We start from the raw sequence: 56,756 nt of genomic DNA, 5'->3' as shown, positions 1-56,756 counted from the left end.
TCGAGAGATCTCCACAGCTGTGGACAAACCTGTGGAGAAATGTGGAGAACGGGCGTCCTCGCCGGTGCCCGCCGCCGCGGATCGCCCGTCCCGCAGCGGATCCGGCCGAGCAGAGGGTGTGGAAACGCGAGGTGTCCGGTCGGTGAACCCGTGCCCCTGGAAGGGGGCAACCGGCTCCCGGTTCGACGCCGGGGGCGGAACCGCGTACCGTCCGGACCGTGAACACTCCTTCAGGAACCCAGGCCAAGCGCGCCGCGGACGACGCGCAGGACTCGACCGCGGTGCGCACGCTCGCCCGCGGGGGCTACGCCGCGAACGGCCTCGTCCACGTCCTCATCGGCGTCATCGCCCTGCAGATCGCGACCGGCGGCCAGGGCGAGGCCGACCAGTCCGGCGCGCTCGGCTCGCTCGCCGCGCAGCCCGGGGGACTGGTCGTGCTCTGGGTCTGCGCGATCGGGCTCTTCGGACTCGCGCTGTGGGGTGCGCTCGAGGCGTTCCTGGTGGCGGGCGGCGACAGCGCCGCGTCCCGCTGGGGCAGCCGTCTCAAGGAGGCGGCGAAGGCCGTCGTCTACCTCGCGCTCGGCATCACGACCCTGCGCTTCGCGATGGGCGGCAGCTCCGACTCGTCCGAGACGTCCGAGAGCGCGAGCGCGCAGGTCCTCGCCGCGCCCGGCGGGGTGGTGCTGCTCGTGATCGCCGGGCTCGCGATCCTCGCGGTCGGCGGCGTCTTCGTCTACCGAGGCGCGTCGAAGAAGTTCCTCAAGAACGTCGCACTGCCGGGCGGGACGGCCGGCCGCGTGGTCACCGGTCTCGGCATCGCGGGCTACGTCGCGAAGGGCGTCGTGCTCGGCGTGCTCGGGATCCTGGTGATCATCGCCGCTGTGACGCACGACCCGGCGCAGGCGGGCGGCCTGGACGAGGCGCTGAAGACGCTGACCGAGCTGCCGTTCGGCGTGCTGCTGCTCGGCGTCGTCGCCGTCGGGCTGATCGCCTACGGCGCGTTCTGCTTCGCCCGGGCGCGCTGGCCGAGGCTCTGAGGACCTCTGCCGCCGAGTCCGCGGGAGGGCTCGGCGCGATAGCCGTCGCGCAGCCCGCCCATGCGCGCCGGATCCGCACCGCGCCGCCGTCCCGGCCCGCGCCGCCGTCGGGCTCCTGATCCCCGGAAGGACGCCGCAGGAGAGCGCGGAGCCGTGACGGGGGAACGCGGCCCGGGGCCGATACCCCCTGACGGGTGTGATCGCAAGCAGTGCCCCGGTCCACGTTTCAGTGACACTCTGTGCAGATGCATGCAGGTGGCGACGACGCGAGTGCGGAGCGGGTCCGCCCTGCCCTGGCCGAGACGGCCGCGCGCCTGCTTCGGGCCGTCGCGACCGGCGACCGCGCCGCGTTCGCCGAGCTGTTCGACCGCTTCGGCGGGCTCTTCTCCGCCTCGATCGCCACGGTGCACGCCGACGCCTCCACGCGCGACCGGCTCTGCACCGAGGCCTTCGCCGCCGTCTGGCGCCGTGCCCGGGAGGGCGCCCGCGCCCCGGAGCCGGTGCTCTGGCTGCTCGAGGTGCTCTGCGAGACGCTCGGCTCCTCCCGGGAGGGATCGCGCCGCCCGCTCGCCGAGGGGCTCCTCGCGCTGGCCTGCCCGGATCGCGAGCTGCTGCTGCTCGCCGTGGCCGGTCGCTACTCCCAGCCCGAGATCGCCGCCCTCACGGGCGTCCGCGAGTCGCGACTGCGCGCGGTCCTCCGCGACGCGCTCGGCTCCCTCCGCGGCGGCCTCGGCGACGGGCGCCTCACCGCCTGACCGGCGGCGCCGTCTCCTCGAGAACTCGCCGTCTCCCCCGCGGCGGCTCCGACGGGCGTAAACTTGAGTCACCCGAACTCAACTTTCGAACCGCAAGGAGGAGATGCAGATGCAGGCCGGTCGGACACCCCAGCAGGACGAGTCGTCCGCTCTCGCGCAGTACGGCGTCGACCTGACCGCGATCGCGGCGAGCGGCAAGCTCGACCCGGTCATCGGACGGGACGCCGAGATCCGCCGCGTCAGCCAGGTGCTCACGCGCCGCACCAAGAACAACCCGGTGCTCATCGGCGAGCCCGGCGTCGGCAAGACGGCGGTCGTCGAGGGGCTCGCGCAGCGGATCGTCGCGGGCGACGTCGCCGACAGCCTCAAGGGCAAGCGGCTCGTCAGCCTCGACCTCTCCGCGCTGATCGCGGGAGCGAAGTACCGCGGCGAGTTCGAGGAGCGGCTGAAGGCCGTCCTCGCCGAGATCAACGACTCCGGCGGCCGCATCATCACCTTCATCGACGAGCTGCACACCCTGATGGGCGCCGGCGGCGGCGAGGGCTCGGTGGCGGCGGCGAACATGCTCAAGCCGATGCTCGCCCGCGGCGAGCTGCGGATGATCGGCGCCACCACGCTCGACGAGTACCGCCAGTACATCGAGAAGGACGCGGCCCTCGAGCGCCGCTTCCAGCAGGTGTTCGTCGGCGAGCCGACGGTCGAGGACACGGTCGCCATCCTCCGCGGGCTGAAGGAGCGCTACGAGGCGCACCACAAGGTCGCCATCGCCGACTCCGCGCTGATCGCCGCCGCCTCGCTGTCCAACCGCTACATCACCGCACGCCAGCTGCCGGACAAGGCCATCGACCTGATCGACGAGGCCGCCTCGCGCCTGCGGATGGAGATCGACTCAGCGCCGGTCGAGATCGACGAGCTGCGCCGCTCCGTCGACCGGCTGAAGCTCGAGGAGCTCGCGCTGAAGAAGGAGAAGGACGACGCCTCGAAGGCGCGGCTGGAGACGCTGCGCGAGGACCTCGCCCGCCGCGGCGCCCACCTCGCCGAGCTGCAGCAGCGCTGGGAGCGCGAGCGCGCCTCCCTCAATCGCATCGGCGATCTCAAGAACCGGCTCGACGCGCTGCGGATCGCGGCCGAGCGGGCCCAGCGCGAGGGCAACCTCGAGCGCGCCTCCCGCCTGCTCTACGGCGACATCCCCGCCGCCGAGAGCGAGCTCGCGGCCGCCGAGCAGGAGGAGCAGCCGGCCGAGGGCCGCATGGTCAACGAGCAGGTCACCTCGGACGACATCGCCGCGGTCATCGCCGCCTGGACCGGCATCCCCGTCGGCCGGCTGATGCAGGGCGAGACCGAGAAGCTGCTGCACCTCGAGACCGAGCTGCACCGGCGCCTGATCGGCCAGAACGAGGCGGTCTCGGCCGTCGCCGGCGCCGTCCGGCGCACCCGCGCCGGCGTCTCCGATCCCGACCGGCCCACCGGGTCGTTCCTCTTCCTCGGACCGACCGGCGTCGGCAAGACCGAGCTGGCGAAGGCGCTCGCCGACCACCTCTTCGACGACGAGAAGGCGATGGTGCGCATCGACATGTCGGAGTACGGCGAGAAGTTCGCCGTCTCGCGGCTCGTCGGCGCCCCTCCCGGCTACATCGGCTACGAGCAGGGCGGCCAGCTGACGGAGGCGGTGCGCCGCCGGCCGTACTCGGTCGTGCTGCTCGACGAGATCGAGAAGGCGCACCCCGAGGTCTTCGACGTGCTGCTGCAGGTGCTCGACGACGGCCGGCTCACCGACGGCCAGGGGCGGACGGTCGACTTCCGCAACACGATCCTCATCCTCACCTCGAACCTCGGCTCGCAGTTCCTGGTGGACCAGTCCCTGACCCGCCCGCAGAAGGTGGAGGCGGTGCAGCAGATGGTGCGCCAGGCCTTCAAGCCCGAGTTCGTGAACCGGCTCGACGACATCGTCGTGTTCGAGGCGCTCGACCGCACCGAGCTCGGCGAGATCGTCTCGCTCTACGTCGACCGGCTCTCGCGCCGGCTGGCGGAGCGACGCCTCGACCTCGCCGTCACGCCCGCCGCCCGCGGCTGGCTGGCCGAGCGCGGCTACGACCCGCAGTACGGCGCCCGCCCGCTGCGCCGCCTGATGCAGCAGGAGATCGACGACCGGCTGGCGACGGCCCTCCTCGACGGCTCCATCCGCGACGGCGACGTGGTGCTCGTCGACGCGGGCCCGGACGGCCTGCTGGTCTCCGCGGGCCTCGCGACGCCGTAGGCCGGGCCGGTCCGCCCCGCCTGTCGCCCCCCCCCCCGTCTCCGACCCTCCCCTCCCATTCCTCAAAAGTTGCGGTAGTCGCGCGCCACTACCGCAACTTCTGGAGAGTGGAACGGGCGGCCGGGGGCGGGGGCTCCTCCACAGGGGGCGATCGCGGGCGGTCCGTCCACAGTCGCCGCCCGGGCGCCTCGCCGGGGTCGCGTCGGCGGGTAGCGTCCCGCCCATGAACTCCCCGTCTCCCGCCGCCGGCGCGCGCATGGCCGACCTCGCGCCCGAGGAGCGGCCGCGCGAGCGGCTCCGCGCCCGCGGTCCGGAGGCGCTGACCGACGCGGAGACGCTCGCCGTGCTGATCGGCAGCGGGGTCCGCGGGGCGAACGCCACGGTCGTCGCCCAGCGTCTGCTCGCGCGCTTCGGCGGCATCGACGCGGTGTCGCGCGCGGGCGTGGCCGACCTGGTCCGCCAGCGCGGCGTCGGCGAGGTCGCCGCCTGCCGCATCGTCGCGTCCTTCGAGCTGCGGCGGAGGATGAACCGCGCCGGGCGGGCCGCGCGCATCGCGGACGCGGCCGGCCTCGCCGAGCTGGTGACGCCGCTGCTCGCCGCACGGCCGACCGAGACCGTGCTCGCCGTCGCGCTGACCGCCGCCGGGGCCGTCCGCGACGTGATCGCGCTCGCCGACGGACCGCCCACCCACGCGGAGGTGCCGGTCGCCGAGATCCTGGCCGAGGTGCTGGCGCGCGGTGCGGCCGGCGTCGGCCTCGCGCACAGCCACGCCGGCGCGGCGGACGTCCTCTCCTCCGACCTCGCCGCGACCCGGGCGCTCGCCGAGGCGTGCGCGGCCTGCGGGCTGCGGTTCGTCGCGCACGTCGTCGTCGGCGCCGACGGCTGGCGGGAGGCGCCGCCGTAGCAGCCGCGGACGTTCGTGCAAGCCCCTGACCGGCCACCCTTCCACCCCGCGGCGGCGGCGTACCGTGGACGAGCCCCCACCCCCTCTCGAGCAGGAGTCCCCATGCGAGCAACGATCATCCACGGCGAGCGCGACGTCCGACTCGAGGAGGTGCCCGACCCCGTGCTCTCGACCGGGCGCGACGCGATCGTGCGCGTCACCGCCGCGTGCGTCTGCGGCTCCGACCTCTGGCCGTACCGCGGCGTCACCCCGACGAAGGAGGCGCACCGCATCGGCCACGAGTTCGTCGGCGTCGTCGAGGAGATCGGCGACGACGTGCACGACATCGCGGTCGGCGACTTCGTGATCGCCCCCTTCTACGTCTGCGACGGCACCTGCGCCAACTGCGCGAACGGCGTCTCGACCTCCTGCCTCACCGGCGGCTGGTGGGGCGCCGAGGTCGGCGAGCAGGGCTTCGCCGACGGCGCGCAGGGCGAGAAGGTCCGCGTCCCGCTCGCCGACGGCACGCTCTTCCCGGTCGGCACCGACGTCGACCCGGCACTGATCCCGAGCCTGCTCACCCTCGCCGACGTGATGGGCACCGGTCACCACGCCGCCGTCTCGGCCGGCGTCACCGCGGGCTCCACGGTCGCGGTCGTCGGCGACGGCGCGGTCGGCCTCTGCGCCGTGCTCGCGGCCAAGCGCCTCGGCGCGACCACGATCATCGCGATGTCGCGGCACGAGTCCCGCCAGGCGCTCGCCACCCGCTTCGGCGCGACCCACATTGTCGACACCCGCGGTGACGAGGGCGTCGCCCGGGTCCGCGAGCTCACCGACGGCATCGGCGCGGACTGCGTCCTGGAGTGCGTCGGCACCAAGGAGTCGATGCAGCAGGCGCTCGACTCGGCACGCCCCGGCGGCATGGTCGGCTACGTCGGCGTGCCCAACGGCGGCCCGGAGCTGCCCGTGCGCCAGATGTTCGGCTCGAACGTCGGCGTCAACGGCGGTGTCGCGCCGGTCCGCGGCTACATGGCGGAGCTGCTGCCCGACGTGCTGAGCGGCGCGATCGAGCCGGGCCTCGTCTTCGACCTGGAACTGCCGCTCGAGGAGATCGCCGAGGCGTACGCCGCGATGGACGAGCGCCGCGCGATCAAGACCCTCGTGCGGCCGTAGCGGGAGCCGGTCGTGCGCATCGACGTCGAGACGCCCCGCGGCGTCGTCGCCGGGGTCGCGGAGGACGGCGTCGCCCGGTTCCTCGGCGTCCCCTTCGCGGAGGCGCCGGTGGGCGACCGCCGGTTCCGCGCGCCCGAGCCGCGGGCGCCGTTCGACGGCGTCTTCGAGGCGGACGCCTACGGGGCGACGCCTCAGCGCGGCCGCCCCTTCGAGTTCACGACCATCCCCGAGCACTCGATCCCGGGTGAGGACACGCTGACGCTGAACGTGTTCGCCCCCGCTGAGCCGGCCGGCTCGCCGCCCGTGCTGGTCTACCTGCACGGCGGCGGCTACGTCACCGGAGCGGCCTCGAGCGACTGGCACGACGGCTCGGCGTTCGCGCGCGACGGCGTGATCGTCGTGACCGCCGCCTACCGGCTGGGGGTCGACGGCTTCGGCGTCGTCGAGGGCGACGCGAACCGCGGGGTCCGCGACTGGCTGGCCGCCCTCCAGTGGGTCCGCGAGAGCATCGGCGCGTTCGGCGGCGATCCCGGCCGGGTCACGATCGCGGGCCAGTCCGCGGGCGGCGGCGCCGTGCTCACCCTGCTCGGCTGCGCCGAGGCGCAGCCGCTCTTCGCGCGCGCCGTCGCGATCTCGCCGACCGATCGCAGCGTCCCGATCGAGGAGGCGGAGGAGCAGCTCACCGCCTTCGCGCACGCCCTCGGCGTCGAGCCCACCCGCGCCGAGCTCGCCTCGCTCGACCAGGACGCTCTCTCCGAGACCGCCGCCCTCACGATGATGCCCGGGTCGGGTCACGCGATCGTCTTCGCGCCGGTCTCGGGCGACGCGCTCCTGCCCCTGCCCGTGTCCGAGGCGACCGCGACGACCGGCCTCGACAAGCCGCTCCTGATCGGGGCGACCGCCGACGAGTTCGACAGCCCGCGCCTCGAGCGCGAGCCCGGGGCGGCACCCCGCACGACCGACCTGCTGTTCCGCCGCGCGGTGCTGCAGGCGGCGCGGAACCGTGCCGCAGGACCGGCGCCGACCTGGCTCTACGCCTTCGACCGGCTCTCGCCCGCGACCGGCGGCGCGTCACACTGCCTCGACCTGCCGTTCTTCTTCGACCACCTCGACGCCGAGGCGACCGGCCGGGTCCTGGGCGAGGACCCGCCCGCGGCGCTCGCCACGGTGATGCACGGCGAGCTGATGGCCTTCGTCCGCGGCGAGGAGCTGCCCTGGCCACCGGCGCACGGCGCGGAGGGCGACGCGGTGCGCGTCTACGACGTCGAGCCGGCGGTCGTGCCCGGCCACTACGACGACGTGCTGCCGCTCGTCACGGACCCGCGGGCATGAGCGGGTCCGCGCGCGGCGCCGCGCCGCGCTTCCACCCCGACCTCGCGCTCGGCCGCCTCGTCCCGCCGATCGTGCTCGGACCGCGGCTGCTCCGCCTGGCCACCCGACGCGCCGCCGTCGGCGGGGAGGCGCCGCCCGACCTGCTCGTCGAGGACCTCGAGATCCCGGGGCCGGACGGCACCTCGGTCCCGGTCCGCAGCTACCGTCCGCGCACCCTTCGCGGTGCCGCGCCCGCGCTGGTCTGGGTGCACGGCGGCGGCATGGTGCTCGGCAGCCGCTTCGACGACGAGGCGTCGAACATCGGCTTCGCCCGCACCCTCGGCATCACCGTCCTCTCCGTCGGCTACCGGCTCGCGCCCGCCCACCCGGCGCCCGCCGCCCTCGAGGACGTGCTGGCCGCGTTCCGCTGGCTCGCCGCGCACGCCGAGGAGCAGGGAGTCGATCCCGAGCGGATCGCGCTGGGCGGAGCGAGCGCGGGCGGCGGGCTGGCCGCAGGAGCGACCCTCCTGGCCCACGACCGCGGGGGAGCGCAGCCCGCGTTCCAGCTGCTCGTCTACCCGATGCTGGACGATCGCACCGTCACCCGACCCGGACCGGTTCCCCGCGGCGTCCGCGTCTGGACGCCGGGCAGCAACCGCTTCGGCTGGACGTCCTACCTCGGCGCGGAGCCCGGTGGCCCCGACGTCTCGCCGTACGCGGCGCCCGCCCGCCGCGACGACCTCTCGGGCCTCCCGCACGCCTGGATCGGCGTCGGCACCCTCGACCTCTTCCACGACGAGGACGTCCGCTACGCCGAGCGCCTGCGCGCGGCCGGGGTGCCCTGCGAGCTCGAGATCGTCGACGGCGCGTTCCACGGCTTCGACGCCCTCTTCTCCCGCACCGGCGTGGCGAAGCGCTTCTGGGCGGCGAAGGCCGCCGCCCTCGGGAAGGCCCTGGGCGTCTGAGGGGCTGCGATCCGGGCCGGACCGGACGGCGGGTCGGGCCGTGCGGAGTGCCGCCGCGCCGGATGGGAGCATGGACGCATGGACATCGACCGCCTCGCCACCCGCTACGAGATCGCCCTGCCCGCCTGGATCGAGGACGCCGTGCGCGACGTCCCCGAGTTCCTGCCCGAGCGCGAGGACCGCATGGCCCTCGTGCACGCCCTCGCCGACCGCAACTTCCGCGAGGGCAACGGCGGCCCGTTCGCGGCGATCGTCGTGGAGCGGGACTCCGGCCGCGTGGTCTCGGTCGGTGTGAACGTCGTCCTGGGGAGCGGAGTCTCCTCCGGCCACGCGGAGGTCACCGCGCTCGGTCTCGCGCAGACCGCGCTCGGCTCGTGGGACCTGGGCGGCGAGGGCCTGCCGGCGCACGAGCTGGTCGTCAACTGGCGGCCGTGCGTGCAGTGCTACGGGGCGACGCTGTGGTCGGGCGTGCGGCGCCTGGTGGTCGCCGGGTCGGGCCCGGAGCTGGAGGAGATCTCCACCTTCGACGAGGGTCCGATGCGCGAGGACTGGGCCGCGCAGTTCGAGGCGCGCGGCATCGAGGTCGTCGACGGCGTGCTCCGCGACGAGGCGCTCGAGGTCTTCCGCGCCTACCGCGCGCACGTCGACGCGGGCGAGGTGCTCGTCTACAACGCGCGCGCCGCGGACTGAACCCCGGCCCCTGCTGAACGAGCGAGCCGCCCCGGAGGATTCCCGGGGCGGCTCGTCCTGTCAGCGGGCCTGCGGCGTCAGTGGGCCCGTGCCGTCAGTGGTTACCGGGCGTGTACACGGCGGAGGCGCGCCACCAGTCGTCGAACATCGACAGCGGCACCTGCCGCTTGTGCTCGGTCGCCTGGTACCGGGCCTCGATCGCCTCGGCGACCTCGGTCGCGACGTCGCCGCCCTCGAGGTACTCGTCGAGGTCCGCGTAGACCAGGCCGAGGTTCGACTCGTCCGTCTGGCCGGGGTTCTCGTCGAGCAGGTCGGCGGTCGGCGCCTTCTCGTAGAGGCGGGCCGGGGCGTCGAGGTGCACGAGCAGCGAGCGGCCCTGGCGCTTCGTGAGGCCGGTCAGCGGCAGCACGTCGGCGCCGCCGTCGCCGAACTTGGTGAAGAAGCCGGTCACCGCCTCCGCCGCGTGGTCGGTGCCGACGACGAGCATGCCCGCCTGGCCGGCGATCGCGTACTGCGCGACCATCCGGGCACGCGCCTTGACGTTGCCCTTGACGAAGTCCGAGATCGGCTCGCCGACGGCGTCGCGGAACGCGGACGCGATGCCGTCGACTCCGGCGTGGATGTCGAAGGTCACCTGGCGGTCGGGCCGGATGAAGGTCAGCGCGAGCTGCGCGTCCTCCTCGTCGGCCTGCACCCGGTAGGGCAGCCGCACCGCGATGAAGGAGGCGTCGCCGCCCTCCGCGCGCACCTGCTCGACCGCGAGCTGGCAGAGCCGGCCGGCCAGGCTCGAGTCCTGCCCGCCGCTGATGCCGAGCACGAGGCCCTTGGCCCCGGTGTGCCGGAGGTAGTCGGCGAGGAAGCCGCTGCGCCGCTCGACCTCGGCGGCCGGATCGACGGTGGGGGAGACGTGGAGCTCGGAGATGATTCGCTGCTGGACATCGCGCACGCCTCAACGCTACTCCCGATGCCCCCGCCCCGCCCCGCTTCGGAGCCGACCGCAAGCCTCAGGCGGCGCACACCGTCGTGCCGGGTCGAGCAGCTCAGCCCGGGCACACACGTGCCGGGTGGAGTGGCTCCGTCCGGGCACACACGTGCAGGGTCGAGCGGACCCGCCTGCACACACACGCTGGTTCGAGCAGCCTCGCCCGCGCGCACACATGCCGGGTCGAGTAGCCCCGCCCGCGCGCATACATGCCGGGTGGAGCAGCCCCGCCTGCATACACACATACCGGTCGAGTGGCCTCGCCCACGCACACACATGCCGGGTCGAGTAGCCCCGCCCGCGCACACACATGCTTGGTTGAGTAGCCTCGCCCGCGCACACACATGCTGGTCGAGTAGCCCCGCCCGCGCACACACGCATGCTGGTCGAGTAGCCCCGCAGGGGCGTATCGAGACCCGCCGTCACCAGCAGGACGGGTCTGCAGACTCGTCTTCGAGGACGGTGGATCTCGATACGCCCGCTCCGCGGGCTACTCGATCAGCATGCTGAGGGCTCGCCGCGCGGGCTGCTGATCCGGGAGATCCTCGAACGGACCCGCAAGGGGCCTCCTGGTCGAGGCAGGCCCCCGCACGCGTCCACTCGACGGTGCCGACCCGCGCGAGTGGACGCACATCGGGCTCTCCACAGCTACCGGACCCCGTCGCGGGTCCGCTCGCCGACCCGCCTCCTGCGCGTCCGGCGCGCTCATGCTGGTCGAGTAGCCGCCGGAGGCGGCGCCCCATGCTGGTCGAGTAGCCGCCGGAGGCGGCGTATCGAGACCCACCCTGCTGGACGCGGCGCCCGCGCGGGTCAGCCGCGCGCGGCAACGATGCGGGCGATGCGCTCCGGGACGGTGTCGTCCTGGAGGCTCGTGACGTCGCCGAGGGCGCGGCCGTCGCGGATGTCGCCGAGGAGGCGGCGCATGATCTTGCCCGAGCGGGTCTTGGGCAGATCCGGGACGACGACCACGTCGCGCGGCTTCGCGATCGGCCCGATCGCCGTCGCGACGTGTTCGCGCAGCACCTGCGAGAGGTCGGCCTCGAGCGCCGTCCAGTAGCCGGGATCCTCCTCGGCGCGGTCGATCGCCTCGTCGGACGGGATCACGAACGCCGCGATCGCCTGACCGGTCGTCGCGTCCTCGACGCCGACCACGCCGGCCTCGCCGACCGCCGGGTGCGCCACCAGGGCCGACTCGATCTCGATGGTGGAGAGCCGGTGCCCCGAGACGTTGATGACGTCGTCGACCCGGCCGAGCACCCAGATGTCGCCGTCGGCGTCGTACTTCGCGCCGTCGCCGGAGAAGAAGTAGCCGCGGTCGGCGTAGCGGGCCCAGTAGGAGTCGCGGTACCGCTCCGGGTTGCCCCAGACGGTCCGCGCGAGGGCCGGGCCCGTGCGGTCGACCACGAGGTAGCCGCCGGAGCCGTTCGGCACCCGCTCGCCCGCCTCGTCGACGACGAGGGCGCCGAGGCCGGGCAGGGCGCCCAGCGAGGAGCCCGGCTTGAGCGTCGAGACGCCCGGCAGCGGGCACATCACGGCCGCGCCCGTCTCGGACTGCCACCAGGTGTCGACGATCGGGCAGCGTCCGCCGCCGATCCGCTCGTGGAACCACACCCAGGCCTCGGGGTTGATCGACTCGCCGACCGTGCCGAGCAGTCGCAGGCTGGAGAGGTCGTACTGCGACGGCACGCCCTCCGGGAACCAGGTCATCAGCGTCCGGATCAGCGTCGGCGCCGTGTAGTAGACGGTGACGCCGTAGCGCTCGATGATCTCGAAGTGCCGCGCGGTGTGCGGAGTGTTGGGCGTGCCCTCGTAGATCACCTGGGTGAGCCCGTTCGAGAGCGGTCCGTAGATCTCGTAGGTGTGCGCCGTGACCCAGGCCAGGTCGGCGGTGCACCAGTGCACGTCGTCCGGCTTCGCGTCGAAGACGGCCCAGTGCGTCCAGGACGCCTGGGTCAGGTAGCCGCCGCTGGTGTGCACGAGGCCCTTCGGCTTCCCGGTCGTGCCCGAGGTGTAGATGATGAACAGCGGCGTCTCGCCGTCGAACGCCTCGGCCTCGTGCACGTCGCTCTGCCCGTCGACGACGTCGTGCCACCAGACGTCGCGGCCCTCGGTCCAGGGGAGGTCCGGCGTCTCGTCGCCGGTGCGGCGGACGACGAGCACGTGCTCGATCGACGCGACGCCGGTGACCGCGTGATCGGCGTTCGCCTTCACCGGCACGGCGACACCGCGCCGGAACTGGCCGTCGGTCGTGACCAGCAGCTTCGCGCCGGTGTCCTCGACGCGGAAGCGCACCGCCTCGGCGGAGAAGCCGCCGAAGACGAGGGAGTGGATCGCGCCGATCCGCGCGATGGCGAGGGTGATCACGACGGTCTCGGGGATCACCGGGAGGTAGACGACGACACGGTCGCCCTTCCCGATGCCCAGCGCGGTCAGTGCGTGCGCGGCGCGGGCCACGTCGCGCTGCAGCTCGGCGTAGCTGATCGAGCGGCGGTCGCCGCGCTCGCCCTCGAAGTGCAGGGCGATCTTGTCGCCGCGCCCGGCGTCGACGTGCCGGTCGACGCAGTTGACGGCGACGTTGAGCGTGCCGCCCTCGAACCAGGTCGCGCGCGGGACCGACAGCGTGCCGTCCTCCTGCGGGACGGCCGGCTCCCAGCGGTGCGCGGTGTGCCAGGGCTCGACCCAGTCGAGGCGCCGGGCGGCCTCCTCCCAGAACGCCACCGGGTCGGCGGCGGCCCGGGCGTGCTCGCCGGGGCCGACGTTCGCCTGCGCGGCGAAGGCCTCGGGTGCCGGGAAGCGGCGGGACTCCTCGAGCAGGTTGGCGATCGTCTCGCTCATCGTCGGGCCTCCGTGGTCGTCGTGCCGGTCGTCGTACCGGTCGTGGGACGCGCCGTGCCGGTCATCCTCACGCCCACTTCCGGATCGCGTAGCGCTGGAACACGCCCACGATCGAGTCGGTCAGCTTGCCCAGCACCGCCAGCAGGATGATCGCGAGGAAGACGCGGTCGATGCGCCCATTGCTCTGACTGTCGGTCAGGCGGAAGCCCAGGCCCATCGACGAGGCGATCAGCTCGGCGGCGACCAGGAACAGCCACGACTGCGCGAGCGCCAGGCGGAGCCCGGCGATCACCGAGGGGATCACGGCCGGAAGCTGCACCGCGGTGAACAGCCGCACCCCGGAGAGCCCGAACGCCCGGCCCGCCTCGACGAGCTGCCGGTCGACGTGGCCGAGGGCGGTCGCGACGGTGGTGAAGACGGGGAAGAACGCGCCGATCGTGATGAGGGTGATCTTCGACTCCTCGCCGATCCCCATCCAGAGCAGCAGCAGCGGCACCCAGGCCAGCGACGGCACCGCGCGGATCGCGCCGAGCGTGGGTGCGAGCACGACCTCCCACACCCGGGAGAGCCCGAAGAGAGCGCCGACCAGCAGCCCCAGCGCGGAGCCGAGGCCGAAGCCGATCAGCACCCGCTGGGTCGAGATCGCGACGTCCTGCCCGAGGTCGCCGCGCTGCGCGAGATCGACCGCCGCCGCCCAGACCATCGCCGGCGACGGGAACACCGAGACCGACACCATCCCGGTGGTGGTGACGATCTGCCAGGCCGCGAGCAGCAGCACCGGGAGGATCGCCCCGCCCACCACCAGGAACCAGCGCCGCGAGGTGAGCGGCCGGGCGTGCGCCGCCTCGTCGTCGCGGAGCCGCTTCTGCGACGCCTCGACGCTCGGACCGACCACGGCGGTGCCGACCGCGCCGGGCGCCTGCACGAGCCCGGTGCTCCGGCGCACGAGGTCGGCGTCGGTCACGGTCTCGTCGTCGCGTGTCGCCATCGTCGTCTCCTCGGTCGGTGTCGCTGCCGGTGCTGTTGCGGGTCGGTCTGTCCCGGGTCGGTGCTGTCGTGCGGGGGTGGTGCGGGCGTCAGGAGCGCCGTCAGGCGATCGCGGACGGGTCGGCCGCCGTCGCGTAGCTGTCGTCGATCAGCGAGTCGAGGGCCGCGTCGACCTGCTCCTGCGTGGCGACGTCGCCGTTCGCGACGAAGATCGGGCCGATGATGGCGAGCACGTCGGTCTGGGCCGAGCCGGGCACGTTGTCGACGTCGAGGTTGCTGCGCTCGGTGATCACCGTGGTGGCCACGGCGACGTCGAGTCCGGCGACGGACGCGAGGATGCTCGCCGTCTCCTCCTGGTTCTCCAGGGCCCAGGCGCGGGCGTGCTCGTAGGCGTTCACGACGGTCTGCGCGAGGTCGGGCTTGGCCGCGAGGAAGCTCTCGGTGGCGTTGAGCAGCCCGTAGGAGTTGAAGTCGACGTTGCGGTAGAGCAGGGTCGCCCCGGCCGCCTCCGCGCCCGCCATGATCGGGTCGAGTCCGGCCCAGGCGTCGACCGAGCCGTTCTGCAGCGCGGCCCAGCCGTCGGCGTGCTGCAGGTTCTGCACGGTGACGTCGTCGATGCTCAGGCCGGCGGCCTCGAGCGCCTGCACCAGGAAGAAGTAGGGGTCGGTGCCGCTGGTGGCCGCGATCTGCTTGCCGGCGAGCTGCTCGACGCTGGTGATCGCCGAGCCGGCGGGCACGACGAGGGCGGACCACTCCGGCTGGGAGAAGATGTCGATCGTCCTGATCGGCGAGCCGTTCGAGCGCGCGAGCAGCGCTGCCGAGCCGGCCGTGGAGCCGACGTCGATCGCCCCGGCGCGCAGGGCCTCGTTGGCCTTGTTCGAGCCGGCCGACTGCACCCAGGTGACGGTGACCTCCTGCTCGGCGAGGGCGTCCTCGAGCCAGCCCTTCTCCTTGATGACCAGGCTCAGCGGGTTGTAGGTCGCGAAGTCGAGCGTCAGCGTGCCGCCCTGGGTCTTCGCGGTCGAGCCGTCGGAGGCGGCGGGCGCCGCGGCCGCGCCTCCGCCGCCCTCGCCCTGGACGCAGCCCGCGAGGAGCGGGACCGCGGCGGCGGTGAGCAGGCCCGCGAGCGCGGTGCGGCGGGTGAGCGGGGAGGTGCTGAACGACGGGAACGACATGGGGGCCTCGACTTCGGTGCGGTGGCGGGAGTGGGACGAGTGTGCGGGAGCGGACGGACGGGATGTCCGCGACCGGTGGGATCCGTGGACGGAGGGCGGGATCGGCGCCTGGGGAGGAGAGGAAGGAGGGGCGCGGCGGCCTAGTGCCGCTCGATCCCGAGCCCCTCGAGCAGCTCGACCCGCCGCTCGGCGAGCTCGGCGGAGCCGCGGTCGCGGGGCCGTGCACCGGGGACCGTCATGATCTGCCGGATGCGCGAGACGCCGCCCGGCTCGTCGCGGCCGAGCAGCACGATCCGGTCGGCCAGCTGCAGCGCCTCGTCCACGTCGTGGGTGACGAGCAGGATCGTGGCGGGGGCGGCCGCGTGCACCTCGAGCAGCAGGTCCTGCATCCGCAGTCGGGTCAGCGCGTCGAGTGCGCCGAACGGCTCGTCCAGCAGCAGCACGCCGGGGTTGCGGGCGAGCGCGCGGGCGAGCGAGGCGCGCTGCGCCATCCCGCCGGACACCTCGCGCGGCCGGGAGCCGGCGTGCGCGGTCAGCCCGACCAGCGAGAGCAGCTCGTCGACGGCGGTGCGGCCCGCCTCGCGCGAGGTGCCGCGCGGGAGCCCGAGTGCGACGTTCGCCGCGAGGGAGCGCCAGGGCAGCAGGCGCGGCTCCTGGAACGCGACCGCGCAGCGCGGGTCGATCCCCGAGACCGACGACCCGTCGATCAGCACCGTGCCGGCGCTCGCCGTGTCCAGGCCGGCGGCGATCCGCAGCAGCGTCGACTTGCCGCAGCCGCTCGGGCCGAGGATCGCGATCACCTCGCCGGCGCGCACGTCGAGCGAGACGTCGGCGAGCACGGGGGCGCCCGGGGCGAAGGTGCGGCCGACCCCGTCGAAGCGCACCGGGAACGCCGACTGGCCGAGCGCGGCGTCGAAGGCCAGGCTCGTGCGGGCGGGGGTTCCGGTCATGAGGGCTCCGAGGCGGGGCGTACGGGCGGACCGTCCGATCGTACGGACGAGCGCCGACTCCTCGGCGGCCGCGACGACACGCGGAGTAACACAGGCGCACCCCTGCACGACGAAGGCCCCGCCGGCACCGCGGAGCGGCGGCCGACGGGGCCTCGGGGGAGCGGACTACGCCTGGACGAGCACGAGCTCCTCGAGCGGCAGGCGCGTGCGGGGAGCGGTCTCGCGCTCGCGGAGCACGTCGTTCTCGAGCGCGTCGGGGCTGGCGAGCACGCCCACGGCGGCGACGGTCACCGGGTCGAAGCGCGCGTCGACGCCGAACGCCGTGCGGATCCCGTCCTTGTCGAAGCCGGCCATCTGGTGCACGTGCAGTCCCTCGTGGTGCGCCTGCACGCTGAGGTGGGCGACAGCCTGGCCGAGGTCGTAGACGGCCCACGGGCGCGCCTCGCCCTTCTCGTCGACCGTCTCGGCGAGCGCGACGATCAGCGCGGCGGCCGAGCCGGCCCAGGCGGCGTTGAAGCCGACGAGGGTGCCGACGATGCTGTCGAACTCCGGAGTGCCGCGGCGCGCGACGATGAAGCGCGACGGCTGCGAGTTGCCGGCCGAGGGGGACCAGCGGGCGGCCTCGAGCAGCGCGGTCAGCGTCTCGTCCGCGATCGCCGCGGAGGCGTCGTAGGAGCGGGGGCTCCAGCGCTCGGCGAGGACGTCCAGGATCGGGGCGCTGGTCGAGGCGGTGCGGGTGGCGGTGTCGGTCATGGGGTGCTTCTCTCCGGAGATGGCTGAACAGGGCGGGCCTCGTCGCCCGAGGGACCCAACCGCAGGAGCTCCGCCGGCATTCCCGCTCGCCGCGCCGACCGGTCGTTCGCCCACGGAGGAGCACGGGGTCCTGTCGGTGCGGAACGGTACCCTGGAGAGCGGCGTGCTTCCCCGCGCGCGACAACTCACCACTCTGATGGAGGATCATCCATGGCCCAGCACTTCGACGTCGTCGTCCTGGGGGCAGGCCCCGGTGGATACGTGGCCGCGATCCGTGCCGCCCAGCTCGGCAAGTCCGTCGCCATCGTCGAGAAGAAGTACTGGGGCGGTGTCTGCCTCAACGTGGGCTGCATCCCCTCCAAGGCGCTGCTGCGCAATGCGGAGCTCGCCCACATCTTCCACGCGCAGGCGAAGCAGTTCGGCATCTCGGGAGACGTCTCCTTCGACTTCGGCGTGGCCTTCGACCGCAGCCGCACCGTCGCGGACGGACGCACCAAGGGCGTCCACTTCCTGATGAAGAAGAACAAGATCACCGAGTTCGACGGCACCGGCTCCTTCACCGGCACGCAGGGCCTCGACGTGCAGCTCACCAAGGGCGGCTCCGAGTCGCTGACCTTCGACGACGCGATCATCGCGACCGGCGCGAGCGTCCGCCTCCTCCCCGGCGTCGAGCTCTCCGAGAACGTCGTCACCTACGAGACCCAGATCATGACCCGCGAGCTGCCCGACACGATGGCCATCGTGGGCGCCGGCGCGATCGGCATGGAGTTCGCCTACGTTCTGAAGAACTACGGCGTCGACGTGACGATCATCGAGTTCATGGACCGCGCCCTCCCCAACGAGGACCCGGACGTCTCCAAGGAGATCCAGAAGCAGTACAAGAAGCTCGGCGTCGAGATCCTCACCTCGACCAAGGTCGAGTCGGTCGTCGACAAGGACGGCTACGTCACCGTCACCTACACCGGCAAGGACGGCACGCAGTCGACCCTCGAGGTCGACAAGGTCCTCATGTCGATCGGCTGGGTCCCCCGCGTCGAGGGCTTCGGCCTCGAGAAGACGGGCGTCGAGGTCACCGAGCGCGGCGCCATCGGCATCGACGAGTACATGCGCACCAACGTCCCGCACATCTACGCGATCGGCGACGTCACCGCCAAGCTGCAGCTCGCGCACGTCGCGGAGGCGCAGGGCGTCGTCGCGGCCGAGACCATCGCCGGAGCCGAGACCCAGACCCTCGGCGACTACCGGATGATGCCGCGCGCCACGTTCTGCCAGCCGCAGATCGCCTCCTTCGGCCTCACCGAGAAGCAGGCGACGGACGAGGGCCACGAGATCACCGTCTCGACCTTCCCGTTCATGGCCAACGGCAAGGCGCACGGCCTCGGCGAGCCGACCGGCTTCGTCAAGCTCATCGCGAGCAAGCAGTACGGCGAGCTCCTCGGCGCCCACATGATCGGCCCGGACGTGTCCGAGCTGCTCCCCGAGCTCACGCTCGCGCAGAAGTGGGACCTCACGGCGACCGAGCTGGCTCGCAACGTGCACACCCACCCGACGCTGTCGGAGGCGCTCCAGGAGGGCTTCCACGGCCTCAAGGGCCACATGATCAACATGTAGCTCCCCGCTCCACCTGCACCGCGCGCTCCGGCTCGCGGCCGCACCTGCTCCGGCTCGCCGGATCCGCCTCGGCTCGCCCGATCGCGCGGATCCTGCGAGCCGGAGCTGTTTCCGCGAGCCAGAGGTCCCGTCCCGAGCCGGCTCGCGTCTCGACGGGCCCGGCTCCGGGCCGCCGCTAGCGTGGACGGATGGAACCGCGCCTCCTCGACCGACTCGCCGCCGACGCCTGGCCGCCCCTCGAGCGCGTGGCGCTCGGAGGCTGGCAGCTGCGCGCCGCCGGGGGCGTCACGAAGCGCGCCAACTCCGTGCTCACCTCCGGTCCCGTCGACGACGTGGACCAGGCGATCACCGCAGCCGAGGAGTTCGCGCGCGAGCAGGGGATCGCGCCGCTCTTCCAGCTCGGCCCCGCGACGCTCCCCGCCGACCTGCCCGAGCGGCTCGCCCGCCGCGGCTACGCCGGGCACGAGCGCACCCTCGTCCTCACCGGCTCCGTGACGGAGGCGCTCGCCGCGCTCGGTCCCGCCGCCCCGGAGGCCGCGGAGCCGGTCGAGACGACGGAGGCGCCCGGCGAGGAGTGGCTGTCGCTCTGGTGGGCGGTCGACGGCCGTGGCGGCGACGCCGAGCGCGGGATCGCCGAGCGGATCCTCGCGGGCTGCGACTCGGCCTACGCCCTGCTGCGGGACGGGAGCGGCCCCGCCGCCTGCGGCCGGCTCTCCTGGGCGACCGCCGAGGACGGCGAGCGCTGGTGCGGCCTCTTCGCGCTGGCCACTCGCCCCGCCGCGCGCCGCCGCGGCCACGCCGCCACGCTCCTCCGCGCCCTTCTCGAGCAGGCCTCCGCCCGAGGCGTCGACCGCCTCTGGATCCAGGTCCTCGCCGACAACGCCGCCGCCCGCCGCCTCTACGCGTCCCTCGGCTGCCGCGAGTCCACGCACTACGAGTACTGGTGCCGCTGACCGTCCCCCTCCCTCCCGCGAGATGCCACTTGTGCACGCGACACGCCGTGGAACGCGTGCACAAGTGGCATCTCGCGGCGGGGGATCAGCCGGCGATGACCGCGCGCGCCACCGACTCGGCTCGGGCCGCGTCGCCCGTCACGAGCACGCGCCACCACGTGTCGTCGGCCAGCACGTCGACCTCGCACGAGCCGCCGCCGCAGCCCGAGAGCGCCCGGTCGCCGAGGCCGTCGAGCGGAGTCAGCGTGACGGCGAGCCCGGTCGTCAGGGACAGGTTGCGCCAGCCGTCCTCGCCGTTCGGCAGCACGTCGACACTCAGACCCGCGTAGCTGCTGCTGGTCGCATCGGTCCAGGTGCACGAGGCGTAGCCCGCGCGAGCGGCGGCCGCGGCGGAGGCGGTCGACGGCGCGACGCCCTCGGTCCCGCTCCCCGGGGTCGCGTCCACGAGCCCGGCCGTCGCGGCCAGCTGCTCGCCGGTCAGCACCTCGGCGCAGACCGGAGCGGTGGCGGTCACCGGCTCGTCGAGCCGGCCGCCGGCCGCCGCGGCGGTCGCCGTGGCGAGGGCCGCGAGGTCGGCGTCGGCCGGCGAGCCGGTCAGCGCGAGCGTGACCCAGGTCGAGCCGGTGAGCAGATCGACGGAGCAGATCTCGACGGAGCAGGCGCTGTAGGCCTCGACGTCGGTCGCGAGTCGCGTTCCGCCGGAGAGGCCGGCCGCAGCGAACGCGTCCGCGGCGTCCTCGGCGGCCGAGGCGGTGATCGACGCCGTGCCGTCCTCCTCGTACCAGGCGCAGGTCAGCAGCCCACCGTTCTCCTGCGCCGACTCGCGGATCAGCTCGGCCGAGGAGCGCACCGTCTCGTCCCGAGTGCCCTCGAGCGAGCCGGCCGCGATCCCGAGGGCGCTCGACGCGCGGGCGACCGGCAGCAGGGCGTCGCAGTCGAGCCGGGCGGCGGAGGAGCGACTCGGCGTCGGCGACGCGGACGTGGAGGCGGAGGGAGTCGCGGACGCCGTCCCGCCCGCCTCCGGCTCGGCCGCCGTGCAGCCCGCGAGCAGGCCGGCCGCGACGAGCAGCGCCGCCCCCGCCCCGACGGCGCGCGCCCTCACGCGGCCAGCTCGCGCTCGATCGCCGCCGTGAACGCGTCGATGTCGTCCTCGCTCGTGTCGAACGAGCAGACCCAGCGCACCTCGCCCGTCGCCGGGTTCCAGTCGTAGAAGCGGTAGGCGGCGCGCAGCCGGTCTGCGACCCCGGCCGGCAGGGTCGCGAACACCGCGTTCGCCTGCGTCGGCTGGGTGAAGGCGAGCCCGGCGATCCGCCCCGCGGCCACGGCCTCGTCCAGCTGCGAGCGCAGCCGCGCCGCCATCGCGTTCGCGTGCCGGGCCGAGCGCAGCCAGAGCGGCTCCGCCTCGCCGTCCTCGCCGAGCATCGCGAGCAGCTGCGCCGAGAGGAAGCGCATCTTCGAGGACAGCTGCATGTTGGTCTTGCGGAGGAACGTCAGCCCGCTGGACGCCTCGGGGTCGAGCACGACGATCGCCTCGCCGAGCAGCATGCCGTTCTTGGTGCCGCCGAAGGACAGCACGTCGACTCCGGCGTCGCTGGTGAAGGCGCGCAGGGGCAGCCCGAGGGCCGCTCCGGCGTTCGCGATCCGCGCTCCGTCCATGTGGAGCCGCATCCCCCGTTCGTGGGCCTGGTCGGCCAGCGCGCGGACCTCCTCCGGCGTGTAGACGGTGCCGAGCTCGGTCGACTGCGTGATCGAGACGACCAGCGGCTGGGCGCGGTGCTCGTCGCCGAAGCCCCAGGCCTGCTCGTCCACGAGCGCGGGCGTGAGCTTGCCGTCGGGGCTCTCGACGGTGAGGATCTTGATCCCGCCGACCTTCTCGGGGGCCCCGCCCTCGTCCGAGTTGATGTGCGCGGTGCCGGCCGAGACGACCGCTCCCCAGCGGGGCAGCATCGACTGCAGACCGGTCACGTTCGCCCCGGTTCCGTTGAAGACGGGGAACGCCTCGGCCTGCTCGCCGAACTCGCGGCGGAAGGTCCGCTGCAGCTCCTCGGTGTACACGTCCTCGCCGTAGGCGACCTGGTGGGCGCCGTTCGCCGCCGCGATCGCGGCGAGCACCTCCTCGTGCACGCCGGAGTAGTTGTCGGAGGCGAAGCCGCGGAGGTCGGGATCGTGCAGAGCGCTCATCCCCCCATCCTCGCAGCCCGCCGCGGATCGATCCTGGTGGCGGGCGCCGTCGCTCCCTGTGTTTCCGGCATGTGAACGGACCATCCCCTGAAAGCCGATTGCCGTCAAGAAGTTGGTATCGCGTGGGAGGCAGGCCACTCTTGTCCTATGCGCATGGACACTTCGGGGGCGGTCCGCGACATGCCCGCCCCTCCCGGGGTGGACGAGATCGCGGCTCGCTTCGGCGATCCCGTCCTCGCGTTCGCCCCGCAGCCCCGCCTCGAGGAGTTCGCGGCGGCGCAGACCATGGCGCTCGGACGCTTCGTCGAGATCTCCCTCTCCTACTCGTTCTTCAAGAATCCGCGCAACCGGGCCGACCCGGTCAACCACGTCCCGCTCACCCCGGAGCAGAAGCGCGCGATCGAGCGTGCCGAGAACGACCACCTCCCGCCGTGGATGGTCGATCAGGTCACGCGGATGCGCTACCCCGTGCTGTGGGAGGCGGTGCGCACCTCCGTGCCGATCCCCGCCGAGCGCAGCCGCCCGCTCGAGTCGCGCCTCGCCGCGCACATGGGCGACGTGCTGCGGAACACCTTCCCGGGCCGCGTCCGCACCCGTCGCGGCGGCATGCCGGTGGTCGCCGCGGCCCTCCGCGACGAGGACGTCGTGCGCGGCGTCCCGGTCGTCGTCGACGGCGAGGCCCTGCGCGGCTACCGCGTCGACACCGACCCCGACGTGGTCGCCATCGGCGCCCGGGTCGACGGCCGCTACATGACCGTCGTGCTCGACCGGAAGATCGTCCCCGACATCCGCATGGAGTTCGTCCGTCGAATCCCGCCACGTCCGGCCCCGGCCCAGCCGCGGCGCTGACGCCCGAACGGGCACGAGCGCCCGGTGACGGACGCGATCGGGCCGGCGCGCGGACCGGAACGGTCAGGACCGCCCCGGCACCGCGATCCCGTGCTCGTAGGCGAAGACGACGGCCTGGATGCGGTCGCGGACGCGCAGCTTCATCAGGATCTTCGACACGTGGGTCTTCACGGTGGCCTCGCCGACGTAGAGCTCGGCGGCGATCTCGGCGTTGGACGAGCCGCGGGCCAGGTGCACCAGCACCTCGCGCTCGCGGTCGGTGAGCTCCTCGATGCCGGGGTGCACCTCGGCGGTCCGGGCCGGCGCCGTCGCGAAGCGCTCGAGCACTCGGCGAGTCACGTCGGGGGCGAGCATCGCGTCGCCGCGGGCCACGACCTGCACGGCCTCGACCAGCTCCTCCGGCGATGCGTTCTTCAGCAGGAAGCCGCTCGCTCCGGAGGACAGCGCCTCGAAGAGGTAGTCGTCGCGGTCGAAGGTGGTCAGGATGAGGACGCTGGAGCACAGCCGCGGATCCTTGACGATCTCGCGGGTCGCGGCCAGGCCGTCCATCCCGGGCATCTGCACGTCCATGCAGATGACGTCCGGGCACAGCTCGGAGGCCCGCTCGATCGCCTCGATCCCGGTGCGGGCCTCGCCGACGACGACGATCCCGGGCTCGGACTCGAGGATGGTGCGGAAGCCGGCGCGGACGAGCTCCTGGTCGTCGACCAGCAGCACCCGGACATCGGCCGTCATGCGCGCCCCCCGCTCGCTCGCTCCCGGCGCCCCCACGACACCTCGGACGACGCTACCGGCTCCCCGGACCCCGCGCGGACGCTCGTCAGAGGGACGCGGGCACGCACCAGGTAGCCGGAGCCGCTCGGGCCGGTCTCGACCGTGCCGCCGACGGCCGCGGCGCGCTCGCTCATGCCGGTGTGCCCGAGCCCGCAGGACGTCGCTGCGATGGGATGCGCGCCCTCGCCGCCGTCGTCGGCGACCTCGAGCTCGACGGCGTCGTCGAGGTAGCGCAGCCGCACCTCGGCGGTGGCCCCACGGCCGGCGTGCTTGCGCACGTTGGTGAGCGACTCCTGCGCGATCCGGTAGAGGCTGAGACCGACCGTCGCCGGGATGTCCCGGGGTTCGCCGACGGTGAGGAACACGGCGGGCAGACCGGATCCGGCCGCGGCGAGCACGAGCTCCTCGAGCTGCGCCACCCCGCGGGTCGAGGCGGCGTCGGTCAGCGGGTCGAGGGCGGTGTCCTCGGCGCGGAGGGCGATCAGGATGCGGTGCAGCTCCTCGATCGCGGATCGCGCGTCGCTCTCGATGGCGCTGAGCGCCGTGGCCGCCCGCTCCGGATCCCGCGCGAGCACCCGCCGAGCAGCCCCCGCCTGCACGCCCATCACGCTGACGTGGTGGGCGACGACGTCGTGCAGCTCGCGGGCGATGCGCAGCCGCTCGGACGACACGGCCTGGCGCGAGGAGCGCTCCCGCTCGTCGTCGAGCTCGGCGGTGCGCGCCTCGAGCGCCTCCAGCCGCCGCGCCGACTGCCAGGACGCGTCGCCGAACACGTAGGCGCTGCCGAAGTAGAGGAGGTTCGCGACGACGGCCAGCGCCGACTCCGCGACGTAGGGCGGGAGCAGCCCGGCCGACTCCTCCGCCGGGAGCGGACTGCTCACCGGGGCGCCGGTGGCGAGGGTGACGATGAGCCAGCCGAGCATGCCGACGGCGATGACCGTGCGCACGACGAGCGCGAGGCGCCGGTCGCGGCTCCAGGCGCCGACCGTGTAGAGGGCGAGGTAGAGGCAGATCTGGTTGAACAGCGACTCCGGCACCTGGAGGATCAGCCCGAGCGCGTAGACCGCGGTGAGCGCGACCGCCACGGTCGACGGGAAGCGCCGGCGGAGGGCGAGCGGGAGGGTCATCGCGAGCGCCCAGAGCGTGCTGACCGCGGGATGCGCGGCGTCGGTGAAGCCCGCCGAGGCGTAGAGGGCGACGGAGACGAGGGTCGCCACCAGCAGGACGCCGGCGGCGACGGCGTCGCGGACGTAGGCGGCCCGGCTCGGCGCTCGCCGAGTCCAGCCCGCATCGAAGGGGTCGGCAGCGACGGCGCCAGGAGGCATGCGCCCCACGCTAACCGACGACGGTCGGGCAGGCCGCCGCGCGAGTCGCCGCATGACGCTCCTCCCGTTCCGGTCGTGCACGTCCCCATGCTGGTCGAGTAGCCGCTGCACGCGCCTTCCCTGCAGGTCGAGCAGCCGCCGGAGGCGCCTCCCATGCTGGTCGAGTAGCCGCCGGAGGCGGCGTATCGAGACCCGGCGTGCTGGGGACGGTGGATCTCGATACGCCCGCTGCGCGGGCTACTCGATCAGCATGGGTGGGGCCGCTGCGTGGTCTGCTCGATCAGCATGGGCGGGGCCGCTGCGCGGGCTGCTCGATCAGCATGGGTGGGGCCGCTGCGCGGGCTGCTCGATCAGCACGGGTCGCGCCCACTGCGCGGCCCGCCCGCGAGGTCAGTCGCGCCCGGTGATGCCCGCGGTCGACGCGATCACATCAGCCATCTTCTTGCCGAGGGCCTCGTAGAACATCGACAGCGGGAACTCGTCGTCCAGCACCGCGTCGGTCAGCCCGCGCGGAGCGCCGAGGAGCACCTCGTCCGGCAGCCCGCGCGCCCAGGCGGAGGCGGGGTGCGGCGTCACCGTCGCCGCGACCAGCGCGTAGGCGGCGAGCCAGTGCGCGGTCTTCGGCCGGTCGATCGAGCGCCAGTAGAGCTCGTCGATGGCGTCCGAGAGGGCGACGACGACGTCCGCGACGCTGTCCCACTCGAAGGCGAGCCGGGTGTCGGTCCAGTGCAGGACGCCGTGCTGGTGCAGCCAGGCGAAGAGCAGCTGGCCGCCGAGCCCGTCGTAGTTGCGCACCCGAGAGCCGGTCAGCGGGAAGCGGAAGAGCCGGTCGAAGAGGATGGCGTACTGGACCGTGCGCGCCCGCGCCGCGAGCGTCTCCTCCTCTCCGTCGCGGTGGTCCTGGCCGGCCAGGCGCCGCTCGATCGCGACGGACTCGCGGAACGCGGTCAGATCGCAGCGCAGCTCCTCGAGGGAGTAGAGGAAGAACGGCATCCGCTGCTTGATCATGAACGGGTCGAACGGCAGGTCGCCGCGCATGTGGGTGCGGTCGTGGATGAGGTCCCACATCACGAAGGCCTCCTCCGCGGTGTGCTGGTCCTCGAGCATCCGGCGGGCGTCCTCCGGCAGCTCGAGCCGCGTGATCTCCGCGGCGGCGGAGACGACACGGCGGAAGCGGGCGGCCTCGCGGTCGGCGAAGATCGCGCCCCAGGTGAAGGCGGGGACGGCGCGCATCGCGACCGTCTCGGGGAAGAGCACGGCGCTGTCGGTGTCGTAGCCGGCGGTGAAGTCGACGAAGCGGACCGGCACGAACAGCGCGTTCGAGTAGTCGCCCGCCTCGAGCTCGGCGACGAAGCGCGGCCAGACGACCTCGACGAGCACGGCCTCGACGTGGCGGTCGCGGCTGCCGTTCTGCGTGAGCATCGGGAAGACGACCAGGTGGCGCAGCCCGTCGACGCGGTCGAGCTGCGGCTGGAACGCCTGCAGCGAGTCGAGGAAGTCCGGGACGCCGAGGCCCTCGGCGCTCCAGCGCTCGAAGTCGACGACGAGCGCCTCGAGGTAGGCGGCGTCGTGCGGGAAGGCGGGCGCGAGGGTGCGGACAGCGTCGATGAGGCGCTCGATCTCGGCGCGGGCGTCCTCGAGGTGGTCCGGGTCGGCCAGCGAGCCGTCCTGCGCCTGCAGCGGCTGCAGTGCGGTGGCTGCGGTTTTGAGGCGGAGCCAGGCGCGGGAGGTCTCGACGCGGTCCTCGACGACCTCGGGTTCTCCGACGACGGTGCTCTGCACGAATTGCGACATGGTGATCCTCCTCACGCTCGTATAACCGGGTGGTTCGGGCCGGATCCGGCCCATCCCCGAGCGTATGGGCCGCGGCGCGCGCTTTTCTTGCGTGAGCCCGGAGCGAATCCGCGAGGTCGGCGATCACGGCGCACGACTCCGCCGAAACGGCCCTCTCTGCGCGGATCGACGGGGGAATCGGCGCGCGATATCAGCCCGCGACCAGCCTTTTCGCAGGTAGCACCCCCCGTCCGGGGCTAGATTCGCAAGGTTCCCGCCAAGGCTCCTCCAAGGGGTCGAAGATAGGGCGGACATCTCGGCTGCCCACACCCGGCGGCCATCCGATCGACCTGCGACTCCGAACACCTGGCGGAGCGGCAGGGCGTCGGTCCACCTTCAAGAGGAAGGATCGGATCGCGTGACGGGACCCGAACCCGGAAGCGACCACAGAACAGTCAGCATCGATCAGCACTCCGAGACCCTCCGCCTCCTGCCCTGGCCGCAGGCGGACGTCACCGCACTCCGCAGCGATCTCGCGGAGTCCGGAGAGCGTCTCGAGACGGAAGACGAGTTCCTCGACCGGCACGACCGCTACCTGCGCGGTTGGGCCGAGGGGAGCGGGTTCTTCTACGCGATCGAGCTCGACGGGCACTGCGTCGGCTCCATCGGCTATTGGTACGGCCACTCGCGTGGCACCCTCGCCTACGAGACGGGCTGGAGCATCGCTCCCGCAGCCCGCGATCGCGGCGTCGTGGCGCGCTCGGTGCGCCTGCTCCTCGAGGAGGCGGCGGCGTTCCCGCTGCCGCGCTTCGTGCACGCGTACGTCCCCACGGACGACGCCGAGGACAGCGCGATCTGCGTCGAGGCCGGCTTCGACCGCGTCGACGTCGTGGAGGCCGGCGACCCCCCGGTCCTCTACGCCGACTGGGCGTTCGACCTGGCCGACGTCGCGTAAGAGCGGCGCGCTCGCGCCCGCGATGGGCCGATCATGCTGATCGAGTAGCCCGCGCAGCGGGCGTATCGAGATCCACCGTTCTGCAGAGCGCGGGGTCTCGATACGCGCTGCGCGCTACTCGACCAGCATGATGGCGCGCTGTCGCGCCCGTTCTTCACGCGTTCCGCGATCGAATCGCGCGCTGTCGCGCCCGTTCTTCACGCGTTCCGCGATCGAATCGCGCGCTGTCGCGCCCGTTTCCTGCGCGCTCCGCGACCAGCAGGGTTGCCGGAATGTTCACGCGTCTCGGCCGCGCTGGGCCTGTCCATGCTGATCGAGTAGCCCGCGCAGCGGGCGTATCGAGATCGGCTCTCCTGCAGAACGCCGGCGCGACACGCGCTGCGCATTCCTCGAGCAGCAGGAGCGCCGGTCGTGACGCGCCACGGTCGACATCGCGACCGCGCGTTCATATCATCCATGTATGGGTGCGACGCGGACGGCGAAATCGATGGGGCTGGCTGGGCTATGAGCGCCCAGGACGGCGATCTCCGACCGATCTTCTCGCTCGTCGTCTCAGCCGGCGATGGCGTCGTCGCCACCGGTCGGCTGAAGCGAGTGGCCGGGGGACTCCGCCTTGCCGCAGTGGGCGCCGGCCTCTACGACATCGTCGTCGAGCAGGCGGCGCCGAGCGTTCCGCTGACTCTCGAGTCCGCTCCCGCCGGCGTCGACGTCGTCACGGTCGAGGGCGTCTGGCGGGATGAAGGAATCACCGAGGCCCGCATCGTCCCGTTCCGAGAGCCGGTGCGATTCCCGGACGCTCTCGGCGACCGTGCCGAGCCTCCTCTCGTCGCCGGCGGCCGGAGGACGAGAGCGGAAGTCCTCGCGGTGGACGTGATGGCTGTCGTCGACGGTCTCCGCGAGTCCGGGCTCGTGTCCTACGTCGCCCACTGCGACGAACGCGGGTGGTTCGGAGTCGCGAGTGCCACCGATCCGGAGCCGGTCCGCCGCGGTCTCCGCCGTGTCCTGGGCGACTCCTTCCTGGTGGTTCATTCCCCCTGGGGACTCCGGACGCTCGACGCCATCGACCGCATCTTCGAGAGCGACGGCGTCGGCTGGGAGACCCTCCACATCGGACGCTTCATCGATCCACGCGGCCGCCTCCGCTCCAGCGCACTGGTCCGCTTCGTCTCTCCCGCGCTGGCCCGCGCTCTCGGGGACACAGGCGCCGGCGCTGTAGACCTCGCCGCCTGGATCGTTCCCTCCTCGCCAGACCTCTGATCTTCAGCATCCTCATTCGACATCGAACAGCGAAGAAGAAAGAAGGAATCTTCATGAGAAAACTGCCTCCCTTGGCGAGAAGAGCGGCGCGCGCTTGTCTTGTCGTGGCTGCAGCTGGGTGCCTTGTACTCGGCGCCAGCATCACCCCGTCCGCATCCGCGCCGAGTGACGAGAAGGAGGTGGTACTGGTGTCCGCCGCCGGAAACGTGCTGCCGCCTTCTTCTGCACCGAGAATCGAGCTGGCTGCCGTGTTCTACCACGGCTTCTATGCGACGAAACCGGAGTGCATTGCTGCGCGGGACGCGAAGATGGCGACCGGTCGGTATCGGCTCGGGGGGTGCAACCTCTTCAATCAGTACCCGCACAAGGGGCAGTGGCAGCTCTGGCTCGACGAGAACGTCTGTCTCGACAGAGTCTCGCGGTCGATCGAAGCTGCTGGTCCGGCACTGTCCGGTCCTCGCGATTCCCGTCTGTGACCGATGCCGTCGAGACCACTGAATCGCTTGGTCGGAGCAGGCGTCTCGGTTGTGCTCATGGTCGGAACGGCTGCCTGCTCGGCAGGCGGACAAGCGCCGCAGGCACCACCCGAGCCGGTCACGGTTCTCTTCGACCAAGGAAGGGTCTCTGCTTCGCTTCAGACGGCGCCGGAGCACGTGCCGGTCGAAGGTCTCGTCCTCGTGATCGGTGGAAGCCCTGCAGACGATTACGTCGTTGAATCGAGATCACTGCTCGCTGAAGCGGGGTTCGCCTCGCTCGTCGTCGAAGGAGCCGAAGATCTCGGCCCCCTCAAGACGCGCGAGATTCTCGCCGCTGCCGCGGCCGACACTCGAGGCGACCCTGTTCCCCAGGCAGTGCTCGCGTTCGGCCACTCGGGCGACATGGGATGGTCGCTGTCCAGCGGTGACGTGGGAGTCGCTTTCATTGTTTCTTGTCCTCTTCCCGAGGGCGTCTTCGACTTCGAATCCCTCAAGAACACGAGTGTGCGAGCGGTCTTCGCCCAAGACGGCGACGTCTACCGGACCAGTTATGAACGTGCTCATGTGCCGATGCGCGACATCCCCACACCCCACGATTTTCTCGTCTATGGCAATGGAATCACCGACGACTTCTACGATCGCAGTTCAACGACCTTTCATGAGGCGACATGGAACGCGACACGTGACGCGATGATCGAGTGGTTCGACCTCTTTCTTCGGGGAAGGCCGGGCCCGTCGGGCGACCACGGGCACTGACGGCGCTCGATGCGCCATATGCCGCTCAGCGTCTGAGGCCGCGGGTCGCCAGCCACGGGCGCAGCGCGGCGAGGAACTCCGCGGGCCGCTCGACGTTGGGGAGGTGGGCCGCGTTCGAAGACGTGGCCGTAGTCGGGCGGCCGGATCGCGGTCCGCCGAGGCTTCTCGCGCCCTCCGTCGACTGGGTGTTCGACCTGGCCGTCGTGGCGTCGGAGCGGCGGGCCGCATCACCGAGCATCTCGGGTGCGATGCGACGCTCCGCGCCATCGCGCCCCGCCGGTCGCCGCGGAGCTACCATCCCCGGATGGTCAGGAGCATCTCGACGGGCGCCCGCGCGCGAGCTGCTGCTGCGCTCGTTCTCGCTGTGTCGGGGCTCCTCGCCGGGTGCGCGGACATGCGAGTCGAGGAGGCGAGGCCGGTCGACGGACCGGCGTTCTCCGGCCCCTGGGCGGCGGAGTTCCGCTCGCACTTCGACGACGCCGCGTCGGACTTCGAGCGTGGCGTTCTCGCTGACGGCGAGATCACCGACCAGGAGTACTCGGAGATGACCGACCGCTTCTCGGGCTGCCTCGAGGCCGCGGGGTTCGACTTCTCCGGTTTCGGACGCGACGGCTCCTACTCCGCCACGCCACTCTCGCCCGTCGATCCCGACACGTCTCGGCAGGTCACCGACGACTGCGGAGTCGAGTCGGGCGAGCGGACCATCGGCGCCCTGTACACGTGGATCACCCGGAATCCGGAGAACGTGGACGAGGCGTCGATCATGGTCGACTGCCTGCATCGGAAGGGCCTCGTCGACGCCGGCTACACCGCTGAGGACTGGACCCGTGAGAACGCGGTGTCCTCGCTGCCCGCCTCGATCCCGGCCGATCGCAAGGGCGAGTACGAGGAGTGCGCCGGCGATCCGCTGGGGCTCGTCGATGGCTGAGCCGGTCCGGGCATGAGGCCGTCGCGGGCCGCCCGCCTCTCGCTCGGCGTCGTCATCGCGGTGCTCCTCGCCTCGGGCGGCGCGGGGGCCGCACTCCTCCTGGTGACGCCGACGGTGCCCGCGAGCCTGGCGGAGTCGTCCGGTCCGGAGACGGTGCCCGTCCCGTTCGAGGAGTTCGCCGATCCTCGCCAGGTCGAGGCCGGGTTCGAGCGGGCAGCGGACGTGTCCCTCGTGTCCGCGACGGAGGGGCTGCTGACCGCTTCGGCCTGCCGCGCAGGCGAATCGTTCTCCTCGGGCACGTCGTCCCTCGCGGTCGACGGCGCACCCGTGCTGTCCCTCGCAACGGCGACGCCGCTCTGGCGCGACCTCGTGAAGGGCGACAGGGGTCCCGACGTGCGCGCTCTGCAGGAGGAGCTCGTCCGCCTCGGCTCCCCGCTGGTCGCCGACGGGGTCCTCGGTGACGGTTCGATCCGCGCGATCGAGCACCTCCTCGAGGAGGCGTCGGGGGAGGACGAGCAGCTCGCGGCGATCCCGCGGTCACGGCTGCTCTGGATCCCACGACCGACGGTCACCACGGCCTCCTGCGGGCTCTCGGTGGGCGGCCCGGTCGAGCGGGGGAGTGCCGTCGCCGTCGTCGCCGGTGGGATCGCGGCGCTGCGTCTCCCCTCCGTCCCGGCGGACGTCCTGCCGGGCGAGCGGCGGCTGCTGGTGGACGACGCGGTGCTGACGCTCTCTCCGGAGGGCGCGGTCACCGCCGAGGCCGACCTGCGATCGTTCGCGGCCACGGTGTCCGCCCGGTCGGCGCTCGCGACGGAGGGGACGACGACCGTCCGCGCGGAGTACGTGCTCGCGAACCCCGTCCGAGTCGGCGTGGTGCCGCCGTCCGCCCTCTTCGCGTTCGAGGGCGAGCGCGGCTGCGTCGTGGCGGACGGCTCCCCGGCCCGCGTCGAGGTCGTCTCCTCGGAGCTGGGCCGCTCGGCGGTCGTCTTCCCCGACGGGGAGGAGCCGGCCTCGGTCGCGGTCCTGCCCGAGGCGCGGAGCTGCGGGTGAGGGTGCACGGGCTCGGGCACCGCTTCGAGCGCGGCCCCTGGCTCTTCCGCGGGCTCAGCGCGGACTTCCGGGTCGGCGAGACCTGCGCGGTCGTCGGTCCGTCGGGGTCCGGCAAGAGCACGCTGCTCGCGCTGCTCGCCGGCTGGGTCGAGCCGACCGAGGGCGGCGTCGATCGAGCAGCACACGAGCGGATCGGCTGGGTGTTCCAGAACCCGCACGGCGTCGCCCGGCGGTCGGCGCTCGATCATGTCGCTCTGCCGTTCCTCGCTGCGGGGCGCTCCGGCGTCGAAGCCGATCAACTGGCGGCGGGACTTCTCGACCGGTTCGAGCTCCGGCATGCGGCCGACCGCGCCTTCCGCGAGCTCTCGGGCGGCGAGGCCCAGCGGCTGATGCTGGCCAGGGCCCTCGCGGCGCAGCCCACCCTCCTCCTCATCGACGAGCCGACCGCCCAGCTCGACCAGCGGACGGCGCAGACCGTGAACCGGGCGATCGCCGAGGCCGCGACACCCGACTGCGCCCTCGTCGTCGCGACGCACGATCACGGCACGCGCGACTCCTGCACGACGGCGCTGGACCTCACCGCGCACTCCGGAGGCGGGCAGTGAGGGTCTCGAGCCTGGTCCGCGAGGCCTGGCGCAACGTCTCGACCGGCACCTCGCGTGCGCTGCTGCTCTGCGCGTGCGTCCTCCTCGTCGCCGTGCCGATCCAGATCGCGGACCTCGCGGTGACGCGGCAGCACGTGCGGGAGGCGGAGGCGTACCAGCGGGCCGGCGCCTCCGTGCAGACGCTCGCCGCGCCGGGACGGATCGACGGCGAGGCGTGCGCGGCGCTCGCCGGCTCGGCGACGGTGCGGGCAGCCGGAGCGGTCCGCACCGCCGCGTCCGATCTCGTCACGGCCGTGCTGCCCCGCTCGCCCATCCCGCTCTTCGAGGTCACCGCGGGCGTCCCTGACATCCTCCGAGCCGCGGCGGTGCCCGGGACCGGCGTGGTCCTCGGACCCGAGGCAGCGGACGCCGTCGGGCGCGGCGGCGACCTCGCGCTCGCCGCCGGCGGCTCGGTCGCGATCCGCGGAGGCTACGACTACCCGGACGACGGGCGGCGGCGCGGCTTCGGCTACGCGGCCCTGGCAGGTGCTCCGGCCGGCGAGCGGCCCTTCGACGAGTGCTGGGTCGACGCCTGGCCGCAGAGCGAGACCGTCCGGGCCCTCCTCCTGACGACCGTGCTGCTCGGCGAGAGCGCTCCCGACGATCCGGCGCCCGTGCTCGCACCGCTGAACTCGCGCCTCGGTGCGGCCTTCGACGGCGGGGCTCGCAACGCGGACCGGGTGACGCTCGCCGCCGGGCCGCTCGCGGGACTGCTGGTGCTCGCGGCGTGCTGGGCGGTGACGGCCCTGCGCCGGGTCGAGCTCGCCTCGGCCCTGCACTCGCGGGTCCACCGGGTCGAGCTGCTGGCGGTCCTGCTGCTGGAGTCGCTCGCGTGGCTGATCCCGGTCGGCTCGGCGGGCCTCGCCGTCGCACTGTTCTTCTCGAGCACCGGTCCGCCCGTCGACGCGGCGGCGACCCTGATCCAGGGCCTCCGGACGCCGGCGGTCGCCGTGCTGGGCGCGGCGACGGGCGTCCTCCTCGGCGTGCTGACGACGCGCGAGAGGCACCTCTTCCGCTACTTCAAGAACCGCTGACGGCGTCGCGGGTGCGCCACCCTCTGCAGGGGGTGGGGTCTCGATACGCGCTGCGCGCTACTCGACCAGCATGATGGCGCGCTGTCGCCCGTTCTCTGCGCGTTCCGCGACCACATTGCGCGCTGGCGCGCCCGTTTCCTGCGCGCTCCTCGACCAGCAGGGGTGCTGGGATGTTCACGCGTCTCGGCCGTGCTGGGCCCGTCCATGCTGATCGAGTAGACCGCGGAGCGGGCGTATCGAGATCCACCAGCGTCAGAAGGACGAGTCTGCAGACCCGCCCTGCTGATGACGGCGGGTCTCGATACGCCCCTGCGGGGCTGCTCGACCAGCATCAGTGCGCGCCGTCGCGGCTCGCGTCAGAGGCCGTGGGTCGCCAGCCAGGGGCGGAGGACCGCGAGGAACTCCTCGGGTCGCTCGACGCTGGGGAGGTGGGCCGCGTCCTCGAAGACGTGGGCGTCGGCGCCCGGCACGGTCGCCGAGAGGAAGGCGTGCACGGGGAGCGACTCGGAGACGTCGTGGGCGCCGACCATCGCCAGCGTGGGCACCGCGATGTCGACGACGCGGTCGTAGGCGGGCGGCTCGATCGCGGTCGGCCGGGGCTTCTCGCCCTCGTGGCCGGAGCGGCCGCGGGCGAGCTCGCGCACGGTCTCGACGAACGCGGGGTCCAGCGAGGCGGGATCGCGGTCGGGGCCGAACGCCCACAGCTCCGCCTCCATCCGCGCGACGCGCTCGTGGTCGCCGGCGGTCAGCACCGCGTCGATCTCGTCGAAGCGGCGGTCCTCCTCCTCGGTGAGGTCGGGGTAGGGGAAGCCGCCGACGCCGGGGGCGATCAGCACCAGGCCGGTGACGCGGTCGGGGTGCTCGAGCGCCAGGTCGAGGACGAGCGAGCCGCCGCGCGAGCAGCCGATCACCGTCGCGCGCTCGACGCCGAGGTGCTCGAGCACGTCGAGGGCGTCCTGCCGCGGGTCGAACTCGACGTCGTCCGTCCGGGTCTCGCCGAAGCCGCGGGTGTCGTAGCGGATGACGAGGTGGTCCTCCGCGAGCGCGGGGACGACCGGGTCCCACATCCGCAGGTCGGTGATGCCCGCGTGCACGAGCAGGAGGGCGGGGGCGGAGGCGGGGCCGTCCGACTCCCAGTGCAGGGTCGCTCCGGGGACCTCGAGATGCGGCATGCGCCCACCGTAGGCCCGGCCCCGCGACGGGGCAACGGGCGGCGCCTCCTAGGCTGGACGCGGCGCGCCGACCCGCGCCGACGATCCCAGCCCGCGAGCCGCCCGGCTCCGCCGACGAGACGGAGGACGCCGTGGAGGGAGTGCTCACCGGGTTCGCGATCATCGGGACGGTCATCGCGGTCGGCTACCTGATCGCCCGGTTCGGCCTGGTGCCGCCCGAGGGCCGCGCCGTCCTCACCCGCATCGCCTTCTTCGTCACCACGCCGGCGCTGCTGTTCACGGTGCTCGCCCGCGCCGACGTCTCGGTGCTGTTCTCCTCCTTCCTCCTGGTGTCGCTGATCACGGTCGCGATCGTGGCGGTCCTCTATCTGGTCGCGTCGCGGCTGTTCTTCCGCCGGCCGGTGCCGGAGACGGTGATCGGCACCGCAGCCTCTTCCTACGTGAACGCCAACAACATCGGCCTGCCGGTCGCGATCTACGTGCTCGGCGACCCGCAGTGGGTCGCGCCGACCCTGCTCCTCCAGCTGCTGCTGCTCGCGCCGACGATCCTCACGGTGCTCGACGTCTCGACGAGCGGGCGCGCCTCCGTCACGGGCATCCTCACCCAGCCGCTGCGGAACCCGATGATCATCGCCTCGGCGCTCGGCCTGGTCGTCTCGGTCACCGGGGTGCAGCTGCCGGCGCCGCTGCTCGAGCCGTTCTCGATCATCGGCAACGCCTCGATCCCGCTGGTGCTGATGGCGTTCGGCATGTCGCTGCGCGGGCAGCGGCCGCTGGAGCCGGGGCCCGGGCGGATCGAGGTCGCCGTCGCCTCGCTGCTCAAGACCCTGGTGATGCCCGCGACCGCCTATCTGCTCGGCCGCTTCGCCTTCGCGCTCGACGCCGAGCACCTCTTCGCGGTGACCGTGACGGCGGCGCTGCCGACCGCGCAGAACATCTTCAACTTCGCCTCCCGCTACGACCGCGGCGTCGCCGTGGCACGCGACACGGCCCTGGTGACCACCGTCACGGCGGTGCCCGTGCTCATCGCCGTGTCCCTCCTCCTGGGTTGACGACGGCGCGGATCGACCGCCGTCCGCGGGCGGGCGTCGCTTAGGCTCTCTCGAATGAGCACCACGACGACCTCCTCTCGCCGCGCCTCCGGCACCCCTCGCCGCAGCCGACGGGGCCTCTGGATCACCCTGACCGTCCTGCTGGTCCTCGTGATCGGCGCGGTCGTCGCCGCGTTCCTCGCGGTGCAGACCTACGAGAAGGCGATGACGGTGCGTGCCAAGCTCACCTCCGCCATCCCGCTGGTCTCCCAGGTCGCCGACCAGCTCACCGGCTTCGACACGGCGGGCGCGGAGTCGACAGCCGGCCAGATCGCCACCCTCACCGGCGAGGCGCGCGACGAGACCGACGACCCGGTGTGGCGGGTGATGGAGATCGTGCCGTTCCTCGGCCCGAACCTCTCCGCCGTGCGCGCCGCGACCGAGATCGCGGACGACGTCTCGGGCAAGATCGTCACCCCGCTCTCCTCCACCTCGCTCGACGTCCTCAAGCCGGTCAACGGCAAGGTCGACATCGCCGCGATCACCGCGCTCTCCGACAAGATCACCGTCGCCAAGGGCGTCGTCGACGAGGCGCAGGCCCGCGTCGAGGGGATCGACCGGGGCGCGCTCGTGCCGCAGGTCGCCTCCGCGCTCGACGCGTTCGCCCCGCAGCTCGAGACGGCGACCAGCGCGATGGACCAGGTCCAGCCGATCACCGCGATCCTCCCCGACGCCCTCGGCGCGAGCGGACCGCGCAGCTACCTCGTGCTCTTCCAGAACCTCGCCGAGGCGCAGGCCCTCGGCGGCGGCGCCTCCTCGGTGATGCAGCTGAACATCGACGGCGGAGCGATCACGGTCGGCACGCAGCAGTCGAGCCAGGACTTCCGCGGGCTGCAGTCGGTCACGGTCGACCAGAGTGCGCTCGACACCTTCGGCGGCAACCTCGCGACCACGTTCAACGTGTCCACCAGCCGCCCCGACTTCCCGACCGCGTCCTCGATCGCGACGCAGTTCTGGGCGCAGAAGTTCCCGGAGCAGAAGATCGACGGCGTGCTCGCGATCGACCCGATGGCGCTGCAGTACCTGCTCGCCTCGACCGGGCCGGTGACGCTCACCGACGGCACCGAGCTGACCAGCGAGAACACCGTCTCGACGCTGCTCAACAAGGTCTACTTCCGCTACTCGGACGCGACCGTCGCCGACGCGACCGACGCGTTCTTCTCGGAGGCCAGCGCCACCGTCCTCGGCAAGATCCTCGGCGGCGACATGGAGCCGTCGAAGATGCTCCCCGCCGTGGTGAAGGCCGTCGGCGAGAGCCGGATCCTCGCCTACAGCACCGACCCGGACGAGCAGGCGCTGCTCGCCCCGACCCCGATCGCGGGCGTCCTGCCGACGGACAACGACGACACCTCGACCACCGGCGTGTTCTTCCAGGACGCGTCGATCGGCTCGAAGATGGACTACTACCTCGACACCGCGGTGACCCAGTCGAGCACGAACCGCTGCGCCGCCGGTGGCACGAGCTTCTCCACCCAGGTCACGCTGACGAACACCATCACCGAGAAGGTCGCGCGCACGCTGCCCAAGTACGTGGCGGCCAACGGCGGGAACCGCTTCCCGCTCGGCGACTTCGTCACCAACGTCTACGTCTACGGCCCTCCCGGCACCACGACCTCGTCGGCGCAGGCCTCCTGGTCCGACCCGCTCGGCGGGGCGGCCAGTGTCCTCGAGCCGTCCGAGGACCTCGGGCGTCCGGTCGCGCGCGTCGCGGTCCAGCTCGCTCCCGGCGAGTCGACGACGGTGACGGTCGGCTTCACCGCCGCGGACGCCGCCGCGGCCTTCGGCGAGCAGGCCGTCCGGGTCACGCCGATGATCAACAAGACCGAGGTGACGCTCGCCGACGACCCGACCTGCGCCGGCTGACGGCGGGGCGGCCGGTGGACGGCCGCCCGGCTCAGGCCAGCGCGGAGCCCGGGATCGAGCTGGTGACGAGCCAGGACGCGAGGAACGCGGTGCCGACGCAGAGCACGAAGGCGACGATCGGGATCCAGAACACCCGGCGGCCGACGAGGTAGCGGATGATCGTCACGCCCACGGCGATCAGCGTCAGGATCGGCGGGCCGATCAGGGCGAGCGAGACGCCCCAGTCGATCCGGTCGTAGTCGCAGGCGATGTTCTGCCCCTCGCACTGGCCGGGGAAGACGGCGAGGATCGCGGCGAGGTAGCCGAGCACCACGCAGAGCAGACCGAGCGCGAGGCAGCCGAGGATCGAGAGCACCAGGTCCCAGCGGCGCCGCAGCGGCTTCCCGGCGGCGAAGGTCTCGCGGACCGAGCGGTACGCCTCGGTGCGGAACTCGTCGTGCGCCCGCGCCACGGCCGGCCGGCTCGCGGCGGCGCGCTCCGCCGTGGAGGGGCGCCGCGGTGTCGAGGGGCGCTCGGCGCTCGAGGGCTGCTCGGCCCGGGCGCGCTTCTTCTTCGAGGAGGCCACGGTCAGAAGATCATCGGGCGGTCGTCGTCGAGCGAGGTGTCGAGGTCGAGGTCGACCACCACGGGGACGTGGTCGCTCGGCGCGTCGCCCTTGCGCTCGTTCCGGTGGATGGAGGCGCCGGTCACCAGGTCGCCGAAGGCGCGCGAGCCGAGCACGAAGTCGATCCGCAGCCCCTCGTTGCGCGGGAAGCGCAGCTGCTTGTAGTCCCAGTAGGTGTAGCCCTCGGGGACGAGCGGGCGCACGACGTCGTGCAGACCGGAGGCGGTGAAGGCCTCGAAGGCGGCGCGCTCCTCGGGGGAGACGTGCGTGGATCCGGGGCCGAGCGTCGGGTCGCCGACGTCGCTGTCGAGCGGGGCGACGTTCCAGTCGCCGACCAGCGCGAGCGGCAGGTCGGGCTCGGCCGCGAGCCAGGCGCGGGTGCTCGCCTCGAGGGCCGCGAACCACTCGAGCTTGTAGTGCCAGTGCGGGTCGCCGACCGCGCGGCCGTTGGGGACGTAGAGGCTCCAGACCCGCACGCCGTCGACCGTCGCGCCGATCGCGCGGGCCTCGAGCGGGAAGGAGCCGTCCGCGGCGGGCTCCTTGGCGAAGCCGGGCATCCCGGGGAAGCCGACCTGGACGTCCTCCATCGGCAGGCGGGAGGCGATGCCGACGCCGTTCCACTGGCTGAGGCCGACCATCTCGACGTGGTAGCCCGCCTGGGCGAAGGCCTCGTGCGGGAACTGCTCGGGCTTGCACTTGAGCTCCTGCATGGCGAGCACGTCGACGTCCTCGCGCACGAGCCAGTCGACGACGCGGCCGGTGCGGGCCCGGATGGAGTTCACGTTCCAGGTGGCGATGCGCATTCCGGAAGTCTAGGAGCCGCCGCCGACAGGTTCCCCGCACGGGGGCCGGGCGCGGGCGGTCTCCTCCTGCCGGCCGATTGCGGAACCGGTGTCGGTGGTCGATGGTTGTCTTGCGCCGTCCCTGAAGCGGCCGCTCCTCCGCGCCGCTCGGCCCGAGCCCCGAAGCTCCGGCCGTCCCCGTGCTCGGCCGATCCGCCTCTCGCGGACCCGGCCGCCCTCTCCCGCCCCGCCTCGACCGGAGGACCCATGATCCTGCTCCGTCTCGCGTCCTCGTACGCGAAGCCCTACTCCCGGTCGATCGCGGCGGTCGTGGTGCTCCAGCTGATCGCGACCCTCGCGGCGCTCTACCTGCCGAGTCTCAACGCCGAGATCATCGACCAGGGCATCGGCCAGGGGGACACCGACTTCATCTGGGCCACCGGCATGACGATGCTCACGGTCTGCCTGGTCCAGGTCGCCGCGGCGATCGGCGGCGTCTACTTCGGTGCGCGCACCGCGATGGCCGTCGGCCGCGACCTGCGCCGCGACGTCTACCGCCGGGTCGACTCGCTGAGCGGGCTCGAGGTCGGCCGCTTCGGCACCGCCACCCTGATCACCCGCGGTACGAACGACGTGCAGCAGGTGCAGATGCTCGTGCTGATGACGCTCAACTTCATGGTGTCGACGCCGATCATGTGCATCGGCGGGATCGTCTTCGCCCTGCGCGAGGACGCCGGGCTCTCCTGGCTGGTCTGGGTCTCGGTGCCCGTGCTCTTCGTCGTCGTCGGCGTGCTGGTCTTCCTGCTGCTGCCGCTGTTCCGCCTGATGCAGGACCGCATCGACGGGATCAACGGCGTGCTGCGCGAGCAGATCACCGGCATCCGCGTGGTCCGCGCCTTCGTCCGCGAGCCCTTCGAGTCGGAGCGCTACCGCCGCTCGAACGAGGCGATCACCGAGGTGTCGATCAAGGTCGGCAACATCTTCGTGCTGATGTTCCCCGCGATCATGATGATCCTGCACCTCGCCACGGCCGCCGTGCTGTGGTTCGGCGGGCACCGGGTCGACGCGGGTCAGATGCAGATCGGCTCGCTGACCGCGTTCCTCCAGTACCTGCTGCAGATCCTCACCGCCGTGATGATGGGCGTCTTCATGGTGATGATGATCCCGCGCGCCGTGGTCTGCTCCGAGCGCATCCAGGAGGTCCTCGACACCCGGACCAGCCTCACCACGCCGACCGGCGGCGTCGAGGCGCCGACCGTCGGCCGCGTCGAGTTCTCCGGCGTTGTCTTCGGCTACCCGGGCGCCGAGCGCCCCGTGCTCTCGCAGCTCGACCTCGTCGCCGAGCCGGGCCGGACGACGGCCATCGTCGGCTCGACCGGTGCGGGCAAGACGACCCTGCTCGGCCTCGTGCCGCGGCTGTTCGACCCGCAGGAGGGCTCGGTCGCCATCGACGGCGTGCCCGTCTCCTCTCTCGACCGCGCGCAGCTCGCGAAGGTCGTCGGGCTCGTCCCGCAGCGGCCGTACCTCTTCTCGGGCACGATCGCCTCCAACCTCCGCTTCGGCCGACCCGACGCGACCGACGCGGAGCTCTGGGAGGCGCTGCGCATCGCCCAGGGCGAGGACTTCGTCCGCGCGAAGGAGCGCGGGCTCGACGAGCCCGTCTCGCAGGGCGGCACCAACGTCTCCGGCGGGCAGCGCCAGCGGCTCTGCATCGCCCGGGCGCTCGTCGCGAAGCCGCGCGTCTACCTCTTCGACGACTCGTTCTCGGCGCTCGACGTCGCGACCGACGCGCGCCTGCGCGAGTCCCTCGCCGAGGCGACCACCGACGCGACCGTGATCATCGTCGCCCAGCGCGTGTCGACGATCCGGAACGCCGACCAGATCGTCGTGCTCGACGCGGGCCGCATCGTCGGCCGCGGCACGCACGACGAGCTCCTCGAGACGAACGCGACCTACCGCGAGATCGTCGAATCCCAGCTGAGCGTGGAAGGGGTGGCCTGAGATGGCACGCGCACGCGACACCGAGGCCCAGGCGGCGCCGGTCGCCGAGACCTCCGAGCTCGAGCCCGAGTTCGAGCCCGGCGAGGGCGACGGCGGCATGTTCGGCGACGGCCCGCCCGCCCGGAAGGCGCAGAACTTCTGGCCCTCCGCCAAGCGGCTGTTCAGCCTGCTCGGCCCCGAGCGCGCCCGGATGATCCTCGTCGTCGCGCTCGTCTCCGCGTCGGTCGTCCTCACCGTCATCGCGCCGAAGATCCTCGGCCAGGCGATGGACACCATCTTCAACGGCGTCATCGGCTCGCAGCTGCCGGCCGGCGTCCCGCTCGAGCAGATCATCGAGCAGCAGCGGGCCGAGGGCAACGGCACCTTCGCCGACATGCTCTCCAAGACCGCGATCGTCCCCGGCGAGGGCATCGACTTCACCGTGCTCGGGCGCCTGATCATCGTCGTGCTGCTGATGTACGTCGTCGCGTCGGTGCTGATGTGGGCCCAGGGCTACATCCTCAACGGCCTCGTGATGCGGGTCGTCTTCGGCCTGCGCCAGGACATCGAGGCGAAGATCAACCGCCTCCCGCTGCGCTACTTCGACACCCGGCAGCGCGGCGACGTGATGTCGCGGGTGACCAACGACGTGGACAACATCCAGACGGCGCTGCAGCAGGCGTTCTCGCAGCTCGTCCAGTCGGTGCTCACCATCATCGGCATCGCCGTGATGATGTTCATCGTCTCCTGGCAGCTCGCGCTGATCGCGCTGGTCTCGATCCCGCTGTCCGCCGTGATCGCCGGCGTCATCGGCGCCCGCTCGCAGAAGCTCTTCGCCGCGCAGTGGAAGAACACCGGCGCGCTGAACGGCCACATCGAGGAGACGTTCTCCGGCCTCGAGATCGTCCGCACCTTCGGCCGCGACCGGGAGATGCTCGAGGAGTTCGACCGCCGGAACGACGCGCTCTACTCGGCCTCGTTCGGCGCCCAGTTCGTCTCGGGCATGATCATGCCGGCGATGACCTTCGTGTCCTACCTCTCCTACGTGCTGATCGCCGTGGTCGGCGGGCTGCGGGTCGCCTCGGGTCAGCTGACCCTCGGCGACGCGACCGCGTTCATCCAGTACTCGCGCGAGTTCACCCAGCCGGTGACCCAGCTCGCGAGCATGGCGAACATGCTGCAGTCGGGCGTCGCCTCGGCCGAGCGCACCTTCGAGCTGCTCGACGCGGACGAGCAGGAGCCGGAGACCGCGGTCGACTCGCTGCCCGAGCGCACCGACGGCCACGTCGAGTTCCAGGACGTCTCCTTCTCCTACGACCCGGAGCAGCCGCTGATCGAGGGACTGACCTTCTCGGCCCAGCCGGGCCAGACGGTCGCGATCGTCGGGCCGACCGGCGCCGGCAAGACCACGCTGGTCAACCTGGTGATGCGCTTCTACGAGCTCACGGGCGGGCGGATCCTGCTCGACGGCGTCGACATCACCCTGATCGGCCGCGGCGACCTGCGCTCGCGGGTGGGCATGGTGCTCCAGGACGCCTGGCTGTTCCAGGGCACGATCCGCGAGAACATCCGCTACGGCCGCCTCGACGCGACCGACGAGGAGATCGCCGACGCCGCCCGGGCGACGATGGTCGACCGCTTCGTGCAGCAGCTCCCCGACGGCTACGACACGGTGCTCGACGCCGAGGGCGGCAGCGTCTCGGCCGGTGAGCGCCAGCTGATCACGATCGCCCGCGCGTTCCTCGCCAACCCGTCGTTGCTGATCCTCGACGAGGCGACCTCCTCGGTCGACACCCGCACCGAGCTGCTCGTCCAGCACGCGATGGCGGCGCTGCGCACCGACCGCACCTCGTTCGTCATCGCGCACCGCCTCTCCACGATCCGGGACGCCGACACGATCCTGGTGATGGAGGCCGGCCGCATCGTCGAGCAGGGCGCTCACGAGGCGCTGCTCCAGCGCCGCGGCGCGTACTACGACCTCTACATGACCCAGTTCCGCGGGGGAGCCGAGGAGGGACAGGGCGAGAAGGCCGGTGCGACGCGCGCGGGCGGGGCCGAGTCCGCGCCGTAGGCGTGCCCCGTAGAGTAGGCGCGTGACCGACGCACGCCAGCAGCTCATCGAGTACATCGGCTCCGACGCCGTCTTCCACGGGGACTTCACCCTGACGAGCGGCAAGAAGGCGAGCTACTACGTCGACCTGCGGCGCGTCAGCCTCGACCACCGGGTCGCCCCGCTCATCGGCGACGTGATGCTCGACCTGATCGCCCCGATCGAGCGCGTCGACGCCGTCGGCGGTCTGACCATGGGCGCCGACCCGATCGCGTCCGCGATCCTGCACCGCGGCGTCCTCCGCGGACTCGAGTACGACGCCTTCGTCGTGCGCAAGGCGCCCAAGGACCACGGCCGCGGCCGCCAGGTCGAGGGCCCGGACCTCGCCGGCAAGCGCGTCGTCGTCGTCGAGGACACCTCCACCACCGGCGGCTCCCCGCTCGCCGCGATCGAGGCACTGCTGAAGGTCGGCGCCGAGATCGCCGGAGTCGCCGTCGTCGTCGACCGTGCGACCGGGGCACGCGAGATCATCGAGGGCGCCGGCTACCCCTACTTCGCCGCGATCGGGCTGGCCGACCTCGGGCTGAGCTGATGGTGGACGACGACGGCCGCGAGCGCGGCGACCAGCCCGACGGCGGGCGTGACGAGCAGCCCGAGCGCCGCGCCGGCGGCAGCGAGTGGCTCCTCGAGCAGCTGAGCGGCGGCCGCCTCAAGAGCATCTTCGACGCCCCGCGCACCCCTGCGCCCGAGCCCGCGCCCGCGCCTGAGGCCGCGCCCGAGGCAGCGCCCGCCGAGGAGGAGCAGCCCGCGGAGTCGCAGGACCCGACCGAGGCCGAGCAGCCCGCGGACGCCGAGCGGCCCCTCGACGCCGACCGGTCCGTCGCGGCCGAGGAGTCCGTCGTCGAGCAGTCCGTCGTCGAGCAGCCGGTGGACGTCGAGCGCCGCGCCGGGTCCGAACCGGCCGTCAGCACCGAGCAGGCCGACGGGACCGAGCGGGCCGATGAGCCCGACCAGGCCGGCCCGACCGAGCAGGCCGGTGGGACCGAGCAGGCCGGTGAGACCGAGCAGGTCGCAGCTGCCGAGCGCCCCGTCGACGCCGAGCAGGCCGAGCCGTCCGCCGAGGTCGAGCGGCCCGCCGAGGTCCAGCGTCCCGTCGAGGTCGAGCGTCCCGTCGATTCCGAGCGTCCCGTCGATTCCGAGCAGCGCGTCGATGCCGAGCAGCAGGCCGATGTCGAGCAGCAGGCCGATGTCGAGCAGCCGGTCGATGCCGTGCGACCCGTGGAGCCCGAGCCCGGCTCCGCTCGCGAGACCGTCGTCGAGCCCGACCCCGCTCCCGCACCGCCGACCACGGACGCGGCGCCCGCGGAGGACGACGCTCGGACGCCCGTGGAGCCCGCGTCCGATCCCGAGGCCGACGCCGCCTCCGCGCGCCGCGACATCTGGGCCGCCTTCACCGCTCCCCGGTCGCGGCCCGCAGCGGACGACTCGACCAGCTCGGAGTCCGCTCCCGAGCGACCGGTCACGCCCTCTCCGCGCTTCCCGCTCGGCCCGGTGCTCCCGCAGTCGCCGGCCGCCCCGAGCCCCGCTGCCGCTTCCGCGCCGGAGTCTCCGGCCGAGCCGGCCGAAATCGCGTCCGCCGCGCCCGTCCTGCCCGCGGGACCGCCGATCGACGATCTGCCGACCGCGCCCCCGGCGCTCCGCGAGCGAGGGCGCCGCTCCGAGGCGCGCCGCGACCGGCCCGAGGGTGCGACCGAGCCCGAGCCACGCGAGCCCGCGGTGCCCACCGTCTACCAGTGGCCCGACCCCCGCGGCGGCTGGGACGCACCGCCGGTGTGGGAGGACGTCGTCGCCCCGCGCGACGAGCCCGAGGACGATGGCGGCGACGAGGAGCTCTGGCGCGAGACCGCCGGCGCCTACGCCTGGAACCTCGAGCCGGACGACGACGGCACCGCCTCCGGAGAGCCGACCACCGGTGCCGAGGGGACGTCCGGCGAGGACGAGCCCGCCGCCCCGGCCGTCGCGCCGTTCAGCACTCCCGCCCGCGCGCACGTCAACGCCGCCAAGCGCTCGACCCGCAAGCCCCGCGCCGAGAAGCCCCGCGCCGAGAAGCCCCGCGGCGAGAGGCCCCGCGCCGAGAAGCCCGCGACGTCACCGGCCCCCGCTCCCGTCCCCTCCGTCACGAGCGTCGGCGCGCCCGGCCCCGACCGGGCCCGCAGCCGTCGGCGCCTGCTGATCGGCCTGATCGCCGTCGGCGTCGTGCTCCTGCTCGGCGCGATCCTCGCCATCGGGATCGCCGTCGGCTCGAACGGCGATCAGGAGGCGGCGCCGGCCCCGGCCGCGACGTCCGCCGCTCCGTCCGAGCCGAGTGCGACGCCCACCAGCGCGCCCACCGCCGCCCTGCCCACCGTCGGCCCGCTGCCGGCCGGCAGCTACGCCTGGACGGCGCTGCTGGGCGGGGAGTGCCTCCAGCCGTTCGACACGGTCTGGGCCGAGCAGTTCACGGTCGTCGACTGCGCCACCGCCCACACCGGCGAGATGGTCGCGACCGGTGAGCTGACCGATGCGGTCTTCCCGGGTCAGGACGCGCTGGCCGTCTCGGTGTCCTCGCTCTGCCAGGCGCAGGGCGTCGTCGACATCGCGGGTGCCGAGGCGTACGGCGACGTGCAGGTGTCCGCCTCCTTCCCGGTGACTCAGGAGCAGTGGGACGCCGGCGGGCGCAGCTACTACTGCTTCGTCGACCGCGCCGGCGGCGGCGACATGCTCGGCTCGGTCGACGGCACCCCGTCGGCGTAGGCCGGGCGGCGCGAGACGTGGACGAGGCCGGGCCCTCCGCCTCCCCCGAGGCGACGACGAACGGCGTGGGGCCGTGGGTCGGTCCGCGCCCCGACGACGACCGCCTCGATCCCGAGCTGCTCGAGCGCGGCGACTCCCGCAACGTGATCGACCGCTTCCGCTACTGGCGGATGGACGCGATCGTCGCGGAGCTCGACGCGACGCGGCACCCCTTCCACGTCGCCATCGAGAACTGGCAGCACGACATGAACATCGGCTCGATCGTGCGCAGCGCCAATGCGTTCGGCGCCGAGAGCGTGCACATCGTCGGGCGCCGGCGCTGGAACAAGCGCGGCGCGATGGTCACCGACCGCTACCAGCACGTGCAGCACCACGAGACCGTCGCCGACCTCGCCCGCTGGGCCGAGGCGGAGGACGTGCCCCTGCTCGCGGTCGACAACGTGCCCGGCTGCGTGCCGATCGAGACGTTCGCGCTGCCGGAGCGCTGCGTGCTGCTGTTCGGGCAGGAGGGGCCGGGCCTCTCGGAGGAGGCGATCGCCGCCTCCGTCGCCGTCCTCGAGATCTCGCAGTTCGGCTCGACCCGCTCGATCAACGCCTCCGCCGCCGCCGCCGTGGCGATGCACGCCTGGATCCTCCAGCACGTCCGCTTCTGAGCGGGCGGGCGCCCCCTTCCCCACCCTCCGGCCGCGAGTACGCAGAAGTTGCGGTAGTCGCGCGCCACTACCGCAACTTTCGAGGAGTCAGAGCGTGGTCTGCTGGTGCGCGGGCGGGTACGCGGAAATCGTGGTACCCACGACCGACCACTGCGACTTCCGAGGAGTGGGAGCGCGGCCGCCAGCCGATCCCGCCCGAGTACGCAGTAGTTGCGGTAGTCGCGCGCCACTACCGCAACTACTGAGGAGTGGGAGTGCCGTCTCCCGGGTGGTCCGCGGCGGGTCCGCAGAAGTTACAGTATTCGCGTGCGACTACCGCAACTTCTGGAGTGTGGGCAGGTCGGGTGGGAGGAGCGACGGGGCCGGGGCGGCGGTCAGAGGATCTGGTCGTCCGGCGGGAACTCGGTCTCGTACGGGTCGGTGGAGAGCAGCTCGTGCACGCCGGTCAGCACCTCGTCGGGGCGGAACGGGTAGCGGTCCATCTCGGCGCGGTCGCTGATGCCGGTGAGGACGAGGACGGTGTGCAGGCCGGCCTCGATGCCGGCGACGATGTCGGTGTCCATCCGGTCGCCGATCATGCCGGTGTTCTCGCTGTGCGCGCCGATCTTGTTCATCGCCGAGCGGAACATCATCGGGTTCGGCTTGCCGACCACGTACGGGTCCTTGCCGGTGGCCTTCGTGATCAGGGCGGCGATCGCGCCCGTCGCGGGCATGACGCCCTCGGCGCTCGGGCCGGTCGCGTCGGGGTTGGTCACGATGAAGCGGGCGCCGCCGACGATCAGGCGGATCGCCTTCGTGATCGCCTCGAAGCTGTAGTTGCGGGTCTCGCCGACGACGACGTAGTCGGGCGCGGTCTCGGTCATGATGAAGCCGGCCTCGTGCAGGGCGGTGGTGATGCCGGCCTCGCCGATCACGAACGCGCTGCCGCCCGGCATCTGCGAGGCGCAGAAGTCGGCGGTCGCGAGGGCGCTCGTCCAGATCCGCTCCTCGGGCACGTGCAGCCCCGACGCCCGCAGCCGGGCCGCGAGATCGCGCGGGGTGAAGATCGAGTTGTTCGTGAGCACCAGGAACGGGGTGCCCGCGTCCGTCCACTCCTGGATGAGCTCGGGCGCGCCGGGGAGCGCCTGGTTCTCGTGCACCAGCACGCCGTCCATGTCCGTGAGCCAGGCCTCGACCTCGCTGCGCTTCGTCGCCATGGGGTCGATGCTATCGGCGCAGCCCGGACGGGGGAGTCGACGGGCTGCCCCGGAGCGGCACAGCGGGAGCGGGTTACCCTGAGGACATGAATGGCGAGAACCTGCTGGGCCCCGAACCGACCCTCCTCCCGGACGAGCCCGCGATCACCGCGGCCCTCGCCAAGCACGCGAACCCGGGAGCTGTCGAGTTCGCCGCGCTCGCGGCGGCCCACCCGCGCTCGCCGCTGGCCTGGGCTCTCCTCGCGGACAGCGTCTGGGGGATCGACGCGGCGCTGCCGTCCTACGCCTACGCGCGCGTCGGCTACCACCGCGGCCTCGACCTGCTCCGCACCGCCGGCTGGCGCGGCCAGGGCCCCATCCCGTGGCGGCACGGCCCCAACCGCGGCTTCCTGCTCTCCCTCTACGCCCTCCGCCGCGCCGCCGAGTCCATCGGCGAGACCGACGAGGTCGCGCGCCTCACCGGCTTCCTCGAGCAGGCCGACCCCGCCGCGATCCCCGAGATCGAGCGCTACCACGAGGACGCGCTGCCCCCCACGGCCGCCATCGTCATCCTGGGCGCCGACTGATCCGAAGCGTGCTGGACGAGTAGCCCCGCGGTGCGTATCGAGACCCGCCGTCGTTCGGTGGGTTGATCTCGATACGCCCGCTTCACGGGCTACTCGATCAGCAGGAGAGGGACCCATTGCGCGGGCTGCTCGATCGGCATGCGAGGGACCCGTTGCGCGGGCTGCTCGATCGGCATGAGAGGGACTCGCTTCGCGGGCCGCTCGATTCGCATGCGCGCGAGAATGTGCCGCCGCATGCTGGTCGAGTAGCCCCGGAGGGGCGTATCGAGACCCGCCGTTGTTCGGTGGGTGGATCTCGATACGCCCTCTACGAGGGCTACTCGATCAGCATGGAAGGGACCCGTTGCGCGGGCTGCTCGATCAGCATGCAAGGGACCCGCTGCGCGGGCTACTCGATCAGCAGGGAAGGGACCCGCTGCGCGGGCTGCTCGATCAGCAGGGAAGGGATCCGCTCCGCGGGCTGCTCGATTCGCATGCGCGCGAGAATGTGCCGCCCCATGCTGGTCGAGTAGCCCCGGAGGGGCGTATCGAGACCCGCCGTCGTTCGGTGGGTGGATCTCGATACGCCCTCGACGAGGGCTACTCGATCAGCATGCAAGGGACCCGCTGCGCGGGCCGCTCGATCAGCATGGAGGCGCTCGCTCTGCGGGCTGATCGACCCAATGGGAGGGCGCCCGCTCTGCGGGCTCCTCGGGAGGGGTGCTCGGTCAGCGAGGCGAGCCGGCGCCCGCAGGCGCGGCGCGGCGGCGGAGGAGCAGGACCGTCGCGAGGGTCAGCAGGGCGCCGAGGACGGCCGCGGCGGCGGTGACCAGGAAGCCGGACTGCGGGCCGAGGGCCTCGACGGCCAGGCCGCTGAGGGTGGAGCCGGCGGTGGCGCCGAGGGCGATGCCGGTCGGCGGCCAGGCGAGGGCCTCGGTGAGGCGGCGGCGCGGGGCGATCGACTCGACGAGGCTCGAGCCGGTGATCAGCAGCGGCGACGTCGCGAGGCCGGCGACGAAGGCCAGCGCGATCAGTGCGGGCAGGGAGCCTGCGAGCACGAGCACCGGCACGACCACTCCGAAGACGGCGCCCGCCACCAGGAACCTCGAGCGCGGGCCGCCGGGCAGGCGCGCGGCACCCACGACCACCCCGGTGAGCACGCTGCCGATGCTGTACGCCGAGAGCAGCAGCCCCGAGGCGGCACCCGCGCCGGACGCCTCCGCCGTCGCGATCGCCGCGACGTTGAACGAGCCGAAGACCCCGCCGATGGTCGCGAAGACCGCCACGATGCCGACGAGCCCGAGTGGCAGCCGCTCCCGCGCGGGCGACGCGGCCGAGCGCACCGGAGCGAGCGCCGGCTGCGTCCCCGTCTGCACGAGCAGCGCGACGCCGCCGGCCACGCCGATCCCGAGGCCGACCAGGACGCCGGCCGCCGGGTGCACGAGCGAGGCCAGCAGGGTGACGATCGGCGGCGCGACCACGAAGGCAGCCTCGTCCGCCACCGACTCGACCGAGTACGCGGTGTGCCGCAGCCCCGGGTCCGACGTCGCGGCGCTCCAGCGCGAGCGGACGGCCGAGCCGACGTCGAGGACGGCCGCACCGGCGAGGATGCCGAGCGCGAACCAGGTCCAGACGGGGGCGCCCAGCAGCACGGCGGCGACCAGGCCGAGCGAGGCGGCGACGAGGACCGGGAGCGACAGGGCGAGCGCCCGGCGCTGCCCCCAGCGGTCCATCACCCGCGACCAGAGCGGCCCGGTCACGGCGAGGGCGAGGGTCAGCGCGCCGGAGACCGCGCCGCCGAGCGCGTAGCTGCCGGACTGCGCCGACACGAGGACGAGCACCCCGATCGCGAGGCTGCCCTTGGGGAAGCGGCCGAGCCAGCCGGCCGAGGAGAAGGCGAGCGACCCGGGGAGGGCGAACGCCCGCGCGTACCTCCCGGTCGCACGGCCCAGAGCGGAGGGCGAGGTGGTCGTGGGGTCTGGCATGGTCGGATCCGATTCCGGTCGTTCCGACGGCGGAGACTGCTCCACTGGCTGGACGGACGACAGGACGAGCCTACGCGGGCGGCACCTCTGCGGGCATGATGGACGCGTGGACACCGCCGCGCTCGAGTCCTTCCTCGCCGACCTGCCGGGCGCAGGCGCGAGCTTCCCCTTCGGCCCGGAGACGCGGGTGTGGAAGGTCGAGGGCAAGGTCTTCGCGCTCGAGATGGAGCGGTTCGGCCGGCCCGTCGTCAGCGTGAAGGCGCTGCCCGAGAACGTCGTGCACCTCGTCGCGGGCGTCGACGGCATCGAGCCCGGCTACCACCTCAACAAGAAGCACTGGGTGACCGTCGACGCGGGCGGACGGGTCGAGGAGGGCCTCGTCCAGGAGCTGCTCGCGGAGTCGCACGCGATCATCGTCGCGAAGCTGCCGCGCCGCCTCCGCCTCGCCCTCGACGGCACCGCCACCGGCTCCCTCAGCGAGGACGCCTGACCCGAGCCCGGCCCTCCCCGCGAGATGCCACCTGTGACGGACTTTCGCGGCGTGTCGCGCTCACAAGTGGCATCTCGCGGGGGAGGACCGGGCTCGCAGGTCAGAGGCCGTAGGAGCGGAGGTACGCCGCGGTGTCGTGCCAGCCCTCGACGGCGAAGGTCTCGACGCCCATCGCCTTGACCGGGTAGTCGTTGCCGTCGGGGTCGAGGCGGTCGCCGACGAAGATCATCTCGTCGAGGGGGATGCCGGTGAGCTCGGTGAGCTTGTTCATCCCGTAGGCCTTGTCGATGCCCTTGCGGGTGATGTCGACCGAGGTGGAGCCGCCGGAGCGGACCTCGAGGTCGGGCAGCACGGCCTGGACGGCCTCGCGGAGGGTGTTCTTCTTCTCGCCGGTCGGGTCCCAGGCCTGCTTCACCGGCACGGGGGCGGCCTGGCCGAGCGCGGAGAAGGTGATCTGCGAGTCGCGGTCCTCGAGGATCGGGCCCCAGGTCTCGGACTCCCAGTAGCCGAGCTCCTTGGCCTTCTCCTCGACGGCGGCGAGCGCGCGGGACTTCTCGTCGTCGGTGAGGTTCTCGGCGTAGATCTGCGCCCAGTCGCCGTTCTCGTAGCGGTAGTACTGCGTGCCGCAGGTGGGCATCAGGTGCAGCTTCGCCAGCACGGCGGGGTCGGCGCCCTCGAGGCGGTCGAGCACCTGCATCCGGAACTGGCCGATCTGGCCACCGGAGATGATGCACACCTCGGTCGCCTGCAGCAGCTTGACGAAGAGGTCGGCCATCACCGGGTCCACGGGGGACTTCGAGGCGGCGAGGGTGTCGTCGAGGTCGAAGGCCATCAGGCGGGGCAGGGTGCTCATGGAACTCGTTTCACGGTCTGCGGACAGGGCGGTGGGGACGGGGTGGCGCGGCGCGCGCGGTATCGAGGATACGGGTCGGTGCAGCCGGAGCGCGGAACCGCGGGCGCAGACTGGGGCGATGAGCCTCTCGCGCACGATCGCCCGCGTCCTCCTGGGCCTCGTGCTCGTGTTCGCGGGGACAGGGCACCTGACCTTCGCGCGGCGGTCCTTCCAGGCGCAGGTGCCGCCGTGGCTGCCTTTCGATGCGGACTTCGTCGTCCTGGCATCCGGTGTCGTCGAGATCGCGCTCGGGCTCGCGCTCCTGCTGGTGCGGCGCCGGCGGGTGCTCGTGGGGATCGTGGTCGCCGCGTTCTTCGTCGCGGTGTTCCCCGGCAACGTCTCGCAGCTCGTCACCCGGACCCCGGCCTTCGGCCTCGAGACCGACGCGGCCCGGGCGATCCGGCTGGTCTTCCAGCCGCTGCTCGTGCTCTGGGCGCTGTGGTCCACGGGCGTGCTCGCCGCCTGGAACGCGAGACGGCGCCGCCCTCGGGAGTGAGGTCGGCGCCGTCCGGTCGTGCGGGTGATGCTGGCGGCTACTCCGAGTGCGAGGCGGAGCGGCGGCGGCGCAGCACCGTCAGCGCGATGCCGGCGAGCAGCAGCAGGGCCGCGCCTCCTGCGTAGGAGGCCGCGTCGACGCCGGTGTTCGCGAGCGGTCCGGAGTGCGATCCCCCGGCGACGGGGACGGGCGTGGCGGAGGGCAGCGGCACCGGGGTGGCCGTCGGCTGCTCGGTCGGCTCGGGGGTTCCGGGCGCGGGCGTGCCGGGCTGGCCGGGCGTGCCGGGCTCGGCCGGGACCTCGGCCGCGACCGACGTCAGCGACCAGTTCTCGTCGTAGAAGTCGGTATGGTCGATCACGCCGCGCGCGCTCGCCCAGTCGATCAGCAGCTGCCGGATCTCGAGCCGCTCGTCGTAGACGAGGGGAGCCGCGGCGACGGCCGGGTAGGCCCCGCCACCGCTCTGCCGGTAGTTGTTGACGGCCATCACGAAGCGGTCGTCGTCGGCGACGGGGGTGCCGTCGAGCTGCGTCAGGTCGCGGATCCGCGAGCCGGCCGGCTGCGAGATGTCGATGACGTAGTCGAGCCCGGAGAGCGCGTCGTAGTTGTAGTCCGGGATGCCCGTGGGGCGGTCCGCGGTGATCGCGTTCGTGCCGGTGGCCGGGTCGAACGGAGCGCCCGGGGCGACCTGGTTGAAGTAGCGCGCCGAGTACTCGAGGTAGTCGCGCACCTCCGCGCCCGTCATCTCGACGCCCCGGAGGGTGTTCTCGTAGATGTAGAGACCGGCGATGTCGCGGATCGTGACCTGCCCCTTCGGGAAGACCGCGGTGCGCGAGAACGGCGACGCCTGCGAGATCACCGGGACGTCGGCCCACTCCGTGCCCTCGAGCGCGGCGTCGACCGTCTCGGCCTGGACGTTGTTGATGAAGTCGATGATCGGGGTGTCCTCGTAGCGCGAGGTCTCGGCCGAGAGCTCCTCGAGCGACTCCGCCACGGGGGTGTTCACGTACTCGATCGTGGTCGCGTGCGGCTCGGCGAGGGCGTCGACCACGGCGGTCGACTCCTCGGCGATGTCGCGCGCGTAGACCGGGGTGACGACGGGCGCGCTGCCCTCGGTCCAGTCGACCTGCAGGTCGCCCGCGGCGTCCTTCACCAGGTTCAGGGTCACCTCGGTGAGCCCCTGCGCCCAGAAGTAGGGCTGGGTGACGAGGACCTGCTCGCCGGCGACGTTCGTGTAGAGCGTCTCGGGGACGTCCTGGTGGCTGTGGCCGGCGACGACCACGTCGATGCCGGGGACCTGCGTCGCGATGTTGTTGACGACGTCCTCGTTGAGGTCGGCCGGGTCGTACTCGGCGTCCGGGACGGTGCCCTGGCCGGTGTGCGCGAGGACGACGACCACGTCGGCCTCGGCCTGGACCTGCGGGACCCACTCCTTCGCGGTCTCGACCATGTCGCGGAACTCGAGCACGCCGTCGACGTACTGCTTGTCCCAGACGCGGACGCCCGGGGTGACCAGGCCGAGCACGCCGACCCGCACGGTCTCGCCGTCGATCTCGCGCTCGATCACCGTGTAAGGCTTCTGGTACGGCTCGCCGGTGGCGACGTCGATCATGTTCGCGCCGAGCAGCGGGGCGTTCAGGTCGCCCTCGTAGGCGCTGAGCATGTCGAGGCCGTAGTTGAACTCGTGGTTGCCGACGACCTGCGCGTCGTAGCCGATGGTGTTGAACGCGGTGGCCATCGGGTGCGTCGTCTCGCCCGAGAGGACGCCCGCGGCGCCGTCGCCGAGGCCGTAGTAGTAGGTCAGGGGCGTGCCCTGGATCGCGTCGCCGTTGTCGAAGACGAGGACGGAGTCGTCGCCCTTCTCGGCGCGGAGGCGGTCGACCTCGGTCGCGACGCGGGTGAGGCCCAGCGTGTCCTCGCCCTCGTAGGGCGCGTTCGCGAAGTAGTCCCAGTTGTAGACGTGCCCGTGCGTGTCGGTCGTCGACACCAGGGTGAGCTCGACGCCGTCGTCGAGGGGGGCCGCGCTCGCGAGGGGAGCGGCGGTGGCCGCCCCGAGCGCGACGACGGCGAGGAGGCTTGCGGCGCGGAGTGTGCGCATCGGTTTCCTGTTCGCGTGATCGGTGGAGTGTGAACGCCTTCGAATGTATGCGCCGGGTGTGAACGCGTCGTTACGGGTTCGAGAGCATCGCTCGGCTCTGCACTCGGCGTCGGTGTCGGGACGTCCATGCTGATCGAGTAGCCCGTGGAGCGGGCGTATCGAGATCCACCGGCGTCAGAAGGACGAGTCTGCAGACCCGCCCTGCTGATGAGGGTGGGTCTCGATACGCCCCTGCGGGGCTACTCGACCAGCATGCTGCGGCGCAGCCGCGTCCTTTCCACATCACCGAGACGCGAAGCCGCTTCGCTGCTCGATACGCCCCTGCGGCCCTCCCGTAAACTGGCTCGGGCTGGTCGCCCTGTCGCGACTCCTCCGTCGCACGGCCGGCCCCGCACCCGGCGTCTCCGGGTACTGCCGTTTCGCACAGCGAAGGACACGCCATGCCAGCAATCGTCATCACCGGCGCCCAGTGGGGCGACGAGGGCAAGGGACGCGCGACCGACCTGCTCGGCAGCCGCGTCGACTACGTCGTCAAGTTCAACGGCGGCAACAACGCCGGCCACACGGTCGTCGTCGGCGACGAGAAGTACGCGCTGCACCTGCTGCCCTCGGGCATCCTGACGCCGGGCGTCGTCCCCGTCATCGCGAACGGCGTCGTCGTCGACATCGAGGTGCTCTTCCACGAGCTCGAGGCGCTGAGCGCCCGCGGTGTCGACGTCTCGAAGCTGCTCGTCAGCGCCAACGCGCACGTGATCACCAGCTACCACCGCACCCTCGACAAGGTGACGGAGCGCTTCCTCGGCAAGCGCCAGATCGGCACCACCGGCCGCGGCATCGGCCCGGCCTACGCCGACAAGATCAACCGCGTCGGCATCCGGATCCAGGACCTCTTCGACGAGAACATCCTCCGCCAGAAGGTCGAGGGCGCCCTCGACCAGAAGAACCACCTGCTGGTGAAGGTCTACAACCGCCGCGCGATCCTGGTCGAGCAGGTCATGGAGGACCTGCTGCAGTACACGGAGCGCCTGCGCCCGATGGTCGCGGACACCTCGCTGGTCCTCGCCCGGGCGCTGGACGCCGGGAAGACCGTGCTCTTCGAGGCCGGCCAGGCCACGATGCTCGACGTCGACCACGGCACCTACCCGTTCGTCACCTCCTCCAACGCGACCTCGGGCGGCGCGGCCACCGGCTCCGGAGTGGCGCCCAACCGCATCGAGCGCGTCATCGCGGTCATCAAGGCGTACACGACCCGCGTCGGCGCCGGCCCGTTCCCGACCGAGCTGTTCGACGAGTGGGGCGAGTACCTGCGCAAGCAGGGCTTCGAGTTCGGCACCACCACCGGCCGCCCGCGCCGCTGCGGCTGGTACGACGCCCCGATCGCCCGCTACTCCGCGCGGATCAACGGCGTCACCGACTTCGTGCTCACCAAGCTCGACGTGCTCTCCGGCCTGGAGACCATCCCGGTCTGCGTCGCCTACGAGGTCGACGGCGTGCGCCACGACGAGGTCCCCGTCTCGCAGAGCGACTTCCACCACGCGAAGCCGATCTACGAGGAGTTCCCCGGCTGGCAGGAGGACATCACCGGCTGCCGCGAGTTCGCCGACCTGCCGCAGGCCGCGCAGGACTACGTCCGCGCGCTCGAGGCGATGAGCGGCGCCCGCTTCTCCGCGATCGGCGTCGGGCCGGAGCGCGAGCAGGTCGTCGTCCTGCACGACCTCCTCGACTGAGGCGCTCGGGACCGACCCGCTTCGAGACCCGTCCGCGTCGGCAGCGACGCGCACGACGGCCGCGGGCGGGGGATGATCGGCTGGTGCAGATCTACGCCGACCTCCCCGCCGTCCGCGCCCGCCAGATCACGGCCGACGCCCTCGCGCTCGCCGTCGCGGTGATCGCGATCGCGGCCGGGATCGCCGTCGGGTCGCTGATCGCGGGCCTCGCCGAGATCGGCCGCCGCCTCGAGAGCGCGGGCAGCGGCTTCGGCTCGACCATGAGCGACGCCGGCTCGACGCTCGGCGGCATCCCGCTGCTCGGCGACGCCGTGCGCGCGCCGTTCGACGAGGCCAGCGGCGCCGGGGCGGTGCTCGCCGCGGCCGGCCGCGACCAGCAGCAGCTCGCGAGCGCCCTGGCGATCGTGGCCGGCCTCGCGATCGGCGGGCTGCCGCTGCTCCTGCTCGCGGTGGTCTGGCTCCGCCCGCGCCTGCGCTTCGCCCGCCGCACCGCCGAGCTGCGCGCGCTCGGCACGACCCCCGGCGGCTCCGAGCTGCTGGCCCTCCGCGCCCTCACCGAGGCGACCCCGCGCGAGATCCTCGCCGCCCACCCGGCCGCCGTCCCCGCCTGGCGCGCCGGCGACCCCGCCGCGACCGCCGCCCTCTCCGCCCTCACCCTCCGCCGAGCAGGCCTCCGCCCCTGACCCCCGCCCCCTGACGCGCGTGCTGATCCCCGCCGCGAGATGCCACTTATGAGCACGACACGCCGAGGATCCCGCTCATAAGTGGCATCTCGCGGGGGGTCGGAGGGACGAGCACGGGTCCCCCGGGAGGATGACGGCGGCGGCCACCCGGGGCGACGCCCGCGACAGAGGCGGCTCCGTAGCGTCGGAGACATGCAGAACCAGACCTCCTCCGTCGTGGCGCGCGTCGAGGGCGTGCGCAAGCTCTACGGCAGCACGCCGCCCGTCGTCGCCCTCGACGACGTCACCCTCTCGATCGAGCGCGGCGAGTTCACCGCGGTGATGGGCCCCAGCGGCTCCG

General features: G+C 72.8%; 50 protein-coding genes (1 of these 50 running past the window's edge). 32 read left to right on the top strand and 18 right to left on the bottom strand.

Annotated features, from left to right (window positions below):
- The first annotated feature begins 218 nt into the window (after window positions 1–218).
- From EDF17_RS13630 to EDF17_RS13595, 8 genes are all read left to right on the top strand, one after another.
- Window positions 219–1,037, top strand: coding sequence for a DUF1206 domain-containing protein (locus EDF17_RS13630; RefSeq protein ID WP_185019994.1), 819 nt, complete (start codon window positions 219–221; stop codon window positions 1,035–1,037).
- Window positions 1,038–1,282: 245 nt separating this feature from the next.
- Window positions 1,283–1,792 (top strand): hypothetical protein, encoded by a 510-nt coding sequence (locus EDF17_RS13625; RefSeq protein WP_133672070.1) that lies wholly within the window; start codon window positions 1,283–1,285, stop codon window positions 1,790–1,792.
- Window positions 1,793–1,901: 109 nt separating this feature from the next.
- Window positions 1,902–4,049 carry an AAA family ATPase gene (locus EDF17_RS13620; protein WP_123447528.1) on the top strand — a complete coding sequence of 716 codons (2,148 nt, stop codon included), beginning with the start codon at window positions 1,902–1,904 and terminating at the stop codon, window positions 4,047–4,049.
- A gap of 223 nt (window positions 4,050–4,272) precedes the next feature.
- Entirely contained in the window at window positions 4,273–4,953 is a 681-nt protein-coding gene (locus EDF17_RS13615; protein ID WP_123447163.1) for a UPF0758 domain-containing protein, read from the top strand.
- Window positions 4,954–5,055: 102 nt separating this feature from the next.
- Entirely contained in the window at window positions 5,056–6,105 is a 1,050-nt protein-coding gene (locus tag EDF17_RS13610) for a zinc-dependent alcohol dehydrogenase family protein (RefSeq protein WP_123447162.1), read from the top strand.
- A 12-nt stretch (window positions 6,106–6,117) separates the two neighbouring features.
- Entirely contained in the window at window positions 6,118–7,437 is a 1,320-nt protein-coding gene (locus tag EDF17_RS13605; protein WP_123447161.1) for a carboxylesterase family protein, read from the top strand.
- A complete protein-coding gene (locus EDF17_RS13600) occupies window positions 7,434–8,381 on the top strand; it encodes an alpha/beta hydrolase fold domain-containing protein (protein WP_123447160.1) in 948 nt (315 codons plus the stop codon). Before EDF17_RS13605 ends, EDF17_RS13600 begins: the two co-directional genes overlap by 4 nt.
- 78 nt (window positions 8,382–8,459) lie before the next feature.
- Window positions 8,460–9,071: a nucleoside deaminase gene (locus EDF17_RS13595; RefSeq protein ID WP_173234484.1), complete on the top strand. Its 612-nt coding sequence runs from the start codon at window positions 8,460–8,462 to the stop codon at window positions 9,069–9,071.
- Between the two features lie 94 nt (window positions 9,072–9,165).
- Here EDF17_RS13595 and nadE read toward each other — a convergent pair whose 3' ends face one another.
- From nadE to EDF17_RS13565, 6 genes are all read right to left on the bottom strand, one after another.
- Window positions 9,166–10,017 carry an ammonia-dependent NAD(+) synthetase gene (gene nadE, locus EDF17_RS13590; RefSeq protein WP_123447159.1) on the bottom strand — a complete coding sequence of 284 codons (852 nt, stop codon included), beginning with the start codon at window positions 10,015–10,017 and terminating at the stop codon, window positions 9,166–9,168.
- A gap of 846 nt (window positions 10,018–10,863) precedes the next feature.
- A complete protein-coding gene (acs, locus tag EDF17_RS13585) occupies window positions 10,864–12,876 on the bottom strand; it encodes an acetate--CoA ligase (RefSeq protein WP_243732919.1) in 2,013 nt (670 codons plus the stop codon).
- Between the two features lie 79 nt (window positions 12,877–12,955).
- Window positions 12,956–13,876: an ABC transporter permease gene (locus tag EDF17_RS13580; protein WP_123447157.1), complete on the bottom strand. Its 921-nt coding sequence runs from the start codon at window positions 13,874–13,876 to the stop codon at window positions 12,956–12,958.
- A gap of 100 nt (window positions 13,877–13,976) precedes the next feature.
- Window positions 13,977–15,050, bottom strand: coding sequence for an aliphatic sulfonate ABC transporter substrate-binding protein (locus EDF17_RS13575; RefSeq protein ID WP_123447156.1), 1,074 nt, complete (start codon window positions 15,048–15,050; stop codon window positions 13,977–13,979).
- Between the two features lie 140 nt (window positions 15,051–15,190).
- Entirely contained in the window at window positions 15,191–16,000 is an 810-nt protein-coding gene (locus EDF17_RS13570) for an ABC transporter ATP-binding protein (protein WP_123447155.1), read from the bottom strand.
- Between the two features lie 165 nt (window positions 16,001–16,165).
- Window positions 16,166–16,753, bottom strand: a complete 588-nt coding sequence (locus tag EDF17_RS13565) for a nitroreductase family protein (RefSeq protein ID WP_123447154.1) — start codon at window positions 16,751–16,753, stop codon at window positions 16,166–16,168.
- Between the two features lie 210 nt (window positions 16,754–16,963).
- On the opposite strand from EDF17_RS13565, the gene lpdA reads away from it, so the two are divergent.
- Together lpdA and EDF17_RS13555 are read left to right on the top strand one after the other, a co-directional pair.
- Window positions 16,964–18,364 carry a dihydrolipoyl dehydrogenase gene (gene lpdA, locus EDF17_RS13560; RefSeq protein WP_123447153.1) on the top strand — a complete coding sequence of 467 codons (1,401 nt, stop codon included), beginning with the start codon at window positions 16,964–16,966 and terminating at the stop codon, window positions 18,362–18,364.
- 188 nt (window positions 18,365–18,552) lie between these two features.
- Window positions 18,553–19,317 carry a GNAT family N-acetyltransferase gene (locus tag EDF17_RS13555; protein ID WP_123447152.1) on the top strand — a complete coding sequence of 255 codons (765 nt, stop codon included), beginning with the start codon at window positions 18,553–18,555 and terminating at the stop codon, window positions 19,315–19,317.
- Window positions 19,318–19,402: 85 nt separating this feature from the next.
- Here the strand turns inward: EDF17_RS13555 and EDF17_RS19915 are convergent, their stop codons facing one another.
- Entirely contained in the window at window positions 19,403–20,419 is a 1,017-nt protein-coding gene (locus tag EDF17_RS19915; protein ID WP_166649687.1) for a hypothetical protein, read from the bottom strand.
- Complete coding sequence (locus tag EDF17_RS13545; RefSeq protein WP_123447151.1) at window positions 20,416–21,498, bottom strand: beta-eliminating lyase-related protein; 1,083 nt, start codon at window positions 21,496–21,498, stop codon at window positions 20,416–20,418. The genes EDF17_RS19915 and EDF17_RS13545 overlap by 4 nt, the downstream gene beginning before the upstream one ends.
- 153 nt (window positions 21,499–21,651) lie before the next feature.
- On the opposite strand from EDF17_RS13545, the gene EDF17_RS13540 reads away from it, so the two are divergent.
- Window positions 21,652–22,347: a hypothetical protein gene (locus EDF17_RS13540; protein WP_127887847.1), complete on the top strand. Its 696-nt coding sequence runs from the start codon at window positions 21,652–21,654 to the stop codon at window positions 22,345–22,347.
- A 63-nt stretch (window positions 22,348–22,410) separates the two neighbouring features.
- On the opposite strand, the gene EDF17_RS13535 is transcribed toward EDF17_RS13540, so the two are convergent.
- From EDF17_RS13535 to EDF17_RS13525, 3 genes are all read right to left on the bottom strand, one after another.
- Window positions 22,411–23,082, bottom strand: coding sequence for a response regulator transcription factor (locus EDF17_RS13535; protein ID WP_123447526.1), 672 nt, complete (start codon window positions 23,080–23,082; stop codon window positions 22,411–22,413).
- A complete protein-coding gene (locus EDF17_RS13530) occupies window positions 23,079–24,446 on the bottom strand; it encodes a histidine kinase (RefSeq protein WP_123447149.1) in 1,368 nt (455 codons plus the stop codon). The genes EDF17_RS13535 and EDF17_RS13530 overlap by 4 nt, the downstream gene beginning before the upstream one ends.
- Before the next feature lie 390 nt (window positions 24,447–24,836).
- On the bottom strand, window positions 24,837–26,240 hold the full coding sequence (locus EDF17_RS13525; protein ID WP_123447148.1) for a DUF6421 family protein: 1,404 nt from the start codon (window positions 26,238–26,240) through the stop codon (window positions 24,837–24,839).
- Window positions 26,241–26,637: 397 nt separating this feature from the next.
- On the opposite strand from EDF17_RS13525, the gene EDF17_RS13520 reads away from it, so the two are divergent.
- The 8 genes from EDF17_RS13520 (at window position 26,638) to EDF17_RS13485 (ending at window position 33,319) form a co-directional block, all read left to right on the top strand.
- Window positions 26,638–27,174: a GNAT family N-acetyltransferase gene (locus EDF17_RS13520; RefSeq protein ID WP_166649686.1), complete on the top strand. Its 537-nt coding sequence runs from the start codon at window positions 26,638–26,640 to the stop codon at window positions 27,172–27,174.
- A 411-nt stretch (window positions 27,175–27,585) separates the two neighbouring features.
- The gene (locus EDF17_RS13515) at window positions 27,586–28,431 is read left to right on the top strand and encodes a hypothetical protein (RefSeq protein WP_133672067.1); all 846 of its coding nucleotides are present in this window, start codon (window positions 27,586–27,588) and stop codon (window positions 28,429–28,431) included.
- Between the two features lie 188 nt (window positions 28,432–28,619).
- Complete coding sequence (locus tag EDF17_RS13510) at window positions 28,620–28,907, top strand: hypothetical protein (protein ID WP_133672065.1); 288 nt, start codon at window positions 28,620–28,622, stop codon at window positions 28,905–28,907.
- A 57-nt stretch (window positions 28,908–28,964) separates the two neighbouring features.
- The gene (locus tag EDF17_RS13505) at window positions 28,965–29,663 is read left to right on the top strand and encodes a hypothetical protein (protein ID WP_133672063.1); all 699 of its coding nucleotides are present in this window, start codon (window positions 28,965–28,967) and stop codon (window positions 29,661–29,663) included.
- Between the two features lie 394 nt (window positions 29,664–30,057).
- Window positions 30,058–30,591: a hypothetical protein gene (locus tag EDF17_RS13500; protein WP_133672061.1), complete on the top strand. Its 534-nt coding sequence runs from the start codon at window positions 30,058–30,060 to the stop codon at window positions 30,589–30,591.
- A 12-nt stretch (window positions 30,592–30,603) separates the two neighbouring features.
- Window positions 30,604–31,641 carry a hypothetical protein gene (locus EDF17_RS13495; RefSeq protein ID WP_123447143.1) on the top strand — a complete coding sequence of 346 codons (1,038 nt, stop codon included), beginning with the start codon at window positions 30,604–30,606 and terminating at the stop codon, window positions 31,639–31,641.
- A complete protein-coding gene (locus tag EDF17_RS13490) occupies window positions 31,638–32,246 on the top strand; it encodes an ATP-binding cassette domain-containing protein (RefSeq protein ID WP_243732897.1) in 609 nt (202 codons plus the stop codon). Before EDF17_RS13495 ends, EDF17_RS13490 begins: the two co-directional genes overlap by 4 nt.
- Window positions 32,243–33,319: a hypothetical protein gene (locus EDF17_RS13485; protein WP_123447141.1), complete on the top strand. Its 1,077-nt coding sequence runs from the start codon at window positions 32,243–32,245 to the stop codon at window positions 33,317–33,319. The genes EDF17_RS13490 and EDF17_RS13485 overlap by 4 nt, the downstream gene beginning before the upstream one ends.
- Window positions 33,320–33,675: 356 nt before the next feature.
- Here the strand turns inward: EDF17_RS13485 and EDF17_RS13480 are convergent, their stop codons facing one another.
- Window positions 33,676–34,491 (bottom strand): alpha/beta fold hydrolase, encoded by an 816-nt coding sequence (locus EDF17_RS13480; protein WP_123447140.1) that lies wholly within the window; start codon window positions 34,489–34,491, stop codon window positions 33,676–33,678.
- Window positions 34,492–34,622: 131 nt separating this feature from the next.
- Here EDF17_RS13480 and EDF17_RS13475 point away from each other — a divergent pair, with 131 nt between their 5' ends.
- The gene (locus tag EDF17_RS13475) at window positions 34,623–35,543 is read left to right on the top strand and encodes an AEC family transporter (protein WP_123447139.1); all 921 of its coding nucleotides are present in this window, start codon (window positions 34,623–34,625) and stop codon (window positions 35,541–35,543) included.
- Between the two features lie 54 nt (window positions 35,544–35,597).
- Window positions 35,598–37,445 carry a DUF4012 domain-containing protein gene (locus tag EDF17_RS13470; protein ID WP_123447138.1) on the top strand — a complete coding sequence of 616 codons (1,848 nt, stop codon included), beginning with the start codon at window positions 35,598–35,600 and terminating at the stop codon, window positions 37,443–37,445.
- A gap of 31 nt (window positions 37,446–37,476) precedes the next feature.
- On the opposite strand, the gene EDF17_RS13465 is transcribed toward EDF17_RS13470, so the two are convergent.
- Together EDF17_RS13465 and EDF17_RS13460 are read right to left on the bottom strand one after the other, a co-directional pair.
- The gene (locus tag EDF17_RS13465) at window positions 37,477–38,010 is read right to left on the bottom strand and encodes a DUF6264 family protein (protein WP_123447137.1); all 534 of its coding nucleotides are present in this window, start codon (window positions 38,008–38,010) and stop codon (window positions 37,477–37,479) included.
- Window positions 38,011–38,012: 2 nt separating this feature from the next.
- Complete coding sequence (locus EDF17_RS13460; RefSeq protein WP_123447136.1) at window positions 38,013–38,852, bottom strand: exodeoxyribonuclease III; 840 nt, start codon at window positions 38,850–38,852, stop codon at window positions 38,013–38,015.
- 246 nt (window positions 38,853–39,098) lie between these two features.
- On the opposite strand from EDF17_RS13460, the gene EDF17_RS13455 reads away from it, so the two are divergent.
- The 5 genes from EDF17_RS13455 to EDF17_RS13435 are packed head-to-tail and all read left to right on the top strand — an operon-like array spanning window position 39,099 to window position 46,307.
- Entirely contained in the window at window positions 39,099–40,832 is a 1,734-nt protein-coding gene (locus tag EDF17_RS13455; RefSeq protein WP_123447135.1) for an ABC transporter ATP-binding protein, read from the top strand.
- Between the two features lies 1 nt (window position 40,833).
- Window positions 40,834–42,882: an ABC transporter ATP-binding protein gene (locus EDF17_RS13450; protein ID WP_123447134.1), complete on the top strand. Its 2,049-nt coding sequence runs from the start codon at window positions 40,834–40,836 to the stop codon at window positions 42,880–42,882.
- 22 nt (window positions 42,883–42,904) lie between these two features.
- Entirely contained in the window at window positions 42,905–43,453 is a 549-nt protein-coding gene (gene pyrE / locus EDF17_RS13445; protein WP_123447133.1) for an orotate phosphoribosyltransferase, read from the top strand.
- Window positions 43,453–45,654 carry a septum formation family protein gene (locus EDF17_RS19910; RefSeq protein WP_166649685.1) on the top strand — a complete coding sequence of 734 codons (2,202 nt, stop codon included), beginning with the start codon at window positions 43,453–43,455 and terminating at the stop codon, window positions 45,652–45,654. Before pyrE ends, EDF17_RS19910 begins: the two co-directional genes overlap by 1 nt.
- Before the next feature lie 17 nt (window positions 45,655–45,671).
- Window positions 45,672–46,307, top strand: coding sequence for a TrmH family RNA methyltransferase (locus EDF17_RS13435; protein ID WP_123447132.1), 636 nt, complete (start codon window positions 45,672–45,674; stop codon window positions 46,305–46,307).
- Window positions 46,308–46,681: 374 nt separating this feature from the next.
- Here the strand turns inward: EDF17_RS13435 and EDF17_RS13430 are convergent, their stop codons facing one another.
- Window positions 46,682–47,503: an HAD-IIA family hydrolase gene (locus tag EDF17_RS13430; RefSeq protein WP_123447131.1), complete on the bottom strand. Its 822-nt coding sequence runs from the start codon at window positions 47,501–47,503 to the stop codon at window positions 46,682–46,684.
- 86 nt (window positions 47,504–47,589) lie between these two features.
- Here EDF17_RS13430 and EDF17_RS13425 point away from each other — a divergent pair, with 86 nt between their 5' ends.
- Complete coding sequence (locus EDF17_RS13425; protein WP_123447130.1) at window positions 47,590–48,069, top strand: DUF3151 domain-containing protein; 480 nt, start codon at window positions 47,590–47,592, stop codon at window positions 48,067–48,069.
- A 707-nt stretch (window positions 48,070–48,776) separates the two neighbouring features.
- On the opposite strand, the gene EDF17_RS13420 is transcribed toward EDF17_RS13425, so the two are convergent.
- Window positions 48,777–50,033 (bottom strand): MFS transporter, encoded by a 1,257-nt coding sequence (locus EDF17_RS13420; RefSeq protein ID WP_123447129.1) that lies wholly within the window; start codon window positions 50,031–50,033, stop codon window positions 48,777–48,779.
- Window positions 50,034–50,139: 106 nt separating this feature from the next.
- Between EDF17_RS13420 and EDF17_RS13415 the strand changes: the two genes are divergently transcribed.
- Window positions 50,140–50,523: an MmcQ/YjbR family DNA-binding protein gene (locus tag EDF17_RS13415; protein WP_208110615.1), complete on the top strand. Its 384-nt coding sequence runs from the start codon at window positions 50,140–50,142 to the stop codon at window positions 50,521–50,523.
- A 100-nt stretch (window positions 50,524–50,623) separates the two neighbouring features.
- On the opposite strand, the gene EDF17_RS13410 is transcribed toward EDF17_RS13415, so the two are convergent.
- Window positions 50,624–51,376: an HAD-IIB family hydrolase gene (locus tag EDF17_RS13410; RefSeq protein WP_123447127.1), complete on the bottom strand. Its 753-nt coding sequence runs from the start codon at window positions 51,374–51,376 to the stop codon at window positions 50,624–50,626.
- 118 nt (window positions 51,377–51,494) lie between these two features.
- Here EDF17_RS13410 and EDF17_RS13405 point away from each other — a divergent pair, with 118 nt between their 5' ends.
- Complete coding sequence (locus tag EDF17_RS13405) at window positions 51,495–51,911, top strand: hypothetical protein (RefSeq protein ID WP_123447126.1); 417 nt, start codon at window positions 51,495–51,497, stop codon at window positions 51,909–51,911.
- Between the two features lie 37 nt (window positions 51,912–51,948).
- Here the strand turns inward: EDF17_RS13405 and EDF17_RS13400 are convergent, their stop codons facing one another.
- Window positions 51,949–54,006 (bottom strand): 5'-nucleotidase C-terminal domain-containing protein, encoded by a 2,058-nt coding sequence (locus tag EDF17_RS13400; protein WP_123447125.1) that lies wholly within the window; start codon window positions 54,004–54,006, stop codon window positions 51,949–51,951.
- 440 nt (window positions 54,007–54,446) lie between these two features.
- Between EDF17_RS13400 and EDF17_RS13395 the strand changes: the two genes are divergently transcribed.
- The 3 genes from EDF17_RS13395 to EDF17_RS13385 all read left to right on the top strand — a co-directional run.
- On the top strand, window positions 54,447–55,733 hold the full coding sequence (locus tag EDF17_RS13395; RefSeq protein ID WP_123447124.1) for an adenylosuccinate synthase: 1,287 nt from the start codon (window positions 54,447–54,449) through the stop codon (window positions 55,731–55,733).
- Between the two features lie 83 nt (window positions 55,734–55,816).
- A complete protein-coding gene (locus EDF17_RS13390) occupies window positions 55,817–56,416 on the top strand; it encodes a hypothetical protein (protein WP_123447123.1) in 600 nt (199 codons plus the stop codon).
- A gap of 192 nt (window positions 56,417–56,608) precedes the next feature.
- Window positions 56,609–56,756 carry the beginning of an ABC transporter ATP-binding protein gene (locus tag EDF17_RS13385; protein WP_123447122.1) on the top strand. 605 nt of this gene lie beyond the right edge of the window, so only the first 148 of its 753 coding nucleotides appear in the window; it begins with the start codon at window positions 56,609–56,611; the stop codon falls past the right edge of the window.

The organism is Rathayibacter sp. PhB1 (genome assembly GCF_004362935.1).
GTDB classification, from domain to species: Bacteria; Actinomycetota; Actinomycetes; order Actinomycetales; family Microbacteriaceae; genus Rathayibacter; species Rathayibacter festucae.
The sequence above is the reverse complement of the archived record's forward strand: the minus strand, read 5'-3'. Positions and strand labels throughout refer to the sequence as shown.

Bases quoted from the DNA above. Each gene is read 5' to 3' on its own strand.
- EDF17_RS13625 (WP_133672070.1), top strand. From the start codon at position 1,283: ATGCATGCAGGTGGCGACGACGCGAGTGCGGAGCGGGTCCGCCCTGCC.
- EDF17_RS13620 (WP_123447528.1), top strand. From the start codon at position 1,902: ATGCAGGCCGGTCGGACACCCCAGCAGGACGAGTCGTCCGCTCTCGCG.
- EDF17_RS13615 (WP_123447163.1), top strand. From the start codon at position 4,273: ATGAACTCCCCGTCTCCCGCCGCCGGCGCGCGCATGGCCGACCTCGCG.
- EDF17_RS13610 (WP_123447162.1), top strand. From the start codon at position 5,056: ATGCGAGCAACGATCATCCACGGCGAGCGCGACGTCCGACTCGAGGAG.
- EDF17_RS13600 (WP_123447160.1), top strand. From the start codon at position 7,434: ATGAGCGGGTCCGCGCGCGGCGCCGCGCCGCGCTTCCACCCCGACCTC.
- EDF17_RS13595 (WP_173234484.1), top strand. From the start codon at position 8,460: ATGGACATCGACCGCCTCGCCACCCGCTACGAGATCGCCCTGCCCGCC.
- EDF17_RS13580 (WP_123447157.1), bottom strand. From the start codon at position 13,876: ATGGCGACACGCGACGACGAGACCGTGACCGACGCCGACCTCGTGCGC.
- EDF17_RS13575 (WP_123447156.1), bottom strand. From the start codon at position 15,050: ATGTCGTTCCCGTCGTTCAGCACCTCCCCGCTCACCCGCCGCACCGCG.
- EDF17_RS13570 (WP_123447155.1), bottom strand. From the start codon at position 16,000: ATGACCGGAACCCCCGCCCGCACGAGCCTGGCCTTCGACGCCGCGCTC.
- EDF17_RS13565 (WP_123447154.1), bottom strand. From the start codon at position 16,753: ATGACCGACACCGCCACCCGCACCGCCTCGACCAGCGCCCCGATCCTG.
- lpdA (WP_123447153.1), top strand. From the start codon at position 16,964: ATGGCCCAGCACTTCGACGTCGTCGTCCTGGGGGCAGGCCCCGGTGGA.
- EDF17_RS13555 (WP_123447152.1), top strand. From the start codon at position 18,553: ATGGAACCGCGCCTCCTCGACCGACTCGCCGCCGACGCCTGGCCGCCC.
- EDF17_RS13545 (WP_123447151.1), bottom strand. From the start codon at position 21,498: ATGAGCGCTCTGCACGATCCCGACCTCCGCGGCTTCGCCTCCGACAAC.
- EDF17_RS13540 (WP_127887847.1), top strand. From the start codon at position 21,652: ATGGACACTTCGGGGGCGGTCCGCGACATGCCCGCCCCTCCCGGGGTG.
- EDF17_RS13535 (WP_123447526.1), bottom strand. From the start codon at position 23,082: ATGACGGCCGATGTCCGGGTGCTGCTGGTCGACGACCAGGAGCTCGTC.
- EDF17_RS13530 (WP_123447149.1), bottom strand. From the start codon at position 24,446: ATGCCTCCTGGCGCCGTCGCTGCCGACCCCTTCGATGCGGGCTGGACT.
- EDF17_RS13525 (WP_123447148.1), bottom strand. From the start codon at position 26,240: ATGTCGCAATTCGTGCAGAGCACCGTCGTCGGAGAACCCGAGGTCGTC.
- EDF17_RS13505 (WP_133672063.1), top strand. From the start codon at position 28,965: ATGGTCGGAACGGCTGCCTGCTCGGCAGGCGGACAAGCGCCGCAGGCA.
- EDF17_RS13500 (WP_133672061.1), top strand. From the start codon at position 30,058: ATGCGAGTCGAGGAGGCGAGGCCGGTCGACGGACCGGCGTTCTCCGGC.
- EDF17_RS13495 (WP_123447143.1), top strand. From the start codon at position 30,604: ATGAGGCCGTCGCGGGCCGCCCGCCTCTCGCTCGGCGTCGTCATCGCG.
- EDF17_RS13480 (WP_123447140.1), bottom strand. From the start codon at position 34,491: ATGCCGCATCTCGAGGTCCCCGGAGCGACCCTGCACTGGGAGTCGGAC.
- EDF17_RS13470 (WP_123447138.1), top strand. From the start codon at position 35,598: ATGAGCACCACGACGACCTCCTCTCGCCGCGCCTCCGGCACCCCTCGC.
- EDF17_RS13460 (WP_123447136.1), bottom strand. From the start codon at position 38,852: ATGCGCATCGCCACCTGGAACGTGAACTCCATCCGGGCCCGCACCGGC.
- EDF17_RS13455 (WP_123447135.1), top strand. From the start codon at position 39,099: ATGATCCTGCTCCGTCTCGCGTCCTCGTACGCGAAGCCCTACTCCCGG.
- EDF17_RS13450 (WP_123447134.1), top strand. From the start codon at position 40,834: ATGGCACGCGCACGCGACACCGAGGCCCAGGCGGCGCCGGTCGCCGAG.
- EDF17_RS19910 (WP_166649685.1), top strand. From the start codon at position 43,453: ATGGTGGACGACGACGGCCGCGAGCGCGGCGACCAGCCCGACGGCGGG.
- EDF17_RS13430 (WP_123447131.1), bottom strand. From the start codon at position 47,503: ATGGCGACGAAGCGCAGCGAGGTCGAGGCCTGGCTCACGGACATGGAC.
- EDF17_RS13425 (WP_123447130.1), top strand. From the start codon at position 47,590: ATGAATGGCGAGAACCTGCTGGGCCCCGAACCGACCCTCCTCCCGGAC.
- EDF17_RS13420 (WP_123447129.1), bottom strand. From the start codon at position 50,033: ATGCCAGACCCCACGACCACCTCGCCCTCCGCTCTGGGCCGTGCGACC.
- EDF17_RS13410 (WP_123447127.1), bottom strand. From the start codon at position 51,376: ATGAGCACCCTGCCCCGCCTGATGGCCTTCGACCTCGACGACACCCTC.
- EDF17_RS13405 (WP_123447126.1), top strand. From the start codon at position 51,495: ATGAGCCTCTCGCGCACGATCGCCCGCGTCCTCCTGGGCCTCGTGCTC.
- EDF17_RS13400 (WP_123447125.1), bottom strand. From the start codon at position 54,006: ATGCGCACACTCCGCGCCGCAAGCCTCCTCGCCGTCGTCGCGCTCGGG.
- EDF17_RS13395 (WP_123447124.1), top strand. From the start codon at position 54,447: ATGCCAGCAATCGTCATCACCGGCGCCCAGTGGGGCGACGAGGGCAAG.